Here is a 56,066-nt window from a genome sequence, read left to right on the forward strand (position 1 = left end):
ACACATGACAGGGCCCGAAGTAGACCATCATCAATACTATAAAGATCAAGTGGAGACTGAAGGGACTTTAACAGTTGAGGCTTTCCCCTTAGTGGAAGATGCGTATGAGGAAGACCAATGTGCCCCAGTCTTTCAGTGTTCCTGCAGAAGGTTAGAGCACCACCTCTAGGGGCACTGATTACAAAAGTTAATCGCTGATAGTCCGAGGATGCAGCAATGGAATGAGATGCATCTTTCACCACGTTGACGATGGGTGACATTGACTCTAAGGAAGAAGGGACCAAAGGTCTACATTGACAAATCGGGTTACTGGGGCCAAGATGTTAAAAAGAATGCAAGTAAAGCCTACGTCAATCTTGGCATACCCTTTTGAACCAATGAAGTTGGTAGGTAGGCTTTCCTCAAGCTGAATTTGAAGTTCGACATATTGAAGACCATCAATTTCAACTGTAGTAGGACTGATCGATGACACACTCCCCTTGAACTCTTCATTGGACACGGAATATAATCTTAGTATGCATGGAAGTTTAGTTCGTACTCGTGCACGGTCATACTCAGGAATCAATACTATAGTCTGAGTCAATGGCTGGGCCTTTACTGTCACGATCGTTTCACCAGTAGTTACAGTTCTACCAAGTAGTGCCCTGGTGTTAGAACTAATTACGCCATCAAACGGCATTGTGACCACTAGCTTTGCCAATCGGGTGTCAATAGCTTCCAAGGCAATTTTACCGACTTTCAGGCTACTCTCGGCAGCACTCAATTCGTCCATTGCCTTCGAGAGCTGTTCCTCAGAATTTATGTCTTGATCAATCTTCTGCTTGCGTCGAGCAACGATAACATCTGCATTCGCTGACTTTAGCTCACTCCTTGCACCCTCAAGTTCCCCTGTTAAAGCGGCTTGGGTAGATAGAAGGTTTTGAAGCTGAAACTCACTTATCGCACCAGACTTCGTCAATGATCGAAGCTTTCCTATTTGATCATCCTGGATTCTGAACTGATTCTCAAGAGCACGAATCCTAGATTGGGACTTTTGGACCATAGCTCTTGCACTTAAGAGCTCTTCGTTACGATTATCACCTTCAAGCTTGATACTTCCTGTTTTAATGGAGCGTATAAGAGATTTCTTAGTACGTATATCGGATTCAAGCTTTGAGATAAGCTGAAGCTGTTGGCTGCGCTGTGTGCTGAGGGTTGGAGAAAAGAGTTCTAGAATCTTAGATCCCTTGTCCAAAATGGCAGAAGATGGGCCAACTTGGAAGATAGACCTGACTGTCGCTGCCTCAGTTGCACGAATATCAAGAGCTTCACCTTCAGTTACGTTAGCAGATCCGGTAACTGATGCACTGAATGGGAACAGGAATATAACAACCAAAATGAACGGAAGGAAATACCTACTTTTAAAAGTATTGGTAATTCTATTGTGAACTGAAACGGAAGAAAGAGTTGAACTGGAAACAACAATAGATTCTGTAGCTTTGTGCCCACTGGAACTTGGCAGCAATGCTGGAGCATTGTCTGCACGACTAGTGGATCTCTCCGGCCTTACCTCCACCCTCTTGTTGATTAACTTGGTAATAACTGTAAGATAAAGAAAGCGAATTAGAAGAATTGTTAGAGCAACCCTAACGATCAGGGATGTCCAGTGGCCTGCAAAAGATGGGATTTCGGCAGCGATGTTTGGAATTAAAATAAAGTATAGGATGCAAAGCTTCAGCACGAAAGCCAATAAAAGCGTAAAAAGAAAAAGAATACTCTTCAAGTCTGAACGACTGATGGAAATACTCTTAAATCGTCCGTGTACAAGATGAGCAAGTATCGTTATCGATCGTTTCACTGAGATCTTTAGGTAATTCTTTGGCATGAGTCCAAAGAATTCCAAGAGTCTTCTACCAGGAGTATTACGTACTGGAATCAATAAGATTATCATGCTAGCAAGCGAACCTTGAATGATTGCAACGAGAATATTTAGACGAGAAAAAGGCGAGGAGTCAGGTATTGGCGTATAGACATACAGAAAAAGGATAGAAAGAATAACAAGATATGACCTAACTAGAAGTGGTAGGGCTAATAAAATGAGTTCTTCAAGCTTTGTTGCTTTCTGCTTGATAGCTTTAGTGCTTTGCTCCTTGGCGAGCCTGGGCAAGAATCCCCACTTAAGCCTGAGATACAACTTTTGATCATCAATATTCATTGAATATGTCGAAAGAATCGACGCCATAACACTTATCATGTTAATCACAACTAACATGATAAACAGACGTGATAGCCCCGTCAAGGGATCTGATTTCTCTGCGATCAATACCCCCAAAGGCTTGACCCCAAAATAAAAACTATGGATTGTTCCTATAAAGAGAAGAGCCACTAAGGGAAAGATCCATGCTTGAAGCCGGATCAAAACCCGCGGAGGCCTTAACAGCCCACGAGACGTAATCCAGCCAAAGCTAAAGAGCAAGATCTTTCGATCCTCGATTTGGGATGCTTTATGATGGACATCATTAGCTGACCCATTTAGCTGATTGGAATGGCCGTTAAGGTCGTTGGACTGCAGAACACTCGTAGGGACTTGAGCTGAAGTGGTTGGAGACTCAACGGAAAGCAAAATTCCGTGTGTGCACAACCAGTTGAGATAGTCATTTCTACTAATTCCAGCACGACTTGATCCAAAGAACTCTGAACATATTTTGAATAGATCATCAAACAAACCATCTCTTGAATTAAGATCAGAAATAGCTTCCCACTCAGAGGCAGATAACTTTAGCGAAGTTGTTCGGTCCCCGAAATACAAGCGATACTGTCCCTCAACCAATGGAGAAGTTCGTATCGAGGGATTAACACGATAACAGTTATTATCAACAACGATCATAGGAGTGGGAAGAGCGGGAGGTATGAATGGAGGATCTAGAAGTCCTCATCGATTGAATCGAGTGCAGTAGCTTGATTAAAGCTGTTATCATCTGCTTGGATACCTGAAACCCTAAGTTTTTCAAGCTTAGTTGACAGATCTTGAATCAGTTGCTGACAACGAGTCTTCTGATCTTCTACTGTCAGACCTGATGGATCAATAGGCGGTACTGAAGGAGCATCCTCATGAGCAACTGACTTTGATGCTGCCATCAAACTAGTAAGGGCGAATTCATAATCTCCCTCTTGGTACTGAACCTTGCCCCAACAGTAATTGAATCGGGGACTGTTGCTATTCTGTACCCTTGTAAGCTCATCCTTAGCCGCACTATACTCGGCAAGATCAATGTAGCATTCTGCCGCATCAATAGAGAGGCGCTCCTTCAGCTTCGATGGGCATTCATCATTATCTGCCGTACGAAGAACCGCGAGACCACGTACTTTATTGCCTTGAGCAATGAGGATTTCTCCCAACAAAATCTGTGAGTAATGGTTCTTTGGATCAAGCCTCAAGCAGTTGTTAAGATTACGCTCACAGTCATCGAGTTGTCCTAGTTGGAGCTGAGCCAAGGCAAGCATTCTACGAAGCTTGGTATCGTTTGGATTCTCAAGAACTGCATGACGCAAGATACTGGCAGCATTAGTGTAATCGCCAAGCTGCTGGAGAAAAGATGCTAATGCAGTCACGTCCGACTTTTTGGAAGACTTCTGCTGAAGAGCTCTGTTCGCATAATCTTGAGCAAGAGTTGTATTGCCTTCTTGAAGTCTAAGCTTGCCAATACGAGAAATCAACCGAATATCATCAGGTGCAAGTGAAAGAGCCTTCTCAAGGTGAGCCATTGCTACGGCTGTATCACTTTCTGACCGTGCAATTGCGGCCATGGCAACGTGGTAAGGCGAATAGAGCTCACCATCAGGTACGCCGGCCAGGATTCGCCTGGCTTCAGGGAAGTTCTTTTCTTTGAGGATCAAAGTGCGAACTTGCTTGAAGGTGGACTTCAAGTGACCGGGAAGCACAAGAGCCATAATAAGAACCATGAGCAATTGCACAGTAGCATGATTTTCATGCTGAGGTCAACTGCACATGAGCGCGCCCTCACCTATCAGGCTACAGCAGTGACGTGATTCGCAGTTCCATACACCTGGCTCAAATGGTTAGCAGCAACGATGTGCATGCATAGGCTGACGAATCGCGTGCATTGTTGCGAACGTAATGCCATATTCATCCACCTGCGATAGAGCCTTGGCCATAGAATCTAGCCAATCCAAATGCAAGGCACATATGCACACACCGGAGTTTCCGATGCATCTGTACGACGACAATCACTGCATGATATGATTTTGAGTGTACAAAGGACTAAAGAGGCTTTCCTCGAGATCCCGACACGATATAGCATAATTTAACATCACAAGTTTTCAGCATCATGTTACAGCTTGGGAATAGTATTGACCTGACTAGAGACAAGCCAAACGTAGGCGACCTATTCTTGATGCTGATGGATCACTTCTAAACTTCTGTGTCGTGGGCAAAACGTTACGCATTAACAGCTGCATCTGATCAAGCAAGGCGCCACCATCAGGGACGTTGATTAAGCAACTATCTAAAACTTTGCAACATCGTTAACCGATGGAAAACACCAAGAGGTCTATCTCAAACATCCTGGACTCTTTGGTATGACTTACAAGGTCCACGGGTTTAGGTCAAATGCTATCGAAAAGAGTATCCGGCAGCACATGGGGAACTGATGGGGGTCAGTAATGTACTGAGACTGCTATGAGTTGATGATCCGCTTTCGCGCGGTCCTCTTCTCCTTCAAACACAGATGTTCGGTACACAAGCTTTCCTGATTGGTTGCCAACTCGACTGGGGAATGGGTGCAGGGTTTCTGAAAACAATCAGCTCAGAGTTGGAACTCAATCAATGAATGCTTGGCACTGTATACACTCTTGAACTACATCAATGTGCTCTTGGGAAGTCCAAGCAATTTTAGAATGATTGGATGTGTATCCCTTGAAGCTAGAACGCTTGTCTGATGTTCAAGATCTTGATCATAACCTGCCAGTATCCCATACTAGGATCCAGAAGGCCCTGAAAAGTCCTAAGCCATTCAACATCAGCTTCATGTTCCTCCTTTTCCTGCCAGGTAGCTTTCGCCGCAGCTCAGACTACCTCTGGTTGAGTACGTGCTTAGCTGATAGTGGCGACTACTACTTTGTTGACTATCCATTATCTTCCACCGTAGCCAAGCTGAATTCCGAGTTTTTTGATTCTGACTCGCTTCTTCAGGTACGCCGTGAGTTCATCTATGGCAGCGCTTCCCAGCCGAACTCAAAGCTTGGCATCGCCTATGAAGAGTCGATCATGGGAACGTTTCTTACTCAAGTAAGGCAGCACCACGGCTTCCATCTAACCGAACGGGACATCCTTCTTCAAACACTGGTCGTTGGTCATAGCCAGGGAGCCGGTCATGCAGCAGTGATGGCTATTGACTTCGAACTCTGCGGTGTTCTGCTAATCGCCGGGCCCGCTGATTCCTATCAGCAGTTTCCATCTGAATGGACGGGGATGAAGGTAACCACTCCTAGCAGTCGACTCCGAATGTTTCTTCATGCTGAAGACAGGCATGCAAGGATGTGCTTGCATCATGCGACGATGTTGGGTTTGAAGAGAATTGATGTGCTTACTTCTTCGACCTCACTAGAGGACATCCTGCTTAGCCAGGTTGTAATTGACACAAGGCCCCTCCCCCCGTTAAAGTCCCATGATTGTCTTACATTAGATACGGAAATGAGAGATGACCTCAACAGCCTCTACCTCACAGGCGTTATTAGGCATTATCAGGCGCATCTGAGTTCAGTAAGTTCCAGGCTTGAGCTCTCTCGTGTTGACTCCTTACCGGCTTCTTCGTTATGATTGATCTGATTCCAACCAGTTCAGCCTCCTCTATGTCGTCTATCCAACGCGATTCCAACGTTAATCAAGAACTAACCCTTTTGCACGACTTGGATGGCGACGAGGTCACTTCCCAACTGGAGACCCTCATGGAGCTTGTAAATCTTGATAGCACGGTTGCAGGCCGTGAAAACAGTCTCGAATACAATACATTTACTCAGATTGTTTCACTCACGCACAAGGACGCGGTAGAACCTATCATTGATGTATCGGAAGGCGATGACGGTGAACACGACGTCGCGCCGCAGCCAGCAAGCTCTGAACTCGTAACAGAACCGTTTACCGAAATGGAATCTGAAAATGCTCACAAGGCATTGTTCAGCTTTCTATTTGAACCCAGTGAATCCTCACAGGACTGTGCATCAACAGAATTGGTCCTTTCTGATGACCTAGTAGAGGATCTCCAGAACCTAAAAGATAGGATGCAGCATCGCTACAATGTGATTCGACGCAATCTTTTTAGCAGTGTAAATGGTCATGGTTGAACCTATTTTCTTGCTGAGTCCTCCTCGGTCTTTCTCTTCAGTCGTTTCATCTATTCTCGGGCAGCATCCAGAACTCTATTGCTTCCCCGAGCTACACCTGCTTTATCGAGATGACATCGGGCATCTACTATCCAATAAATCAAATATTAAGTATGCAAGATTTGCACCGAGTGGACTTTTGAGAGCAATCGCTCAAGTTCATGAAGGCAAGCAAGATAGTGCTGCCTGCAGCCGCGCTTGGATGTGGCTGGTTAACAATCAGTCAATGACTAGCAAGGAACTATTTGAGTATCTCTGCCAACCATTTTATCCTAAGGCTTGCATCGAAAAGTCTCCGCCGAATACCAAGACAATTGATCGCATGGTGAGGTTATTCAAGTTTTATCCAAATGCCAGATTCATTCACTTAACACGAAGTGTTGTTGGAGCTTCAAAGTCCTTGAAGGAGTTCTTCGAATTTCGACGCACAATTCATAGTCCTGCCGCAGGACATCCAATGGTCAAGGAGAACTATGCATTAATGTGGTATGCAATGCATCGAAACATCCTGAAGTTTCGCTCCATTGTTCCCCCGTCAAACTTCCTTACAGTTAGTGGTGAAGCAATTCTGTCTGATCCAAGAGTAGTTCTTCCTCAGATCTGTCGCTGGCTTGGTGTTTCAAGCGATAGCTCATGTATTGATGCAATGCTCAAGCCTGAAGAATCACCCTATGCCTTTTATGGCCCACGCATGGCACCTTGTGGCAATGATCCTAAGTTCATTACTAATCCGGAATTTAGGCAAATGAAACGTAAGAAATATTCTCGTGAGGTTGTTCGAGAGTTTCTCGCGTCAGATGGTAAGCCTGCCTTTACGAGCTACTATTTGAACAAGCTTGAGGATGAAGATACAATTGCGCGCTTAAAGTCATGGGACTTCTCCATGCTTGAACTGGTTATGGACATGGAGGCACAGCTTGGATACGCTTAAACAGTTAAAACTACTTTCCGTTTCGCTTCCTATTGGAAGTCATGAGACGTACCAAATTCTGGCTGGCCATCATTCCCCCAATGGGGTCGGACTTTGGATTATCCTTTCGTCAGACTCTTCGCGCAAGCTCGTCTACTGTACACCTTCAAATTCAGATTCCTACTTTGTTCTCCCCTATAACTTCTTATACTTAGGTTCATCCTCAAATGGTCAGCTCTTTTTTCTTGCTGATGGTACTGAATCTGCCGCTCAAATCCTGTATGTTATCAGTTGCCAACCTAAGTCTGGGATCGTCGTAACCAAGACGGATCTGCATCTTGATCATGACCAATGGGCCAGACTATTTGAGATCTGCCAATCGCACAAACCACGATCTACCGATTCGACGCTTCATGACTCTCCGTTGCTGCATGACAACGTCCTAAATGAGTCAACCTATCCAAGCCTATTTGTACCCTACCATAGTCTACGTGATGTTCTCCTTATCAAAGCCGTCCTTCAGCAGGGAGTATTTGAACTTACGTCCAAACCGGCACTATTGACTGCCATTAAAACAGTTAAGGCCATGTATCCAAATCTCACAGTTACGGATGCTGTCGAGATTGAAAGTGACGTTGTTGCAGTTGTTGCAAACGACTCTTCTATCAGAACACTCAGTTGTGGCGTTGAGTCCCGGCTATTCATATTCAATGGCTCACCCACTCCCTGTCTTGTACTTGGACGCCCTATCTTCTCAATCGACAACAGACTATCTATATCTCCTGAATCGTCAAATCTGATTTACCCTTCATTGGGCCTGGTGCTGGCCTCACCCTCCCGCATCTCAACCACGCCACCAAAGGAAGCTGCGCCATCTTTCAATGTCTACTCAGTCAATTACACTACTTCATCACTATACTTCTCTGAAGACTTAGGATCTACATTCATCCATAGTGGCAGCATAGCCCATCACAATAGTGATCTTGTTCCAACACTAATCCATCACTTGGATGATTCTCAAACTCTCATCTTTTCTTCCCGTCTTGACAGATCAGAAGTCTATTTTATAGACTTCTGAGAAGCTGCGGCTCATTTACCTTGGATATCAAAGAGCTAGTCGCGTTAGGATACTCCCGCATCTATTACTGAAGCCCCCACTTCAGGAATGATGGCACCCCCCACAATCTCACACCCGGGAGTGAGGGGCAAGATCAATGTGTCATTACAGCGAGGCCGTCTAGCTGCAGGCTTCCGCGCAGCAATGTGCTGATGTCAGGAGGAGATGGTTCCCGCCTCCGAGAAGGGGGCAGAAGGCTAGGGCGCTTTCGACAGTTCACGTTGTGCTCGAAACCGCTGGTCTCAACGACATCGACCTCGGCGCCTACTGCCGGGAGATCGTATTACCCTGCGCACTGTCAAGCTCTGGCGGCGTGCCGTCCTGGGTGGTGGGGACGGTCAGGACCACCGCAAAGGCAGCCCCGGCGATAACGCTCACCGCCTGAGCAAGGAGGAACACCGGCAGATCCTGCTCACTTCCAATCAGCCCGAATACGCCTCCCTGCCACTAGGACAAATCATGCCCACACTGGCGCTGATCAGGACCTGCTCAACTCCTCCGCAGAAGACTTCGTCTTCGGCTCTGAGTCCAGCAGTTACTGGGTTCTGCACGCGCATGCGCATGGTCAGGCCCATGGTTGGGGCCGTACACAACAGCCATAGGAGCCACGGCCCGTGCCGCGCCTGCGAGCGTATCGACCCATTGCTGTGTGGTCGTGAGACATCACCTGTCTGCCCACCACGGTGCGGGGTGTGGCTGTTTCTCTACCTGGTGATCGACGTCTGGAGCCGCAGGTTCTGCACGCTGACCACAGCAATGCCTGGCCGCAGGCTTCTCGCGAAGATGGGCGGCGCCACAGCACGGTCAAGTTCGTACCACCCCATCAGTGGCATAGCGACCAGGCACTGATTGCTGCTACGACGTCCGCGGCAGAAACGTGTTCCATCCTGAGAACCACCTAATCTGCCAATCTAGCCATTGATGCGAAGAGCTGGGCGTCAATGATGCACTCACTGGATGGGATGCGACTCAATGCATGAGAGATTCGGATGGCATGGATCTTTTGGGTTTAGGGGAAATGGATAGTTCATGGGGTGAACTGTCGCGCAGCTAACATCAGCATGCGTGTTTCCATCAAACAATGAATCATCAGTGGAACGCAAAGGCTCCATAGCCACAGCGATCACCCAATCGCTAGAGACAAGTCCCTCTCCGGCGAAGGTCAGCGTTGAAAAGGAGGCAGTAAAAGAATATGGAAAACCGCTAATCACGGTGCAGTCCGCAGGAGTGTCGATGGAAAGCAAGCGGAAATCGGCCTGTACAACTGCTCCACCAAAAAGCTTGAATCCAGCTTCGTATATTGCCCAGACACAACAACAATATTGATCCATCTGCCAATGATCTGGCGGGATGGGCAGCGGCCATCGCATAAAGGCGAAGATGGCTGTCCAATCATGTCCAGAGATGTGTTCAATATCGATACCAAATGGTTGACTATCAGCAATGCCAACGAGAACCAGGCCTTTGGAATGGGAAACAGAAACATGAAACTCGTTGAGAATCCCCTGATGCAGATAGAGCTTTGGTGGACGAGCTGGGAGACCATAGAGCGCAAGCTCTTTAGCGGCAACAGGGGACAGCTGAAGCCATCTCCATAATAACAACTTAGCAGCAAGGCGGCTAGTAACATAATCAGATATTCTTGAAGGATGATTACATCCTGAAAGATATCCTTGCTCGCAAGAAGATAGATACTTGCTTGAGAGTTGTTTGCTCAAGAATGGGTCAACTGCCCGTACAAGCATTAGTTGCACTGATCAATCAACCTGACTGAAGATTTGCTTTGAGGTGGCATCAGCGCTAGCCAGAATCGCCATGATGGTTCTGCTGTGCTCCAGCAGCAGCTGCTGCCTCAAAGCTGGATCCTCCTGTGAGCCAACCAATTCGGAAGAGTGGGAGTGAAGGGAAGAAGCCCGGATGCCAGGTGAATTAGATTCAACAGGAGAAGGAATGGATTTCTCCTCCTGGATAGGGATCAATTGGGCTGTTGACTCCTGCCGATCTGTGTTGGCAGCAGTCGGGGAATCCGTAGACAGGGAAACAAGAAACTCCTTGAGACCGGTGGAGTTGTATTGAGGGATCTCGGAGAGAACTGAAACAGCAGCTGCAGGCCTCGTCACCATCGTCAAGCCAGTCCTATAGCGCTCAATAAAGAGGCCATCGAGAGCATCAAGGTCTAGGTCTAGACCAGACGTCCATAAGGTTGCTATCGATTGCAGGAAGGCAGTGGTACTGTCTTTACGAGAGGTGCCGAGCGAGACGGCGACGATATCAGAGTATTCAGAAAGAGCTTCTTTAGTGTAACTAGTCAACGTTGTATTGGGACCCAACTCAACAAAGTACCTGGCTCCATCGGCATACATATTCCGAACTGTTTCCTCGTATCTAACAGGATTAACCCACTGGTCAATGAAGATGCGTGTGCCCTCTTCATAGTCATTGGGATAAGGCTGAGTGGTCAGGCAACTGTACACAGTTGCATGCTGAGGCTCAATCCTTATAGAATGAGGAAATTGGCGGTAGAGCCTTCTGTGTGTTTCAGCCCCTTGCTGAAAATAGCGAGTATGATAAGGCCGTGTTAGGGGAGTTGGCAACAGAGATCCACCTGCGGCGAGCACATTCTCCTCAAGCTCCTTGCTGAAGGCAGCTTCAGAAAAGACAATACGTTGCGAGCGACAATTATCTGAAATGAGTGACCATTCACTACGACGTTCAAGGATCTCCTTTAGCTGGTTAGATTCAAGACCGGAAATGGCGAACGTCGATCCTTCTGGGAACTCATCGATTGAATCTGCCTGAGAAAAGAAATCATGAATCTGCCTTACTCTCGTGCGAAGGTCGTCTTCGTTCTTCATTGTTGTAAGACTGCCTGAAAGCATCACTGCATTCGATTCTCCTTGGCTATGACCAATAAGCTGGTCAGGCTTGAGTCCAATCCGAGAGGCAATCTCGTAGAAAGACATCAGGCAAGCAGCTATGATTTGCGTAGCCGAGTCTTGGGCAAAAAGAAGTTCCATTCGCTTTGCATTGGCCGATTTAGCACAATCAAGATCTGCGTTCGGCATACTGGTAACCAAGCCTAGTGAAATATCCCGATCCAAGGCTCCGTCCATGAAGCTGTACCAATAGGAAAAGAGATCAATACTCTTTGTGAGATCACTAAGCATTTCCGGAGACTGAACACCTTCTCCAGGAACCAGAAATGCAAGCTTACCCTTTGAGCTTGTCGACTCCGAATAGATAAAGTTACGTCCACGATGTCCCTGAGAAGATGGGTTGCCACCTAGCCAAGCAGATGCATCCTGCAACCCTTCACTGAGTTTCATGAGTGACGGCGCAAAGACAACGAGCCTGAGCGAAGCCTCTGCGGTCTGCTGCTTGGCAGGCGATCTGCGTATTAGAACCGCCTGCTGGATCTCATCAACATCAATGTCAGCGATCAATGACTGCAACTCGGAACGGGAGCTTGCCTCCAGAAAGGCTGCTCGACCAATCGTGGTATAACCATACTGCTTGTACTGAAGCAACCCACGGTACGTTCTTCCGGACAGATCAGTTGCAAGGGAGGCCCCTGAATTCTCAGCGTCATCGGGAGTGTGTGATACTTGGTATGGGAACAGAACCACTGGGGACGAATTTCGTTGATCAGGGTCGGTAAACTCCTGAAGAAGTAAGTGGCCGTTAATCCCACCAAAGCCAAACGAATTGATGGCAGCTACACGTGGCTTTGATGGTGAATGCACCCAACGTCGCAATGTGCGATTGATATAGAATGGAGTTGAATGGTCAGCAACAGCCTCTAACGGATCCGGGCAGATCGAAGGAGGAATTAGCCTGTTCTGCAAAGCAAGAGAGATTTTGATAATGCTAGCCACCCCCGATGCGGGTATCGTATGGCCGATCAACGACTTGATTGATCCAATGGCAATGGTTGAAAGACCACGATGACAATCACCAAAGACCTCAAGCATTGAGGAGAGTTCTGTGTTGTCGCCATGGGGGATTCCTGTTGCATGAACCTCCACCAAGGAAACATCCGACGGCTCAAGGTTACATTTTTCGTAGGCCCGTTTCATCGCGACGACTTGTCCTTGGCGGTTTGGAGCCAACAGCCCTTCGCCCTTTCCATCACTGGCCAGTGCAACTGATCGAATGATGGAATAAATCGTATCTCCAGACTGCACCGCATCCTCAAGGCGTTTTACTGCAACAAAGCCCACACCTTCGGAAAGAAGCGTTCCCGATGCGGACTTTGACATCGGGAAAATTCCCTCTTCAGACAACGCATTAATCGTGCAGAATAATTGATAGATAGGGAAGTTCATTGTAGCCTGGACACCACCTACCAACATCAAGTCGGCATCGCCGGCATCCAGTTGCTTGATTGCATGATCAATTGCAATCATGCCAGACGTACAGGCACCATCCACAAGGTAATTAGGGCCAAGGAGGCCAAGCCTGTTGGCGATTGTTCCAGAGACTACGTTAGATATCAGGTTTGGTGTTATAGCGGGATCACAAACCAACTCATAGGTCGATGAAAGGAATGAGCGTAGCTGCTTTCTGCGCTCTCCTTTCAGAACAGCCCCGACAGAATCAGCAAGGACATCAATAAAATGCTCCATGATCATGCCGTTCATCAACGCCCCTACGATGCCTCGATGAGGATGGTCTCCCATCCCAACCACCACACCTGTACGCTCATGAGGAATCCAATCCGGAGCACGTCCGCGCAAGCCATCAGCCATGGCCTCGGCGGCCACTTGCAGACAGAGATACTGGGATGGGTCTCCTTCAACTAGGTTAGGAGGAAAGGCAAACCGAATGGAATCAATCCAGCTGTTATCAGCGATAGATCCATACTTCTTTGTATAGATCGTAGAGTATGATTCGCGCGGATTAGATCTATCTTGGAATTGATTATAGTAAGCCCTAGACCAAGAATCGCTCATTTCTGTCAGAAGTGATTCACCCCTGACGAGTGCATCCCAGTATGATGAAGTGTCTTTGATTCCCGGATATCTGCAAGCCATGCCTACAATTGCGTAGCCCTGCATAGAACCCTTGTGACTCATATCAGGCTAGCATGAGTATGTCCAGACGGGACTGTGGGAACACCGCCAAAACACGGAGACAACATGGCGGGGGGCAGATAGCGTAGGTCTTAACGCAAGACGTACTGAATGGTCCGAATGAGAGCAGGAACCCTGACGCAACCATGACTTCTCCGCCTCCATTCGTGGCAGGAGGGGATAGCCAGGCCCAGCGATGCGTTTACACGAGGAGTGACCTAGTCAACGCTCTCGGCAGTCAATTCATCGCGATACAGCAAGCCAGCCTCTATTCATAGCAGAATCACCACAATGTGAAAGTCATCTTGGTTACCAATCATTGAAATCATGCTGTTGACTGCCATCGATTCAACCGTGCCAGGCCAAGCAAAACGACAGGGCCCATGCCGGTAAACCTCAACAATCACTGGAGCATGCTGATGCCTACGCTGGCCAACTTGATCTGACAAGTGGTCAGAGCCATCGCCTCAAGCCAGGCCATCTCTATGATCTCTGGGTCAGTTCAGCCTGGGTTGGTTGAGCCCATGGACGAGATTATCTGTGACCTTGCCACAGATACTGCGGTGCAGGATGTACCTAGGAGAAGATAAAGGGTGGTGTAGATAACCAGTGACTCCACCAGACCGTTCGATTGACCTTTAGTCATTGTAGTCTCAAGCCCGTGAAGGACTCATCAAGTCGAGTAGGGAGACAGCACCTAGAATGATTTTACTTCGATGTAGACTGATAGGAAAGACCCTTTCCAACGGCTGGTCTTTACCTATCAGTTATCGGCACTATCTCATCGCTTGAGAAATGCAAGGATGGCCGCTCCCGTCGTACTGCCAGGCTTTCCGATGCTGGTATGCATTGCCTTATGATCATACCCATGAGCCGAAAGGGATGCATTGAAAGCGGAACATCCATTCAGCGTATTTGCGAATGACCTGATTTCAGCTTGCTGACTCTTGGGACGTTGCGTTGAATACATGATCATCACATCGGTGGGTGATGACTCTTTCGGGCATGATGATTTAACCAGCTGAGCGGGAACCCATTTGGCGATAGTAGAGTTCTTACCTGACCCGCTTACGGCATTCTTACCAAAGATAATCGCCAGACTGTCCTTGTATCTTCCAACTTTACCCGTGTACCAGTTCGAGTCATTCAGAATAAACTTCTGATAAGCATCTGCTGGCGCTCTATACTGTGGACTGGTGGCAAGAAGCGATGCCAGGTATGCACCTGCTGAATGTCCCATGATGGCAGCATCATTCATCGAGCATGATGGGTTGACCCTTCCAAGATTGCCCTTGAGCCATGCAGTGGCAGAAGACAGTGCAGACATTTGCTGCTCGATCAGACCTGGGATGGGACGCCCGTAGACTGGATAATTGAGTGAGACAAGGCAAAAGCCATTGCGATTAAAGAGTTCCGGCATAGAGCCGACGCTCCTCTTATCACCTCTCATCAGAGAACCTCCGTGAACATAGACTAGGGTCGGGCATGGACGTCCGGAAGCCTGCTTGCATGGATAGATATCAAGCTTGTTACTGCCAATTGGAGCGCCCGAGATCAATGGAGAGTAAGCAATTCCACTCGTCGACACATTGACTGGTTTGGATGCTGCTGATTGCCTTGGTCCCTCAACGCGACGCTTGAATGGCCGTGCCATGGCACAACTTGAGAGCATCGTATCCATCAGAAGAAACGCTGTCAGCATCAAAAAATAGAACCTCAGCTTTCTTGGTGACTTACCAGAAGAAACTGCGGGCAATACAGAAGGTTGATTGGCAGCAGCGCCATTGAAAGAGCTCGACTGTGGGGCCATGTATGGGTGTGCCTCAATACGTGAATGGTCAGAACTTGTCATGAATAAATCTTCCATGTGATCACCCTTGATGTGCGCCATAACGGTGTTCAATGCGAACTCGGACATCATGAGCATCCTACAGGTCTTGGCGATATGCACCATAGAAGTGGCTTCGATGAGTCATCCGATCGATGTGTGTGGACATCTGCCTCAACCCTTGATCTTCAACCCTGACACCTTCTCTCGCAGTCACTTTCAGGCAACGACAGCTGCAGAAGGATCCACAATGGCTGACACGGTTCTGGTTTTCGGTTGGTCTTAGTCACAGCTCCGCCACGACAGACACATTGCGGTCACTTTCACCACGAACAACTCCTCCTCAATCCACGTTCACTACCAGTATTGACTTTCTTTGTGGAGCGTGGTTAGAAACTGAGCACTGTGCTGCCAGCCTTGACGATAACGTCATGACAACTGTCACTCCTGGGCTGCTCTCCAAGCTTCCCAGGGCAAGGGGGCTGCCAGATTCCGTATCGGCTCTTCTGGCGGCTTCTTGATCCACACCACTTCTGGCTCGCGCCAGCAGAGGCTGGATCGGCGCCATTGCAGCGGGTGTTAGTGCCGTGCCTTCTCGTAGACATGGGTGTGATGTCAGCCGATGTCGACAGCAGGGGGTCTCTGGCGCTGGTGGGGGGCACAAACCTGACGTCGCTGTGGCAGTGCTGCCCGCAGCGCGGCTCGCTGGGTCTGATTCCAGGTGAGCAGAATCTGCTGGTGATGCCGGGAAGGCGCCGCATGGTGAGCAGTTCAATCAAGGCAGCGGCTCCTCCATCGCAGGATCGCTTAGTGATTTCTGCTGCTGCAACAGGTGGATCAGCAGCACGGTACCCAGCGCATTGGAACGTCGTCCTGCATTGGAGCTGCTTTAGGAGTTGAAAGACTCGCTAAGTCGACCAGTGCATCTCAGAGCCCCGGCTTGTTCATCTCAGCGAGACACTTCTCACGGGTTGCGTGACTTGGCCATGGATTCCTCGTCATTGCCGCCTCTCGGCAGCTTGTCGGCCAAAAACCACAGCCAAGTGATGAGATCACAAAAGCACAAAAGAATGATCAGGTGATCGTGCTGTGTTTTACTGGTTTCCTATTGTATTCTGGGACTTAAATGGGTCAAGCCTGCCCGTCGGTAAACCTAGGGTTCGCCAAACCATCGGATCTGTGGCAGTAGCGGGGATGGTTCATGCGGGAATGTTCATGCATAGTAGCCATGCATGGACCTGACTCGACAGTGACCGCCCCCGACGCCTTGGTTCTGATCCGTTCAGGGTGTCGTTGAGCGCATGGCGTTTCCCTTCCTCACCGGCCATGGGGCCGCTGCCTTCGGCTCCAGCTTCACGGCCATCACCCTGGCCGAGCTGGGCGATAAGACCTTCTTCATGGCCCTGATCTTGGCGGCCCGCCATCGGGCCCGCTGGGTGTTCATCGGTTCCTTTGCGGCCCTTACGGCCGTCACGCTCATCTCGCTGGGCATGGGCTATGGCCTGCGGGAACTGCTGCCACCCAGCGTGGTGCCGTGGCTGGCAGCTGCGTTGTTTCTCGGCTTCGGCATCAAGCTGCTGATCGACGCCCAGGCCATGGCACCGGGGGCTGCCGCGGCTGAGGCCGGAGATGCAGAAGAGGCCGTTGAGGCGGCAGAGCGCCGCTACCGGATCACCACGCCGCTGGCAGTGATCTGGGAATCCTTCGCGCTGGTGTTCATCGCCGAGCTGGGAGATCGCACCCAGTTCGCCACCATCTTTCTCGCCACGGCGCCCGCTTTCCCTTTTGGCGCGCTGCTGGCGGGCACCCTGGGCGGCCATGCCCTGGTCACCGGGCTGGCGGTGGGAGCCGGCAAGTGGATCGGCCAGAAGATCAGCGAGCAGATGCTCTACCGGCTCAGTGGCGGTCTGTTCCTGGCCTTCGGCCTGTTCGCCCTGCAGCAGGCCATGCGCTGAATCCCGCCGGCTTGCGCTACGGATCACCGCGCCAGGCGGGTCAAGGGGCTGTGGTTCGAGGGGCCCGACGCATTGCCCCGGTGGTGTCTGTTGCGCAAGGTTTCGGCGCCCCCTGGCAGAGGCGGCCCGCGCCGGCTCGCCAGGCGGCAAACTCTCCAGACGACCTCTTGACTCTCCAGCTGAGAGGAGACCATAGGGTGAGGGTCACTGCCTGATAAGCCATGACACCCGCCCGCCTGCCACCACCTGTGCGGCTGCATCGCATCGCCATCTCCGGCCACGTCTGCCCCTATGGCGAGCTGGCGGTAGGCCTGCTGCAGGAGCTGGGCATTCCCTACGACGACCATCTGCTGCTCAGCCAGGAGTAGGTGGAGCGCTTCAAGGCGGCCCATGGGGTGAGCACCACCCCGCAGGTGTTCGCCGCGGGCGAACGCATCGGCGGCTACTCAGAGCTGGCCCGGCGGCTCGGGGTCAAACCACGCCAGCCGGGGGGTCGCAGCTACAGGCCAGTGATCACCGTGTTTGCCATCGCGGCGCTGATCGCGCTGGCGCTCGGCAACGGCGCGGGGGGCTTCATGGGGATGGCGCTGGCGCTGCTGGCCTGCCTGAAACTGATGGATCCACCGGCGTTCAGCCGTTCCTTCCGCAAGTACAACGTGCTGACCCGGTGGCTGGGGGGTTACGCCAGCGTGTTCCCCTACCTCGAACTGCTGCTGGGTCTGGCGCTGCTGGCTCGCCTCGAGGCCGCGCCGATCGCCCTGCTGGCGCTTGCCATGGGCCTGGAAGGTGGGGTGTCGGTGATCAAGGCGGTCTATGTCGACAAGCTCGACCTTGATTGCGCCTGCGTGGGCGGCAACAGCCGCACCCCACTGGGCCTGGTGAGCGTGCTGGAAAACGGGGCGATGGTGGCCATGGGGCTGTGGATGCTGCTGAGGGGTTGAAGGGCAACGCCACAGCGTGCCCGGCAGGTTCCGCAAACCTGGGAGCCACACGGCAGGCCGCAGCCCGCTTGACTCTCCAGTAGGGGGGAGACCATACGGTGAGGTCAATCCAGCCCGACCCCATGCGCACCTTCCCTGCTCCCGCCGCATTGATGGGCCTGGCCACCGCCCTCGTGCTGGCAGTCCCCGGCCTGGCTCAAACTCCCCCGGACCTGCAGCGCCACGGAGATCACCACGGCCAGCACGACCACAGCAGCCACGCCCATGACGTGGGCCCTGCAGGCGCCACCTACGACCTGCGCTTCATCGACGGCATGGTTCAGCACCACACCGGGGCGCTGCGGATGAGTGAAATCGTCTTCGGCACCGGCCAGCCGGGTGTGGGGGCGCTGGGCAAGGCGATCTGGCGCGATCAGGCCAATGAGATCCGGGCGATGGGCCTCTGGCGCCGGGCCTGGTACCCCCAGGCGCCCGTCTATCCCGTGGCGCTGGCCAGCGGTGGGGATCCCAACAGCCTCAGCGGCCTCACCCGTATGAGCCAGGCCCAGATCGACGGCATGCGCATGATGGGCGCGCTCCCTACACCGCAGAACCGGGTGGTGTGGTTCCTCGAAGGCATGCTCGACCACCACGGCGGCGCACTGGTGATGGCGCACGATGCTCTGGCCAAGAGCACCAACCCCACGATCCGTCGGTTTGCCCGCGGGGTGATCGTGGCGCAGCGCGCCGAAATCATGGAGCTGCGCCGGATGCTGGCTGTGGAGGGCCTGCGCAAGCCTGAGTACTACCGCTACGACCCCCTGTTCCGGCTCTGATCAAGGCCCGTTGCACCCCAGGCTGAAGCCCCCAGCAGGAAAGGAGAGAGATCGGATCAGCCTGGGGCCCCGCCGTGATCAGTTGCAGCCCTGCACGGAGATGCGATAGCTGAAGCCCAGGGCGCCCGGGTCGTTGCTGGCTCCCACCTTGAAATTCATCTGGCTGGCCTGTTTGCCGGGAATGGCAGGGAACGGACCGAACATGCGGCCTCGGCCGATCGGCGGGTTCATCGATTCATTCACCACCTGAAGGTTGGAGCCATCGGTGAACTTCATGAACGCCTCCACCGGATAGGTGGCATTGGCGTCGGAAGAATTGGCGGTAAAGAAGAACTTGAAGCTGCTGTAGGGCTGATCAACGATGAAATCGGTGTTCCAGTTGGTGTTGCCGAAGATCTTGCCCGCACCCACCGACTTGGCCACGACCGGGCTGCCCGTGCCGCCGATCGGCTGCAGAAACCTGCACGTCTGCGCGGCGGAGGCGACGCCAGTGGAACCAATCAACAGCGGCGCTGCCAGCACAGGAAGCAGGCGGGAGAGCATCGGTGACATGCAGGTGGAGGTGATCGTAAGGCGCTGCTGAAACGTTGAGAACGCTTTACCTCCATGGCCTGAGAACACGCTCACAATTCCCCAACGGCCGTCGGCCCCATCCACGGCAGTGGCCCAGCAGAGCAAAGCGGCTGACGGGCTCAGGGCCTAGGTGATCCCCAGCGGCTCAGATCACAGCGTCGCCTCCTTCCCCGTCCTCGTCCGCGTCACCTTCCTGCTGCAGCTCCAGATTCACCACCACCGGCGCATGGTCGCTGGGCTGGTCGTGGCCCCGCTCCCCCTTGTCGATCACGCAGCCGGTGGAGCAGGCGAGCAGCTCCTCACTTAAATAGATGTGATCGATCCGCCAGCCCCGGTCGCGGTCCCAGGCACCGGTGCGGTAATCCCACCAGCTCCAGTGGCCGCTGTCGGGCTCGAACACGCGGAACACATCCACCAGCCGCTCCCCCAGCGCCGCCGTGAGCGCCTCGCGCTCCGCCGCGCTGGCCATGATGCCGCCACTGAGGCGCGCGGGATCGTGGATGTCGCGGTCGTCAAGGGCGATGTTGAAGTCGCCCACCATGCAGAGCGGATCGCCTTCCTGCTCCTGGGCCGCCAGATAACGGCGCAGGCAGCTGAGCCAGGCCAGCTTGTACGCATACTTCTCCGACGTCAGCGCCGAGCCGTTCGGCACGTACAGGTTGAGGATCCGCACGCCGTCCACCAGGGCGCTGATCACCCGCTTCTGTTCCCCCAGCGCCACGGCTTCGGGGTCGCCGGGCAGCAGGGCCTCAAAACCGCTGCACACCTGCTCGAGCGGCAACAGGCTGAGAATCGCCACCCCGTTGTAGGCCTTCTGGCCGCTGATCACCACTGCGTAGCCCAGGGCGGTGAAGGCTTCGGCGGGGAACTTGCCATCCTCCACCTTGGTTTCCTGCAGGCACAGCACATCGGGCCGCTCCCGCTGCAGCCAGGCGGTCACCTGCTCCAGTCGCATCCTGATGGAGTTCACATTCCAGGTGGCGATGCGCATGGGCGGAGGCGTCAGCCGAACACCCCTAGCATTCCCTTACGTTCCGTCACCTCCGGTCACCCGTCATGGTCCGTCCCGTGGCTCTCGCGGCCGTCGTCGCGCTCGCCGTGCCGCTGGCGATGCCCGAGGCTCGCGCCGACAACCCCTACGCTCCGCCTACCAAGCAGCAGAACGTGTTCGATGGCCCCGGCGAGCGGCCCAAGGGCGTGCTGGATGCCACCAACCCGCTGGAGCTGATGAATCAGCTGCGGCGCAGCAGTGCCATGGACAACGCCACCCCGCCGGGTGACGCCATCGACCGGGCGCTCAGAGAGATGGAGGCGCAGCCGACGCCGGGTTCGGCGGGAGTGAAGGGGCCGTAGGAGCCCCAGCGCCTGTGGCCCCATCCGGGCTGCTGATGGACGGCGTCGGCGGATCGCTGGTGGGGGCAGGGTTCTTGGTGGCTGTTCCCTTCACTGGCCGCTGCAGGGGTTTCAGGCCCCAGCTGGCGGCCACCTGATCCACCCGTGCATCCCATTGCTCAGGTTTCATCGCCCTGGCCTTGGCGATCAATTCCAGCGCCAGCTTGCTGTTTCCCTGCTGTTGCTTGAGCAGGGCGCGGGCCAGCACGGGCCGCACATCACCGGGGAAGCTGGCGGCAAGGCTGCGGTAGAGGCCATCGGCCTGCTCAAGCTGGCCGCGCTGCAGCATCAGGTCGGCGAGGATCAGGCCGATCGGCAGGGCCTGGGGCTGGAGCTGCGGCTTGGTGGCCGCCACATAGGCGCTGGTGAGGTGCGTCTGGGCCTGGGCGCCGCGCCCCTGTTCCAGCTGCAGCAGCGCCATCAGCTGCAGAGCCTCGATGCGGTCGGACTTGAGGTTGAGCAGCTGACGCACTTCCCGTTCGGCGCCGGCCCGATCGTTCTGGTCGCGGCGCAGCTCCGCCAGCAGCAACCGCAACGACCAGCGATCGGGCTGTTGATCCGCCATCGCCTCCAGCAGCTGGGTGGCCTCCGCCGGTTGCTCCAGCGCCAGCAACAACTGCAGCAGGCGCCGCTGCTCCACATCACTGGCCTGGCCATCGGCCTGCTGCTGCCGCAACCGCAGCATCTCCTGCTGCAACACCTGGCGGGAACGGTGTTCGGCACTGGTGCTGGGGCCTTGCCGGCCAAGCCACCAGCCGCCGATGAGCGAGGCCAGCACCAGCAGAGCCACGCCGAAGCCCGCCAGCACCCCGGAGCGCCTGGAGAGGGCTGAGCCGACGGACGAACGGGGCGACATGTGCAGGGGTGGCTGCGGCAAGTCTGACGCCTGAAGGCACAGCTAGATTCCGCTCCGGGCCGCGGAACGGCGGATCACCCCTGATCACGCCCCCAACACCCTAGATCCCGTCAGGAGTTCGCTCCCGCAGGATCCCCCGCCAGCCCCCTCTGCCAGCGCCCGCTCCAATGCGCCTCCATCCGATTTCCCCGGTCACCGAGCCGATGCAGTACCGGGCCATCGGCGTGGTGCAGGGTCAGTACGTGGCCACCGATCCGGAGCACGACACCCGCGGGCTGATCCGCACGGAAGACGGCACCGAGCTGGAAGCGGTGCTGCTGGGCCGGGTGCTGAGCCTGGTGCGACGTCGCCTCGATCCGGACAGGCCCCACCTGTGGGTGGTGTACCCCCGCTGCCGCGATACCGGCACCCTGCACCTGCAGATCGTGGGCGTGTGGGAACCGAGCACCCTGCTGGCCGCCGAAGCAGATGCTCCCGATGCAGATGCTGCTGCCGATCCCACGGTGGACCAGCTGCCGGAAGGCGATGGCTACTTTTCCGTGCGGGGTGAGCTGGTGTTCACCCGGCCGGAGAGCGGTGAGCTGGTGGTGAAGGTGCGCCAGCAGGCCCGGGGCGAGGAAACCCGCCCGCAGCCGTTCAAGCTGCAGCTGCGCGGCGAGATCCCGCTGGAGCATCTGCGTCACTTCGTGGCCCTGCACCTGCGCCGCGATGGCCAGGCGCTGCGGGTTGAGTCTTATGAGGTGATCGGTCCGGTGGCCCAACGGGGCAATCGCGGTGGCAAAGGCCGTGGCAACGGGCGGGATGGTGCCGGCCGTGGCGCCCCCCGCGGCGGTGACCGCCGCGCCGGTGCTCCGGTGGGATCGGGCGCCAGCGGGGCGCCGGCCAGCGGAGCAGCAGCGGGCAGCCCTGTCCGCGACCCTCAACGCACCGCCATCCGGCGCCCGGGGAGCTGAGGCCATGGCCACGCCGGGTCCCGCAAAGCCGGTGGGGGATGGCTCCACCGCCGCGCTCAACGCTGGCATCGCCGTGGCGGCGATCACGCTGCTGGCGGTGCTCGGCCCGGTTCTGGGTCTCTCTCCATGGATCATCGCCCTGGCCTCCGGCGGCGCCCTCACCGCGCTCAGCCTCGATGCGTTGCGTTTCGGGGGACGCGGCGGCCACCTGCTGGCTGAAGCACTGCCGGGTGGTGCGGGGCGGCTGCACCGGATCGCGGTGCACGAGGCCGGCCATGCCCTCGTCGCCGACCACGACCAGCTGCCGGTGCGGCGGGTGCTGGTGGGCAGCCTGGCCTGCCTACGCGAAGGACTGAGCGCCAACGGCAGCACCGAATTCGAGCTGCCGGCCCACGCCAAGTTGCCGGCCGAGGAGCTGCGCCGCTGGAGCCGGGTGCTGCAGGCGGGCATGGTGGCCGAACAGCTTCTCTACGGCAACTCGCGCGGCGGCTCCGACGACAAGGCCCTGCTCGGGCGTCTCTGGGGTCTCTCCGGCTTTGATGTGGCAACCGCCCAGCTGGAGCAACGCCGCGCCCGCCGCGAGGTGGAGCAGCTGCTGCGGGCACGGCAGAACGAGCTGGAAGGGCGCGCCGAGGCCATGGTGGCCGCCGCCCCGCGGCTGCTGCGCAGCACGGAGCCCCAGGCGGCACCCACCCCCGGCTGACCGCCATGGTGCTGGCCTATCTGGATTGTCCGACCGGGGTGGCGGGCGACATGCTGCTGGCCGCCCTCTTCGATCTGGGCCTGCCGCGCTCCGTGGTGGAAGTCCCCCTGGCGCAGCTCGGTCTGGCTGGCGCCTACCGCCTCACCGTCACCGAGGCCCGCAGCGGTGGCCAGCGCGGCGCCCGCGTCTCGGTGGAGGGCCTGGAGCCGCATCCGCCGCACCGCCACTGGCTGGAGCTGCGTGAGCAGATCAGCGCAGCGCCGCTGGAGCCGGCCCTGAAGCAGCGGGTGCTGGCGGTGTTCACCCGCCTGGCCGAAGCCGAGGGCCGGGTGCACGGCCATGCCCCTGAGCAGGTGCACTTCCATGAGGTGGGGGCCGTCGATGCCCTCGTCGACATGGTGGGCGTGTGCGCCGGGCTGCTGCACTTCCAGGTGGAGCCGCTGATCTGTGCGCCGCCGCCGGCCGGTCACGGTACGGTGCGCTCCGCCCATGGCCTGCTGCCGCTGCCGGCCCCGGCGGTGCTGGAACTCGCGCGCGCGCGGCAGGTGCCCCTTGCCGGCACAGCTGAGCTGCCGGCCGGGGAGCTCACCACCCCCACCGGCATGGCGCTGCTGAGTGAATGGGCCACGGCCTTCGGCGCCCAGCCCTCGATGGTGCCCAGCGCCGTGGGCATCGGCCTGGGTCACCGCGTGCTCGATCGCCCCAACCTGCTGCGGCTCTGGCTGGGGGAGGCCAGCGCGCCCCCGATGGCCGGGCACACGCTGCTGGAGACGGTGCTGCTCCAGCAGGCGCAGATCGATGACGCCAGCGCCGAAGATCTGGCCTTCCTGGCCGACGAACTGCGCCGGGCCGGTGCCCTGGAGGTGTTCAGCCAGCCGGCGTTGATGAAGAAGGGACGCAGCGGCGTGCTGCTCAGCGTGGTGGCACACCCCCAGGCGGCACCAGCGCTGCGGGCGATCTGGTGGCGGCATGGCACCAGCCTCGGGGTGCGGGAGCAACTGCAGCAGCGCTGGTGCCTGCCGCGCCACCAGGCCCAGCTGGCCACCCCCTGGGGGCCGGTGCGGGTGAAGGTGTCGCACCTGCCCGATGGCCAGCGCCAGCTCAAGGCCGAGCACGACGACCTGATCGCCTTGGCCAGGCGCGAGCAGCTCAGCCTGCGGCAGGTGCGCGCGGCGGTGCAGCAGGCGCTCGCCGACCCGGCCGCCCTGGCCGAGCACAATGCGGCGGCGATGCCGGACCAGGACTGATGCCCAACCTGCGCCACCTGGTGACCTCCCTGCCCGGCGGCGTGCGGCTCTGGGCGAGCCTGCTCAGCTTCGGCTTTCTGTTCGCCGCCCTGCTGGCCAATGCGCCGCAACTGCTGGCACTGCGACTGGATCCACAGGGCTGGCTGTGGCTGGTGGTCGGCACGGGGGTAAGCCTGCTGAGCCTGGTGGTCAACGGGCTGGCCTGGAGCGTGGGGCTGCAGTGGCTGGGGGCACGACCCCGCTGGGACACCTGCGTGCGGCTCTACCTGCGCAGCAACCTGCTCAAGTACCTGCCCGGCGGGTTCTGGCACCTGGCCTCACGCGTGCAGTCGCTGCGGACGGGGCCGGAAGCGCCAGCCGCGGATCGGCCCACGCCTCAGGCGCCCCATCCGCTTGCCAGCCGCGAGCCCATGGGCACGGCACTGGCTCTGGTGGCCGTGCTGCTCGATCCCCTGCTGGCGGCAAGTGCCGCCCTGGCAATGGTGCCGATCGGCGGCTGGCAAGACGGGCTGGCACTGGTGGCGCCGCTGCCGTTGATCGGCCTGATGCCGGGTTGGTCGAACCGTGTTCTGAACCGGCTGCAGCGGCAGCGGGCGCGCCAGCTCTCGCTCGATGACGCCACTGACAAACTGCTGCCGGTGTCTCTGCCCGGCTACCCGCTGCTGCCCCTGCTGGCCCAGGTCCCGTTCGTGCTGTTGCGCTTCGCCGGCTTTGCCTGCGCCGTGATCGCCTTCGATCAGCAGCTGTCACTCAGCTGGCCGGTCTGGCTGGCGGGCTTCGCCCTGGCCTGGACGGCCGGGCTGGTGGTGCCGGGTGCTCCCGGGGGCCTCGGGGTGTTCGAAGCGGTGCTGGTGCTCCGGCTCGGCGGCCAGGTGCCGGAGGCGCCGTTGCTGGCGGTGGCCCTCAGCTACCGCGTGGTTGTCACCGTGGCCGACCTGTTCGGGGCACTCACGGCCCGCCTGGACGAACAGCTGGCCAGTGAACGCGCCTGATCGGTGCACAGGCGGTCGAGAACGGAACAATCACGACAACGCCATGGTCTGTCCAGGATTCGCAACAGCATCTATTGTTGAGAAGCACAGCCGCCCACCTGGTGCCCACCCGTTCAGCCACTGGTAGGGGCCAGGTTCCCGCGATTCCTGAAGGACTGCGCAACAGCCTCCACGGCCGCGGGCAGCGGCTGACGCCCCAGCGCCAGCGGGTGCTCGATCTGTTCCGCCGCATCGGTGAAGGCAGCCACCTGAGTGCCGAAGAAGTGCACCAACGGCTGCTGGGGGAGCAGACGCGCGTGTCACTGGCCACTGTGTACCGCACGTTGCGCCTGCTCAGTGCCCTTGAGCTGCTGCGGGAACTGGAGCTGCCGGAAGGCGGGCGGCGCTTTGAGCTGGCCAGCGACAGCCACCGCGATCACCATCACCTCGTGTGCGTGAGCTGCGGCCGCACCGAGGAGTTCGACAGCGCGCAGGTGATGGCAGCAGGAGAAACGGCAGCCCAGACCCACGGCTTCCGCCTGCTGGAGTGTGTGCTCACCGTGCGGGCGCTGTGTCCCCGCTGTGCCGCTGCGGCCCCACGCTGAGCGGCGCCACTGCAGCCGCCCCCCTCTGGCCCTGGTCCACAGCCGTGACCAGGGCGGCTCCAGGGAAGCCCAGCTCCGGAGCCGTGAGGCCGAGCTGTTGATGGGCCCAGTTGGTGGCCAGCGCGGCCAGCAGGGAAGCACGATCACCGCGGATGCGAAGCATGGGGAACGAAGTGGGAATGGGATCAGGTTGCGTCGACGCCGCACAAAGGCCAGCACCGTCACCACATGCGAGGCGCCCAAATAGCACCAGACGTCGTTACCAAAGCCCAGGCCACCAGAGCCCCAGTCCTTACCTGCAAGTACCAGGTAGCCGATCGTCCACAGGCGATCCGCCGCCAGGAACCCCCCGTCGGCGTCCAGGGCTTGCAACTACCAGTTGCTATTGAGAACCACTTGCAAAAAGGCGGGGCAGCTGTTTAGAGTGCGATTCATTCTCAATAAGCCCCATCCGTGAGTTTCCGCTTTCTGCCCGATCAGCCCGCGTCTGCTGTACGCATGCCCACCGGCCAGACGGTGCTCCTCGATCCCCTGCACCGTCCCAGTGGCAGTTGCATCGAGGTGCTGGAAGGTATCGCCCGGGTGTACTGCCCCTGCGAGGAAACCGAGGGAATGACCCTCGCCTTTCTCCAACCCGGCGATCAACTGCGCACCGACCGCCTCTGCAGTGAAGGGGTCTGCGTGGAGGCGCTCACGCCCCTGTGTTTCCGCAGTGACGGCGAAGCGGGCACGGGTGATGGCTTTGACCCCGTCAATGAATGGACGCTGCAACTGCTGCGCATCCGGCACCTCGGCAGTGCCGAGCAACGGCTCCATGCCCTGTTCGGTCTGCTGGTGCGCCGCCTGGGGCGCCGCTGCGGTCCCTGGTGCGACCTTCCCTTCCGCCTCACCCACGAACGCATCGGTGAACTGATCGGCACCACCCGCGTCACCACCACCCGGCTGATCTCGCGGATCCGGCAGGCGGAACTGATGGAAGCGCCCAGCGGCCAGACGGGCATGCGCGTGGCCCCTTCCCTGGTCGAGTCCGCCCCGCTGGCGGCGGCTTGAGCGGAGCGCAGATCGTGGTGTGCTCTTCCCCACTCCTGCCCCCCTGCAGAGAGGCCCCATCGCCCTTGTCCCCGTTGAACGACGGCCCCGCCGACAGCCTGCTGGGCAGCCTGTGCCGTGAAATGGGCAAGCTGCTCAGCCGGCGGCGCCAGATCGCCACACAGTTGACGCGCTGCCGTGATGCCGGCCTGATCCGCAGACTGCAGGGTGAATTGCAGCGCATGGCGGTGCGGCAGGCCGAAGTGCACGCTGTCGGTCTGGCACTACGCCGTGCCCCAGGACTGGATCCCTTCAGTGTGGCCTTTCTGGTGGAACTCAGCCGCCGCCACAGCCTGGCCTGATGAACCGTGGACTAAGCCGTTCAAAGAACAAGCGGGCCTGAAGCGAACAACCAGAGCCATGGCCTGGACATAGCGGATAGGCCTCAGGCTGAACAAGCGGTGGAAGGGATGGTCAAGACCAAACAGACACCGCCTATCTCCAGGCAACTTCAGGCCGGAATCATGCCGCCAGCTTGGACGGTGTTGCTTTGCCACCGTCGAGCTCGGCATCAAGGATCAGCAGCGCCGCAGATTCGCCACCAGCCAGGCGCCAACGACCGAGCCTGTGGGCCGCCTCATCTTCAGAGGCCGTCTGCTGATCAATCAAGGGATCCAGAAACACAGTGGTGCGCACATCGCCGGATTGCTCTGCCAATGCATACAACTGATGCAAAGAGGTGGTGACATCCACTTCCATCTGAAAAACAGACAGAAGCACGTCCTCGATGTCGTTCCACACCTGCTTGGGCGCATTGATACCGCCCAGAACCACAGGCTGGCCACGGGCGATCAGGTAATCGGCGAACAGGCCGGCGTGATTGCGTTCCTGATCCGATTCCGCCTTGAACGTGCGGGAGAAGCCACGCAGATCGCGCTCGGCGAACCAGACGGCCAGGGCCCAATAGGCGGAGCTGGCGTTCAATTCCATCGCCAGATGCTGCTGAAGCGCCTCAAGCAGCACCTCCTGCATGGGCTGGGCCACCGGCCGCCCGCCGCTCAGGAGGGTGCCAGTGGCGTGCTGAGTGCCAAGAACCATGGGTGCAATCCGCTTGATGCCGACTCAGCTTAGAGAGGCGGAAGGGCGAACAGTTCAGCGGCTCGATCCAGCACAGCGGCATGTTCGATTTGTCACACCCTGAGGTGATCACAATAGGAAAATCGCCAGCTCAATCACCTAGAGTTAATGGAGTCTGCTTTAAAGCCATGGCCGGAGCGGCCTCTCACTCTGAACAACTCACTGCCACCCAACCCACGGCCACACGGCAACGTCGCGATCGCATCCGAATCGCCAAGAAAAAAGGGTGCAAGCGTTCAAAGTGTTCGAACTGGAAAGGCGGCTGCTGCCGCTGCGGCCGTTGATCACGCAGCAGCATCAATTGCAATCCGATTTGCGGTTCGTCGTCGCCACTCTGGGCCACCCGCTGCCGGCACCTTGGAGGCCTCGTTTCCGGTGCCGCCAGCATCTGATGGGGATCACCCTTGAGGCTGTCGTCAGCACAGGGGAGGCCTGATTCATGCTGCAGTCGCATCAATCTGACCACCCATCTCCCGATCCCGCTGTTCTCCACGCGCCCAATCCTGCTTCTCTCCACGCGATCGAACTGCAAGGTCTGTGGCACCGGTTTCCCGGTGGCTGCGGCGGTTCGGAATGGACCCTGCAAGGCATTGATCTGCGTCTTGAGCGGGGCGAACTGGTGGGCTTGCTGGGCCCATCCGGCTGTGGCAAAACCACCTTGCTGCGCCTGATCGCCGGCTTCGAGTGGCCGCAGCGGGGCGTGATCCGCCTGGCGGGCCGCGAGGTGTCTGGTCCGAACTGCTGCCTTGCTCCCGAACGCCGCGGCGTGGGCATGGTCTTTCAGGATTACGCCCTGTTCCCCCACCTCACGGCCTGGGGCAATGTCTGTTTCGGTCTCAGACAACGGCAGAACAAGGGCCGTGCCGCCTGGCTGCTCAACCTGCTGGGTCTAAGCGAACTGGCGGAGCGCTACCCGCACGAGCTCTCCGGTGGCCAGCGCCAGCGGCTCGCCCTGGCGCGCGCTCTGGCGCCGGAACCGGCGGTGGTGCTTCTCGATGAGCCCTTTTCCAACCTTGATGTGGAGGTGCGGCTGCGGCTGCGCAGCGAATTGCCCACCGTGCTGGCGCAGTGCGGCACGAGCGGACTGATCGTCACCCACGACCCCGAAGAGGCACTTGCGATCTGTGATCGGGTGGCGGTGCTCCATGACGGTCGTCTGCACCAATGCGCCAGCCCTCAGCATCTGGTCCACCAACCCGCCACCTCCTTCGTGGGGCGTTTCGTGCTGCAAGGCAATGTGCTGCCGGCCTGGTGGCAGGGCTCGGATCTGCACACACTGCTGGGGCCGGTGCAGCCACTCAGAGGTCCCTCCCTCCCGCGCCTGAGTGTTCAGGAAGCATCCGTGGAGGTGCTGGTGAGCCCCGACGACATTGAGCTGGAGGCGGACGATTCCGGCGCCGGCAAAGTGATGGGCCGCGAGTTTCTGGGCCGCAGCTGGCTGTATCAGGTGGAGCAGGGGGATGTGCGCCTGCGTGTACGCCGGCCCATGGACATGCCGCTGCAGATCGGCCAGCACTGCGCCTTGCGTCTGCGTCCTTCTGCCGTGGTGAAAACCTTTCCAGCCACGTCCAGCCCGCAACCCACGCTGGTTCCGAGCTGAGAAAAAACTCCCTCAGCCCACCTGGTGAGGGCGTCCGTCTCCGTCATCAGTGTGGGTGCATTCAGCCAGAGGTGCTGTCATCTTCAGCGCCTCATCCTGTGGCCAATGGCACCTCCAGCAAACAGGAATGCCACTCAGCGCCGGATCAGCCCTCAGGGTCATACTCAATGCGCATCCACAACGTGCGATGGCTGTCGGGTTGCCTCAGCAATTCGAGATGCTCACACTTAAGGCAGCGTGCAGCAGCACTGTTGCCTTGCCTCTCCAGCTGGGCCGTACGCTCCAGGCACCATTGCTGAATGGCACAGAGCTCATCGGTGCGCTTCCTGGTGCGCTGCTCCACGGGCAGGCTGGGAAGTTCACCGGGAAAATCATTGGGCATGGGTGGATCCGTTTGGTGGTCAGGGAGAACTCAGTGGAGTCGGGTAGGGATTACAACCAGCAGATCATGGGTTTCAGAACGTCTCCGGGTCGGTCATGAATCAAAGGGCCTGGTTGTGTCACACATGGACGGAAAGGCTTGGTGATCGTGATGCAAATCGTGGACTGAAAGTCGGAACCACAGCTCATGGCGCAAGTCGCAACCACAGCTGATGGCATCAGGAGGTTCAGGGATTGCAGATTGTTGTCGGCAGATTCTCTCTGAAGCAGCAGCCGATCAACGCGATGAAAGTCACGAGCGGTGGTGATCGATGGTTCGAAGGGCAGTCGTGTGCAATCGCTCATACCCTCTCCGGGCAGACACGACAACCTGTGAACTCTGGCTCACGGGGAGCACTCAGGTTGCTAGATCAAGAGAGACATCACTGAACGAACCACATGAAAGAGTTGACGCAAGCGATCAACACCCACCTGGAGGCTGAGTTTCACGCCAGCCATAGCTACCTGTCGATGTCGATCTGGCTGCGGGAGAAGGATCTTGCCGGCTTCTCCGAATACATGCTCAACAAAAGCAATGAGGAGCGAGGTCATGCCTCCCGCATGATCGATTATCTGCTCGACTGTGACGAACAGGTGATTCTGCCCACCATTCAGTCGCCGCAACGCTCCTGGGACTCCACCCAGGCGTTGTTCGATCAGGTGCTGGTGATGGAGAAAGCCGTCACAGCCTCCATCAACCGCCTGTACACCTTGGCGGAAGCGGATGGGGAGCGAAGCGCTTCCGCCATGTTGGATTGGTTTGTCGAAGAACAGATCCAGGAAGAGGCGGAAGCCCGCTTTGTGCTGCAGCGTCTGCGCTTGGCAGGGGACAACTCCGCCGCCTTGTTGCTCCTGGATCAGCAGTTCCTTGATGGCACCGCTCTCGCCAGCGTGAAGCGTGCGGCCAGCCGCTATCGGGGTGGCGGTGGTGGTGGCGCCGCCTGAGGGTCGCCAATGCCCTGGGAAGGGGCTTCTGGGGCGTTGTGACGAGTGGCCTGTTCCTGAAGGAAGCCGTTCTGGTGAGGTTTCAGCCACTGCCCCGCCAACTCCAACCAAGCGCATGGCCTCGGTCATTGTCTGCAAAGGCACGACACGAACGCTTCATTGATACACAGTTCCGTACGCAATCAGCTGCCAGATAGTCATTTCATACGCACCAATCGCTGGAGCTTCAACTTACATTGACGCTGCCTCGCGCAAGCTTGATGCAATCGTACGGAAACCCAAAGGTCAATTATGACTGGTGGGCAGGCAATTCACTGGTGACCAATGAAGCCGGCACATTCATTTCAGCGCATGCTGCTCATGCCGGCTTGATCATGTTCTGGGCGGGCTCGTTCACCATCTACGAGCTCAGCCGTTACAACCCTGCCCAGCCGATGGGTGAGCAGGGCCTGATTCTTCTGCCAAACCTGGCGCGCCTTGGTCTTGGCGTTGGGGAAGGTGGTGTGATCGCCCATGCGGAGCCGATCATCGCCATCGCCGCCTTCCACCTGGTGAGCGCCGCCGTACTGGCCGCCGGAGGGATGTGGCACCTCTTCCGTGCCCCCACCGACCTTGGCACCACGCAGGGCGGCGCCAAGCGCTTCAACTTCGACTGGGAAGACCCTGCCAAGCTGGGGGTGATCCTGGGCCATCACCTGATCTTCCTGGGCCTGGGAGCCATTGCGTTTGTTGAACTGGCCAAACGGGTGGGCATCTACGACCCTGCCCTTCAAGCGGTTCGAACCGTGCAACCGCGCGTGGATCTGGCCACAATCTGGGGCTATCAGACCAGCTTCCTCTCGATCTCCAGCCTGGAAGATGTGATCGGTGGCCATGTGGTGATCGCCTTCATGCTCACCCTGGGCGGGGTATGGCACATCCTGGTGCCACCGTTGCCCTTCGCACGCAAGCTGGTTCTTCAATCGGCCGAATCGATTCTGTCGTACTCCATTGGATCGGTGGCCTTGATGGGATTTGTGGCCAGCCTCTGGTGTGCCTCGAACACCACCGTGTATCCAGTGGAATTCTTTGGGCCTGCGCTCACGCTGAAATTCTCCTTCTCTCCCTACTTCGCCGACAGCGTGGATCTGCCGTTGGGGGTTCACACCGCTCGTGCCTGGCTGGCGAATGCCCACTTCTTTCTGGCCTTCTTCTTCCTGCAGGGCCATCTCTGGCACGCTCTGCGGGCTCTCGGCTTTGATTTCCGCCGGGTAGGCAAGGCGCTTGAAATGATGGAGACTGCCTGAAACTCCAACGTTGAGTGAACCCCGCTGTTGAACCTCCACTGGTGAAACACTGTGGAAACTCTTCCGCGTTTACCGCAACCAGGGGAAGCCCAGCTGTCAGAACCACGACTGTGAGATTCACAACTTGCCCTGGCCTTCCGGCCAGGGCTTTTTGCTGCGGGCGGCTGCACGCTGAAAGTCAGAGTAGCGACACAGGACTGAGAGAATCAATCAGCTCCCGTTCAAGCCCAGCCTTGATCACCTCAACCGCCTGCAACTCCTGATAAAGCTGAGCCAATGTCTGTTCCTGCACCTGGATGCCCTGCACCAGGGCAAGCTGCTCCTGGGTGAGACCCGGATAATCCAGGCTGAGCTTCTGGATGGGCTGATGCTGGCGGATCTTGCCCAGCAAAGCCGGCCCATGGAGAGCTGGCGTGTTGCTGTGGTGGGGTGTAAAGGCACAGGAGGGCCAGGAGGAGATGGCTGTGAAACTGAGCGTGTTGGGCATGGAATACAAGGCAACAGGATCAACGTAACGTTGATGACTTGATCGCCTGAATCCATTGATGCTGAGCTTATGTCGGCAATGTCACCTGTCGATGTCGTTCCACACAGCTCCACAAGGACTACTGGTGATTAGAACATCAACGTTCTGATTCAGCACAATGCCCGTTCGCATCTTGTTTGCCACCACCACCGGAAAAACGGAGGACGTTGCCACCCGCCTCGCTGAGCTGATCGGACCCTCTGCCAGCGTGCAGGATGTGGGTGATCTCGACGCCACCGAGGAGTTGGAAGCTTCGGGCGACCTGATCTGTTGCGTGCCCACCTGGAACACTGGAGCAGATTCGATGCGCTCCGGAACCGCCTGGGACAGCCACGTGGAAGGCATCCCTGATCTGCAAATGACCGGTCGAACGGTGGCGATTGTGGGACTGGGAGACTCTTCCTCCTACTCCGATTACTTCTGCGATGCCATGGAAGAGCTCTACACGGCATTCATCCAGTCTGGGGCCAGAATGGTTGGCAAGGTATCACCCGCTAGCTACGACTTTTCAGAATCTAAGAGTGTGGTGAATGGGCTGTTCTGCGGCCTGCCTCTCGATGAAGACAGTGTACCCGATGTCACTGATGAACGACTTGCGCAGTGGGTGAAGCAGCTGCAATCAGAAGCTCCCGGGATGTTCTGACACTCTGGAGACAATCCTCTGGGTAGTGATTGCGTCAGCCTTCGTCATTACGTGGTCTCCAACAGGAGGGAAGCCAGAGGATGTTCCAGGCATTGGTTTCCACCAGCATCTCAAGATGCTCACTGGTCAGGCAGCGGGCATCTTCCAGATCGGATCGCAACGACAGCAGTGAAAGGCGTTCCATGCACCAATCCCTGAGGCTGGTGAGCTGCAGGACGCGATTGAGGATCTCGTTATCTTCGCTTGAGTGCATCTGTGACTCGTCCATCACGATCACGCCATGGCAGTGCGATGAGATCATCTTCATGGGGTGTGCTGTGCCTTGCCTTGGAAATGCGACGCACGGGCGTAGCAAATTAAACAACTACGTCCTGGCTCATCATTCTCCATGTCCTCCCGAGAAGGTTGATCTTGACGAAGGGGATCATGACTCGTCGATCTTGAGCAGACTGATCCGGACTTGACTGATCCGGACTTGACTGATCCGGGCTTAGTTGATCCAGGTTTGGCTGATCATGCTCAGGCTGATCCTGGGTCAGCACACAGCCTGGATCAACTGTGCAATCAGTCCTTGATCCACGGCCTGTGGCTTGACTGCCTCTGCAGGATGTTCATCAAGCGCGATACGTTCAGGATTCAAGGTCCCCCCATCCTGTGCGCTCCGGCGGCATGCCGCGCATCAAGGGCGATCAACAGTCGATGTCACAGGATCCTTGCCTGATCCATCGTCGACGCATCTAGGGCACGTCTTCATTGGGCCACAATTCCTGATCTGCACTGTCATTCCTCTTCCGCAGATTGGCCACAGAGCCAGTTGCGGACGACCAGGCCTTCGTGAGGCACCACTGCAGCTGGAGCAGCGCCATCGTGGGCCTTGGAGCCGTCTCTGATCGCTGTGATTCCCGTAGCACCCGTGACCGTGCCGCTGCAGCCTCCCGCAGAGCCAGCCTGGGTGCTGCCCTGTCCGGGAGAGGTGAGCTGGGAGCTGCTGGCCGAGGTGGAGCTGCCGCGGGAGGGCACCGACGGCCAACCGCTCGGTGGTTTCTCAGCCGCTGCCATGGACCCGGAGGGCCGCAGCCTGTGGCTGCTCAGCGACGGCCCCGCTCCCTTCCTGGTGCCGCTGCACGGCGTCGCGCCCCTCGGGGAGAACGGGGGCAGACCGCCAGTGGTCGGCCGGCGGCTGAGGCTCACCGATGCCAACGGCCAACCGTTTGCCCACCCCCTCGACGGTGAAGGGCTGGTGATCAAGGGCGAATCGTTCTGGATCGTGAGCGAGGGGCGCCGCACGCTGGAGCAGCCGCCGCGGTTGCTGCGCTTTCAGCGGGCCACGGGGCGCCTGCAGGAGGCGTTTGACCTGCCGCCGGACTGGCAGGCGGCGCCGCAGCGCGGCCTGGGCTCGAACCAAGGGCCAGAAGCGCTGACCTTGCTGCCGGTATCGCCAACGGCGTCGGGCGGTTCAGGCCTGCCCCCTTCTCTACTGCTGGCGGCCGAGCGGCCCCTGCTGCAGGACCCGGAGGGATCGCTGCGCCTGCTGCATTTCGGACCGCTGGCCAGGAGCCTGGCCGGCAACGCCTCCCCAACCACCCCTCAGACCGCAGCCCCGCAGCCTGCCTTTCTGCCGGCTGGGCGTCTGGCGGTGGCGCTGGAGGGTTCCCAGTGGGGCCTCACCGAGCTGCTGGCGCCGCCGAACTCCGGGCTGCTGCTGGGGCTGGTGCGGGGCTATGCCGCGCCGAACCGCTGGTGGGCGCGGCTGGTGGCCTTCCCCCTGCCGGCAAGCCGGCCCGCAGGTGAGAACGCCCCACCACTCGCACCGGTGCGGCAGTGGGATCTGCTGGCGGCCGGGCTCAGCCCCGACAACTGGGAGGCCCTCGCCGTGGGCCCGGCCCTGGCCGATGGACGCCCCACGCTGCTGCTGGCCAGCGATGACAACTTCAACGTGCTGCAGGCGAACCGGATCGCCCGGATCGCCGCCCGCTGCCCGGAGCGTCCCTGAACCAGGGCCCGCAGCGCGAGCCCAGCTCTGGCGTGGCGATTCAGCTCCGGTCCTGACCGGAACCGAGCTGTTCGAGGCTGGGCATGAGCGCCACCGCCGCCACAAGGCCCAGAGCCACGATCAGCAGCGCCGGCACCAGCGCGGACGACACCCGTTCATCACCGGCGTACTGATAAACGCGCACTGCCAGGGTGTCGAAATCGAAGGGGCGCAGGGAGAAGGTGAGCGGCAGCTCCTTGACCGTATCGACGAAAACCAGCAGCGCACCGACCAGCAGCGGCCCCTTGAGCAGGGGCAGATGCACACGCCGCAGCACCTGGGTCCAGCTGCAGCCGAGGCCGGTGGCCGCCTCATCCACGCTGGGCGGAATCCGCTCCAGAGCGGCGTCAAGGCCCCCCTTGGAGACGGCCAGAAAACGATCGCTGTAGCCCCAGAGCAACAGAAGCAGCGGGCTGAGGCCGAGCGGGCCGCCAATCAGCATCAGGGCCAGGGCCAGCACCGTGCCGGGGATCGCGTAGCCCATGCCCGCCGTGAAGGTGAGCTGACGCAGGAAGGGCTGGGGGATCCAGCGGCGGGCGATCGCCAGCACCACCGCCGCCACCACCGTCACCAGGGCAGCGGCAAGGGCCAGACCAAGGCTGCGCAATGTGAGCGCCACCAGCTCCTCGGGCGAATCGCTCTGCAAGTGGTCGCGGCTCATCACCAGCCAGGTGAGCGGAATCGCCAGGCTGATCAGCGGCGGGACCAGGGTGAGCAGCTGGGCCGCACAGGACCGCCAGCCGCTCAGGTGCCACTGCAGTGAGCTGGTGCCGTCATGGCCCATGTTCCAGCGGCGGCTGCGCTGGCGTAACCAGCGTTCGGCTCCCACCAGCAGACTCACCATCACCAAGGCGATCAGGGCCAGCCCCACGGCTCCCTGCAGATCCCCTTCACCCTGCCAGCGCTGCAGGATCCCGCGCGACAGGGTGGGCACGCCGAGCAGTTCGACCGCGCCCAGTTCATTCACCACCTCCATGCCGCTGAGGGCAACGCCGGCACCGATCGAAGGCAGGGCCAGTGGCAGCGCCACCCGCCGAAAGCTGCCCCACGGACCAACGCCCAGGCTGCGGCAGGCCTCCAGCTGGCGGTGGCCGCTCATCGAGAAGCTCTCGGTGGAGAGCAGGAACACATAGGTGTAAGTGGTGAGGCTGAGCAGCAGCACCGCCCAGCCGATGCCGTGAAAGCGGAAGCCCCAGCGGCTGCCGAGATCGACGAGCACGGCAGCCAGCACAAACGCAGGGGCCGCCAGAGGAAGCACCTGCGCCAGGCGCAGCCAGCGTCGGCCAGGGAAGAGGCAACAGGCCGTGAGCCAGCCGTTGGCCGTGCCCACGAGGGCGCCGATCATGCCGACACCGATCACAAGCCCCACAGTGTTGACCACCTGCTCAACGCCCTCGGCACCCAGCTGGAGGGTGCTGGAGCCGGGGGCCAGCAGGGCATAGCCCACCAGCACCAGCACCGGCAACAGGGCCAGGGCTGAGACCAGCACAACCGCTGCCGTGAGGGAGGCGCGCCGCATCGGCGGTGCGCCCTTGACAGCTGGTGCTCGTTCGGCTGTTGCCAGTGCCGCCATTCGGTGTCCTACTTCCAGCCGTTGGTTTCCATCATCCGGGTAGCGGCCCTGCTCCGTGCTCCGATCTGCTCGACCGAGACGCCATCCGCCTTGAAGGTACCGAAGCGCTTGAGAATGGGATTGTCACCCACGCCCTTGAGCGGGTACTCGTTGTTGGCTTCGGCGTAGCCGCGGCCACCGGTGGGGGAGGCCAGAAACTCGATCAGCCTGAGCGCAGCCTGGGGATTCTTGGCATGGCGCGTGACGCCGGCACCACTGATGTTGACGTGGGAGGGATTCACGTAGACCACCCGGAGCTGCTCAGCCAGGCGCTTGTCCTCGGCGCCGCCTTCGCCCGAAAGCATGCGGGCCACGTAGTACGAGTTGACGACGCCCACCGCGCACTCACCCCGGGCGACGGCACGGGCCAGGGGGGTGTCCGAAGTGAAAAACGGCTGCTTCACGTTGGCCACCATGCCGCGCACCCAGTTGCCTGCGGTCGCGTCACCGCGCAGGATCATCTGGCTGGCCACCAGCGACTGGTTATAGGGGCTCTTGCGGTCGCGCAGGCAGAGCTTGCCCTTGAGGGCCGGCTTGGCCAGATCGGCGTAAGTGCGAATCGTGTTGGGATTCACCAGCTTCGGGTTGACCACCACCGCGCGCACCCGGCGGGTGAGGCCATACCAGCGCCCCTGGGAGTCGCGCAGGTTGGCGGGCACATCGCGCTGCAGGGCTGCGGAGCGGCTGGGCTGGAACAGGCCCTGGTCGGTGGCGGTGTCGAGGCGGGCGGCATCCACCAGCACGAGCACATCGGCCGGGCTGTTGCGACCTTCACTCTTGAGGCGCTCGATGATGGCGTCGTCCTTGGCTTCCAGCACGTTCACCTTGATGCCTGTGCGGGCGGTGAACTGGCGGTAGAGCTCTTTGTCCGTGTTGTAGTGGCGGCCCGAGTAGACCCCGATTTCAACGGGTTTGCGGTTGGGCGCCTGTTGCGCCAGGCCGGCACCAACGGCGGTGGCGATCGAAACAACCGTGAGACCGGCAGCAGCCAGCCTCACGGTGGCGGAAGAGATCCGTTTCATCCAGGAGATGGAGCGCCCGATGGCGCGAATGCAACATCTGGAGCGTAGGAATCAGGATTTAGCTACCCACGTCGAAAGGGTGCGACCGGGAGTAACAAATGTGACCCGATAACGGGAGGTCCGATCAATGGATGGGTGAAACAACCAAGAACGAGAACCGCTCAGGCCGCTTGTCTGTCGTGGCTGGGGCATGAGAAGCGGGCTCTGCCCTGTGGAATGGCACGCCAGACAGATTCCCCGCAGGCAAGGCAACCCAAAGAAAAAACGACCATCAGCAGGGCTGACGATCGCTAGGGGTGAGAGAGAGGGAAGGGTTCAGCGGCTGGGGCGGACCCGGACTGGCACGAGAGCCGGCTGCATCAGGCCGCCGCCGGAATTGTCGTCGTCAGAGTCGGTGGTAAGCCAGAAGGCCAGGCCGAACAGGGCGATGACGCCGGTGAAAAGCAAAAGTTCGACCATGGCACCCAACCGGTATCCAGCAACGTTAGCCAGAACTTGAGGGCTGACTGTGTCGATGACTGCGATTGGTGCTCAGCTCAGGCGGCTCCGGCGGCGGCGAGCAGACCGATCGGCCCCAGGGCCAGCAGCGCACCCACCACGGTGAGCAGAACGGCAAGACGCACGGTCCAGGCGGTGCCGAGCCGGCGCAGCAACAGGAACGTGACCCCCACGGTGAGGCCAGAGGCCAGCAGGGCTCCCGCCCACCAGCTGCTGGCACCGCTGGCTTCATGGCCGTGCAGCATCGCGTGGATCGCCACCGCCACCGTCACCACGGTGCCGGCCGCAGGAATGGAAGGAGGGTGGCCAGAGCGGCGGCTCATCAGGATCAGCACACCCAGACCCGAAACCGCCAGTGCCGCCAGCAGCTCAGCCACGGGCAGGCCGCCGCCGCTGACACCGAAGAACGCCCCGATCACGGCACCGGCCAGGGCGAACAGCAGGAGCTGGGCACTCACGAACGACGAGGCCGCACCCACGCCCACCAGCAGGAAGAGGTGGTCGAGGCCGGTGAGGGGATGGCTGAAGCCACCCGCCAGGCCGGCTCCGGCCAGGCCGTGGGCGGAGGCGGGCAGGGTGCCCAGCAGGCTGAGGCCAAGACCGGCGCAGCCGGCCAGCACCAGATCTCGGCCTGACGAGGACTTGAGGGAAGCGAAGGGCATGGTGAACTCCGGTCCGCGCCGGGGATTGAAGGGGGAGGAGCAGGGGCGAGCGTTCTGGCTGAGGGCCCACCTGTTGATGGGGCCCATCACAGCTGCGGGACAGCGCCGGAGTGACCACCACGCCTTCGGACAAGGGTGATGCTGGCACCGGACTTTCCTCGTTGCCTCACCGGGGTGCGCACCGGCAAACCACTGCGGGGTCAGTATGAAGCCAGCCCCGCCGCCCGGGAGTTCAACGGCAACCTTTGGATGCGGGGCCTGGATGCAGCGCCGGGAGCGGGCGGGATGCCAGGCCGCGAGCAGAGGATGCAGCCGGGCAAGCGGGCCAGGTTCAGGAAAAACCCTTGCCGGCCGCGCCGCTGGCGACGCAGGCCCGCAGCTGACGGCGCAGCTTGTCGTGATCGAGCTCCTTGCCGATCAGCACCAGCTGGTTCTTGCGCGGTCCTTTCCAGTCGGTGTCGTCGATCGAGAAGCGTTTGCCCGCCAGGTGGAACACATGGCGCCGCTCGCTTTCGCTGAACCAGAGGATTCCCTTGGCCCGGAACACCCCGGCCGGCATCTGGTTGTCGAGGAAGTTCTGGAACTTGCGCAACGAGAAGGGCCCATCGGCAGCGAAGGAGAGCGAGGTGAAGCCTTCGATCGCCAGATGGTCGGCGGCATGGACGCCGTCGCCATGGGCGTGATCGTGATCGTGGCTATGGTCATGGCCGTGGCTGCTGTGGTCGTGGACGCACTGGCCATGGTCGTGATCGCAGGCGCTGTGGTCAGCGGCAGTGGCGTGGGTTGCGTCGGCACCCTCGGCCGCGCCGGCGCTGTGGGCATGGCTGTGGCCGTGATCGTGAGCGTGGTCATGGCCGTGGTAATGGCTGTGCGCCTGGGCCTCGCCGGCCTGCTCCGCCACCACCCGATCGGACTCGAACAGCCCCACGCTCAGCAGCAACGGCAGCGGCACCTGCCCGCTGACCGAGCGCAGGATGCGCGCGTCTTTCTTCAGCTCGCGCAGGCGTGATTCCACCTCCACCAGCCGCTCCTCCGCCACCAGATCGGTCTTGTTGAGCAGCAGGATGTCGCCATAAATGACCTGGGCGCGCCCCACCTCGCTCGCCATGGTGGAGTCGTCAAAGTTCTCCGCATCGATCAAGGTGATGATCGAATCGAGCCGGGTGGTGTCGCGCAGCTCGCTGCCGAGGAAGGTCATCGCCACCGGCAGCGGATCGGCGAGGCCGGTGGTTTCCACCACCAGGTAGTCGACCGGATCGGGGCGATCGAGGATGCGCTCCACCGCCTCCAGCAGTTCGCCGTTGATCGAGCAGCAGATGCAACCGTTGCTCAGCTCCACCATGTCGTCGCCGGTGGCGATGATCAGGTCGTTGTCGATGCCGATCTCACCGAACTCATTCACCAGGACGGCGGTCTTGATGCCGTCCTGGTTGCTGAGGATGTGATTCAGCAGGGTGGTTTTGCCGGCGCCGAGAAAGCCGGTGAGGATCGTCACCGGCAGGCTGGTGATGCCGGCCTCCGCCATGGCGGGGATGGGCACCGTCGCAGGGCCGTCGGCGCGGACATCTGTGGCGTGGAGATCACTGGCGGTGCTGGTCATGGCGATGGCGGCCAGGGCGGAGCTGATCCCACCAGTCTGGCGCCTGGCCTCTGAGAGCTGGCTCGCTGATGCGGCCGTTTGCAGGCTGGCAAGCGGCCAGGGCGCGGCCAGGAAGCTGCCGCTCCTACGCCTGACGCGGCGCGATCACGGCTGGGCGTGGCAGGGTTGGGAGGAGCCCCGTGCGGGCCGCCCCTACAGGCGGCCACCCTCCAGGCGCAGCTCTGTTCGGAGGCCCGGCGACGATGAAGTTCAAGGACTACTACGCCGCCCTGGAGCTGGAGCGCGACGCCGATGGCGACGCGATCAAGAAGGCCTACCGGCGGCTGGCCCGCCGGACCCATCCGGACGTGGCCAAGGAGCCCGGTGCCGAGGAGCGCTTCAAGGAGATCAGCGAGGCTTACCAGACCCTTTCCGATCCCGAGAAGCGCCAGGCCTACGACAACCTGGGCCGCCATGGCAGCGGGGAGGACTTCAGCCCACCGCCCGACTGGGAGAGCCGCTTCCGGCGGGAGGGCGGCCAGCCGGCTGGTCAGGACGTGGATCTGGCCGATCTGTTCGAGCAGATGGGCTTTGGCGTTTCTGGCGGCGCCGGTGGGTTTGGTGGCGGTTTCGGTGGCTCCGGCGGTTTCGGCCAACAGGCTGGCGGCTTCCAGGTTCGCGGCCAGGACCTGGAGGTGACCACGGAACTGACGCTGGAGCAGGCGGCCCAGGGCACCGAGGTGGCGTTCACGCTCAGCGTCCCCAGCCGCCGCGCCGACGGCGGCATGGCGCGGGAGCCCCGCTCCGGCACGATCCGGGTGCCACGCGGTGTGGCCGATGGCGAGCGCCTGCGGGTGCCAGGCCGTGGGGGCCCCGGCCACGGCGGCGGCCCGGCCGGTGATCTGTTTCTGCAGATCCGGCTCAAGCCACACCCCCGGTTTCGCCCCGTGGGCCACGACCTCTACCTGGAGCTGCCGATCGCCCCCTGGGAGGCGGCCCTCGGCGCCGAGATCGATCTGCCCACGCTCGCCGGCACGGCGCGGGTGACCGTGCGGCCGGGCATGCGCAACGGCCAGAAGCTGCGGCTGGCGGGCAAGGGCCTGCCGCGGCGCAAGGAAGGCGCCGGTGATCTTTACGGTGTGATCCAGATCGTGATGCCGGAGCAGATCGGTGATCGCGAACGGGAGCTCTACAGCGAGCTGGCCGAAGCCTCCGCGTTCAACCCCCGTCCATCGTTCCCAGGAGCCGCCACCCATGGCTGACGATCCGCTGATTCCCGCCGACGACGACAGCCCGGTGGCGCTCGAGGAGTTGCTGGCGGCCTCTGGCCTGGCCCATGAAGAGGTGAGCGAACTGGTCCAGTTCGGCGTGTTCCAGCTCACCGGCACGGGCACGTCCTGGTGCTTCCACGCCCGCACCCTCACGCTGGCCCGCCGCGCCGCCCGCCTGCGCGACGACTTCGGCCTCAACGTGCCCGGCATGGCCCTGGCCCTCACCTACCTCGAACGCATCGAGGCACTGGAAGCGCGGCTGCGGGAACTGGAGTGCCAGCTGCCGCGCTGAGCTGGGGCCGCTGCAGCCACTCCATGGCGCGCGTTGCTAGCCAGTGCATCAGACCAGGACGGCCATCCTGAACACAGAGTCAGCTCACAGCCTCCAAACCCCCGGCTCAGAACCGGAAGGTGGTTTTCACCAGGCCGCCCAGCTGGTTGAAGGTCTCGCCGGAGGGGGTGGCCTGGCCCAGGGGCCGGCTCAGATAGAAGAGGGCGGGCGTCACGGAGATGTTGTCGCTCACCTGGAACTTGTACCACCACTCCCACACATAGTTGCCGTCGTTGGGGGAGTCGCTGCCTTCGAGGGCTGTGGCGAAAACCGGCTGGCCCACGGCCATACCGAGGGCGTTCCCTTTCACGAACACATCACTCCACTCCAGCCCCACCATCCACGACTGACTGGTGCGCACATCGCCATCCACCTCCTGGCCGTCGTACGACGTGGAGTTGAGGCCCCAGCCGGCGCTGATCGAGGGCAACCAGCCGGAGCTGGAGGGTTGCCAGTAGCCGCTGAGGCCGACGGCGTTGGTGGTGCTGCTGGGGTTCTCGAAGGCGAGGGCGGTGATGGGCGTGGTGCCGGGCACCCCCACCCCTGACTGGATGTAGCTGTAGATCGCAGCCACGGCCCATTGCTCCTGCGCGTAACCGATCTGCACGGTGCCGGTACCGGCGCTGGCGCTGGTGCCGATGCCGCCCTCGCTCGGGTTGCCGGCGTTGCCGTTGGCGGCCACGCAGTTGGCGCTCACACTGAAGCCGCCGTTCTGCCACCAGAGGCCGGCGCCCGGGCCGAGGTTCTTGTTGTACGCCGCCGGCGCACCGTTGAGGGTGAGCACGTTCAGGATCGTGTCGCTGGGGTACACGCTCGGCCACAGAGCGAGCATGTCTTCCTGACCGACGCGGCCACCGAGGGTGGCGGTGAAGCCGCTGCCGAGCGGGAATTGATAGAAGAGCTTGTCGATCGCCACCACATCGCCGCAGTCGGCGTTGTCGCCGCAATCCTCCTGGAACGCCACTTCCAGGGTGGAGAGGCCGCCGGTGGGGCCGGCGCCGCCGAAGGCGCTGTCGGCGAAGTTGCCGGCCCGCAGGATCGTGCGCAGCAGATCCTTGCCAGTGAAGCTGGTGTCGAAGCTGAGTTGAATGTCGTAGCTGAAGGTGGTGGCGCCCACCTCTTCGCGGGTGGCGCGTGCGGGAGCGCTGCCGCCGAAGGCATTGGCCCCGAGCACGAAGGTGGCCTGGCCGCTCAGCTTGGTGGTGGTGGAGAACTGATTGGCCTCCAGCTCGCCCACCTTGGCGTCGAGGCCATCCACCCGGCCCTTGAGCACGGCCAGTTCGGCTTCGAATTCCTTGAGCAGGCGACGCAGCTCGTCGGTCACCTCGGTGATGCGATCGAGGCAGGCATTGAGCAGAGCGGCGGCTTCCCAGCGGCTGAGGGCCTGCTTGCCGCGGAAGGTGACGTCGGGATAGCCAGCGACGCAGCCGTAGCGCTCGATCAGGTTCGAGAGCGCCTGGTAGGCCCATTCAGTGGGCTGAACGTCGGAGAACTGGTTGATGCTGGTGACCTGGTCGGCGCTGAGACCGCCGCCCTGGCTGCCCAAGGTGAGACCGCTGGCATAGCGCTGGATGCCCTCCAGGTTGAGCTCAGCGGCGGCGGCAGCGAAGGGGGCCAGCGGAGCCAGCAGGCCCAAGGCAAGGTGCGCAAGCAGCTTGGAGAGGGAAACGGTCATTGATTGGCAGGGTGCGCTTGTCAACAGGCCCAGGGAACCAGAGCACCCCAGCAATAGCATGATAATGATAACGGTTCTTACCAGCTGCTTTAGCTGGCGGGCCCGGTGGTGGGGCCTGTAGTGGGGGATGGACTGCGCCCGGTTCAGCTGCCGGTTTCATGTGCCGGCCTGCACATCAGCCCTCACCCCCTTCCCCGCCCTCGCCGCCTTCCTCTCCTTTGTTCTCTTTGTGGTACTCGACCGCATCCCCGCCACCATCAGGTGCCTGCTGTCCAGCCGCAGGGGTCTTCGGCTCGCTGGACTCGGGAGCCTTGCCACAGCCCGCCATCCCGGCAATCAGCCCGGTGGTGGCAAGGAACAGGGCGATGCTGGAGCGCGCCATGGTGGATCCGAATGGAACACCGCCGATTCTGAGCGGCTTGGCTCTGCACCGGCCTGCACCGGTCACAGGCGACCGTGCCATTGGCGACAGATTGGGGTGCTGGCTGTTCCGCTGCCGCCGATTGGCAGCAATGGCGCAGGCACGCTCCCCTGGAGAAAGAGGCAGGGTGCCGCCATCGTTCGGGGGAACCGCGCCATTGCCGGGTCGATGCGTTTTCAGATCGAATCACTGCTGCCGGCCGAGCAGATCGCCAGCTGGAGAAGCCGGCTGCTGGCGCCGGAGCTGGAATGGCGGCCCGGCCAGGAAACGGCCGGCTGGCATGCCAGGGCCGTCAAGCACAACCGCCAGCTGGAGCGCGCTTCGGCCCTGCACCAGGAGCTGGCGCCGCTGGTGCACCAAGCCTTGCTGGCCCATCCCCTGCTGGCTGCAGCGGCACTACCGGCCCGGATCCACGGCCTGCTGTTCAGCCGAACGGGCGTGGGCGAGGGCTACGGCCGCCACGTGGACAACGCCTTCATGGCCGAAGGACGCTCCGATCTCTCCTTCACGCTGTTTCTCTCGGAGCCAGCCAGCTACGCGGGCGGTGCCCTGGTGCTGGAGTTTCCCCATGGTGAGGAAGCGATTCGCCTCAGGGCCGGCGACGCGATCCTTTACCCCAGCACCCTGCTGCACCGGGTGGAACCGGTGACGGAGGGGGAGCGTCTCGTCTGTGTGGGCTGGATCCAGAGTCGCCTCCGCAACGCAGAGCAGCGCGAACTGCTGTTCGAACTCGACACAGCCCGGCGGCAGCTGTTCAGCCAGCAGGGCAAGAGCGAGATCTTCGATCTGCTCAGCCGCAGCTACACCAACCTGTTGCGGATGTGGAGCGACTGAGTGGTGATGCAGCCCTGGGTGCCATTGGTCACGGGCTGGTGTGCCGTCCGGGCGGTGATGGTGCGGACCGGCGGTGGACATTGGCCGCAGACGCCCTGCATCGATCGTGACCCGCACCTGCCGCTGGAGTCGCACCTTGGCCCTGGGCCTGGCCCTGGGACTGCCGCTAGGCCTGGGCCTGGTCCTCAACGGTTGCGGCACGCCCGGCCGCACGGCAGCCCCCACCGACGAGGCGGTGGTGAAGACCTTCGTGGCGCAGGTGGTGCAGCCCAACAACACCAAGTTGGTGGCGGAAACCGGCGCCCTGCAGGCCGCCATCCAACGCCTCACCGACAAACCCTCCGACGAGCGCCTGGAGGCGGCCCGCCAGGCCTGGTTGGCGGCGCGCCACACCTGGGAAACCAGTGAAAGCTGGGCCTTCGGTCCCGCTCAAACCGAAGGGTTCGACGGCGCCCTGGATTCCTGGCCCGTGAACCGCAAAGACCTCGCTGCGGCCCTGGGCGGCGCCGCGTTCACGGCCGACACCTTCGTCGCCCTCAGCGACACCGCCAAGGGATTCCACGGCATCGAATGGGTGATCTTCGGCGGGAACAGGGGCCAACGACCCAGCGCGGCCCAGCTCACGCCCAACGATCTGGCCTATCTGCGCCTGGCGACCGACGACCTGCACCGCCAGGCCGAAGGGCTCCTGGCCAGCTGGTCGGGGCCGCAGGGCTTCGGCGCCCGGATCAGCTCACCAGCCGAGGCCGGCACAGCCGTGCAGGAGATGCTTCAGGGGGTGATCGGCCTGCTGCAGGAGGAGGGCGACGAAAAACTGGGCCAACCGCTGAACAGCCGTGATCCCCGCAGCCTGGAGAGCGCCGACAGCGGCAACACCCAGGCGGATCTGCTCGCCAATGTGAAGGGCGCCCGGCAGGTGCTGCTGACCACCGGTCTGCTGGAGCGGATCCGCCGCAAGGATGTCGAGCTGGGCCAGCAGATCGACGCCCAGACCGCCCAGGCAGTGGATCTGGCCAAGGCCCTGCCGCACCCGATCAACGATCACCTCCACAACCCCGCCTCCCGCAAGGCGATGGAGCAGCTGATCAGCCAGCTGCACAGCGCGGCGAAGCTCGTGGAGCGGTCAGTGCCGCTGTTGTCCTGATGCAGCGCCCCCGTCAACGCCTGCTGCTGGCCGTGCTGGCCCTGGCGGTGGTGCTGGGTGTGGGATTGCAGCGCGGCTGGAGCGCCGCCGATCCCCAACGGGCGGCCGGGGCGATGACCGTGGCCAACCGCACGTCGGCCTCCTTCGAGCAACCGGCCGCCGGCCTCAGCCCGGCTGAGCTGGAGCGCCACCAGATCGCCGATGGGCTGTTCGATCGCACCCACGTGCCCCTGGAGGGGGCGCCCGGGGCGGGCCTGGGTCCCCGTTTCAATGCCGCCTCCTGCATCGCCTGCCATGTGCGCAACGGCCGCGGCCGGCCGCTGATGGGGGAATCCCTGGTGCGGGTGGCCCTGCGGGATGGGCGGCCCGTGCCGAGCATCGGCCACCAGGTCCGCGATCGCGCCGTGCTGGGTGCCAGCCCCGATGCCTCCGTGGCGGTGGAGTGGCAGAACCAGGCGGGGCTGCGCCGGCCATGGGTCCAGCTGGAGACGGACACTCCCCTCGATCTTTCGGTTCGGCAGGTGGCCCGTTCCCTTCGGGTGGCGCCGCCCCTGATCGGCCTGGGGCTGCTGGAGGCGGTACCGGAGGGGGCGATCCTGGCCCGCGCCGACCCCGATGACCGCGATGGCGATGGCATTTCCGGCCGACCCCACTGGCTGGTGGACGCCAACGGCCAGCGGCAACTGGGGCGGTTCGGCTGGAAGGCGCTCTCCGCTTCGGTACGGGACCAGACCAGCGCCGCCTTTCTCAATGACATGGGCCTCACCACGGCGGTGGGGCCGGGCTCAGCGCTGGCGGCCGATGGCCAACCCGCCGAGATCAGCCAGCAGGAGCTGACCCTGGTGACCTTCTACAGCCAGACCCTGGGGGCGCCGCGCACCGGCCAGCCGGCCTCCAGCCCGGTGGTGCGCCGGGGGCAGGCACTGTTCGACACACTTCAGTGCGCCCGGTGCCATGTGCCGCAACTGTCCACGGGATCCTCCACACAGGCGGTGGTTCAGGCGCTCCGCGCTCAGAGGATCTGGCCCTACACCGATCTGCTCCTCCATGACATGGGTCCCGGCCTTGATGACGGGGTAGCGGAGCAGGGGGCGGCGGGCAGCGAATGGCGCACAGCTCCCCTCTGGGGCGTGGGCCTCACGCAGCGGGTGAATGCCTCGACGGGCTTCCTGCACGATGGCCGCGCCCGCACGCTCGAGCAGGCGATCCTCTGGCATGGCGGGGAGGCAGAGGGGGCGAAGTCGCGCTTTCTGGAGCTGCCGCGGCAACGCCGCCAGGAGTTGCTGGCCTGGCTGCTGCAGCTATGAGGGGGGCACGCTCCTCTCAGGACGACTGCTGGCGGGCCTGGCAGCTGGGGCAGATGCCGAAGAACTCCAGGGTATGGAACAGCAGCCGGAAGCCGTCCAGCTGCTGGGGTTGCAGGTGGACGTCGTGCATGGGGCAGGCCCGCAGGGGCAGGGTGCGGCCGCAATCGACGCAGGTGAGATGGTGCTCGTCCCGTTCGGTGGGGGCGTAGAGGGCTTCGCCACTGGGCAGATGGCGGCAACGAACCAGCCCGCGCTGCTGCAGCTGGCGCAGGTGCCGGTACACCGTGGCCAGGCCCATGCCATGGGGCGTGCCGCGCAGCCGGGCATGCAGGTCCTGGCCGGAAAGCTCGTGGCCGGCGGCCTGCAGCTGATCGAGCAGATGGCTCTGTTTGGCGTTGAGCGGGCTCTGCTTCAGCGGGCTCTCGTTCTGCGAAACAGGAACGGCTGCCTCGGAAGCCATGGCCAGGACGACAGCGGGTCAACGCCGATCCTATGGAGCGCCGTGAGAGGGCGGCGCCTGCGCGGGATGGAGCCGCCACGAGGGCCACAGATCGGGCGCTCGCGGCGGCGATGCAGAGGCCGAGGCACAGGCGCAAACCAAGGGCCAGGCGGAGGGCCAGGCGCCTGGTAGGCCATACCAAAATGAGTATGATTCTCGATTCGACTTCTCGCCGCTTCGGTGCCGGGATCCCCGCTCTCCTCTGCCGGCCATGCGTCTCCTTCTGCGCCGTGCGGCGGTGCTGGCTTCTGCGGCACTGCTGGTCGCGTGCGGCCAGACCGCCCGGAATCCGGCGGCCAGCAACGGCACCGACCTGCAAGTGGTCACCACCTTCCTGCCGATCACCGGATTCACCAAGGCGGTGGCGGGCGACTGCGCCACGGTGCAGGCACTGGTTCCCACCAATGTTGGACCCCACGACTTCCAGGCCACCCCATCGGATCTGGTGAAGCTGCAGAAGGCCGACGTGCTGGTGAAGAACGGCCTGGGTCTGGAGTCGTTCCTCGACAAGCTGATCGCCAGCGCCGACAACCCCACGCTGCGCGTGATCGACACCAGCAGCGGCGTGGCGACCCTGACCAATGCGGACGGGAAGGCCGGCGATAAGGCCAAGGCGAAGGGCGGTGATGACCACGACCAGGGGCATGATCACGGCCACGAGCACGGCCCGATCAACCCCCACATCTGGCTCGATCCGCTGCGGGCCGTCCAGCAGGTGGAAACGATCCGGGATGGCCTGATCGCCGCCAAGCCCGCCTGCAAGGAGCAGTTCAGCGCCAACGCCGCCAGCTTCACCGCAGAGCTGCAGGCCCTGAATGCCGAGCTCGCCGCCCAGCTCAAGCCCTTCGCCGGCAAGACCTTCGTGGCCTTCCACGACTTCGCCCCCTACTTCGCCGAGCGCTACAAGCTCAAGACCGCCTTCGTGGTGGAGGCGCCCGAGCAGAACCCCACCCCGGCCGATCTGCAACGGGTGGCCGAGCAGGTGAAGCAGTCCGATCTCAAGGCCCTGCTCTCCGAGCCGCAGGAAGGCAGCCGCTCGTTCAACGCCCTCGCCGGCGACCTCGGTGTGCGGGTGAGCGTGTTCGATCCAATGGAAACCGGTCCGGCCGAGGGCGAAAACCCCGGCTACTACGCCACCCAGATGCGCCGCAACGTGTCGGATCTGGTGAAGGCCTTCGGCAAGTGAGGCGGCGCGAACCAGCGGCACTGGTGGCAAGCCCACCGCCTGGCGGCGCTTCCACCAGCAGCGATCTCCTGGGCGGTGGACTCCCCGGGCCTTGGCAACCCAGGGCAGTGGATCCCCCCGCACGGCCGGTAGGCTGAAGCCATGGCGGAAATGGTTCTCGAAGTCAGCGACCTCACGGTGCGGCGCGAGGGCACGACAGCCGTGGAGGGGGTGAGCTTCACCCTGGCGGCGGAGACCGACACGGCGCTGGTGGGCCCCAACGGGGCCGGCAAGAGCACCCTGGTGCAGGCGCTGCTGGGCATCCTGCCGCACCAGCGCGGCCAGGTGCGGCTGCTGGGTCGGCCGATGGGCCCCCAGGGCCAGCTGCCCGCCTCGGTGCGGGCCCAGGTGGCCTATGTGCCCCAGTCCTTCACCGTGCGCAACCGCTGCCCCCTCAGCGTGGCCGACTTCGTGGGCCTCGGCTGGGATCCACCCGGGCTGCAGCTGCCCTGGCGCGGCAGTGAGCGGCGGCGGCAGGCGGTGCGCCAGGCGCTGGCCAAAACCAGCTGCAGCGACCTGGCCGACCGGCTGATCAGCGAGCTCTCCGGCGGTCAGACCAAGCGCGTGCTGCTGGCCTTCTGCGTGGTGCGGCCCCGGCGCCTGCTGGTGCTCGATGAGGCCCAGGCCGGCCTCGACAGCCAGGCGGCGGAGCAGTTCTACGGCCTGCTGTTCGACCTGCGCCGCAGCGAGGGCTGGACGATCCTGCAGGTCTCGCACGACCTTGAGATGGTGCGGCGCACCTGCGATGGCGTGCTGTGCCTGAACCGCAGCCTGCGCTGCTCCGGCCCCCCCGATCACGCCCTCAGTCCCGCCCAGCTGGAGCGGGTCTACGGCCGGGGCTACGTGCCCTACCACCATCACCACCGATGAACGACGGCGTAGCCCTCGCCGAGCTCCTGGCCCTGCCCTTCATGCAGCGGGCCCTGATCGGCGGCCTGCTCACCGGTGCCCTGGGCGGTCTGCTGGGCAGCTTCGCGATCCTGCGTCAGCTCTCCTTCTTCAGCGATGCGCTCGGCCATTCGGCCCTGCTCGGCATCACCCTCGGCATCCTGCTGGGCCTCAACCCCACCCTGGTGCTGATTCCCTTCGCGGTGCTGTTCGCCCTGGTGGTGAGCCGCCTGGTGGAACGCAGCCAGCTGCCCACCGATGCCCTGCTCAACATCGTCTATTCGTCGTCACTGGCGATCGCCGTGGTGGCGCTCAGCTTCGTGCGCAGTTACAAGGGCGGCATCCATCAGCTGCTCTTCGGCGACATCCTCGGCATCTCCTGGCTCGACCTGGGGCTGATCGTGGCCCTGCTGCTGACTGCCGTGGGCTACCTGGGCCTCACCCGCCGCGACCAGATCCTGCTCACGCTCGATGAGCCGCTGGCGCTCTCGCGTGGGGTGGCAGTACCGCTGCACCGGCTCCTTTTCATCGTGCTGCTGGCGGTGGTGGTGGCGATCTCGATCAAAGCGGTGGGGGTGCTGCTGATCAGCGCCTTCGTGGTGATCCCCGCCTGTGCCTCCCGGCTGGTGAGTGTTCAGTTCAACGGCTACGTGGCACTGGCCGCTGGCCTTGGCGCCATCTGCGCCGTGCTCGGCCTGCTGCTCTCCGGCAGCCTGAACCTGCCGTCAGGTCCCTGCGTGGTGCTGATGCAGCTGGTGGGCTTCCTTTTGGCCCTGGCGCTGGCCCCACGGCAACGGCTGGCCTGAGCGGGAGCGGGCGCCCCTCAGCCGGCTGGCAGCCACTGGGCCTGGCGCACCGGCTTGTCGATCAAGGTGAGCTCGAGGCTGAACGGATCGATCAGGGCCGGCTGGGCCTCACGACGCTGGGGCGGGCCGCCGGCAGGGGTGTCGAGCTCCAGGCGGCGCAGGGTGAGCAGCAACCGTTCGCCAGTGGGGTCGTAGTGGAGGCCGGTGCCCGGCTCCAGCTCCCAGCCGCTCAGCTCGCGGCGTTGCAGCACCGTCCCGTTGCGATCGAGCGCCAGCAGGATCAGCCGTGGCTCGGCGATGCTTTCGATCAGCAGCGCCCACACCCTCTCGCCGCCGCGGGAGCAGGCGCTGGCCACCAGCCCGGCGGTGCCGATCCAGAGCGGACGCGGGGCCTGCCCCGGCTCCACCAGCTCCAGCGAACGCCGGAAATCAGGCCAGTGCCGCACCAGCAGCGCCCGCCCCGCCACCGGGCAGAAGCTGCTGAGGTCGCGGCTGCCGGGCAGGATCTGGCGGCGTGGTTCCCGCGGCGGCAGGGTGCGCAGCGACAACCCCTCCCGCTCCGGCACGATCAGCTCACCGCCGCCGGGCAGCAGCGCCACCGGGCCACTGGCCTCGATCTCGAGGCGTCGCCGGCCGCCGCCGCGGAACCACTGCACCAGCCCTTCCGGCCCCTGCGTCAGCGCCGTGGATTGGACCAGCAGATCACCCTGCCGGTTGCTGCTCAGCTGCGCGTACTGGAGCGGTTCGCGCGTGAAGCGATCGATGCCCGTCTGCCGCACCCGGCCCAGATCGGACCGCAGCGGTGCGTCCATGGCGACCACCCGCGCCAGGTTGCGCTCTTGCAGGTTGAGGCGCCACACCTGGTGACGCCCCTGGTCATCCCGGCTCACCACCCCCACGCCAGAGCCATCGCCCAGCGGCTCGATCTCGGTAATCGAGCTCCACACCGGTGACAGTGCCGTCCAGCCACCATCGTGCTGGCGCACCTGCACCTGCTCACCGCTGCCCACCGGCACCACGGCCAGCAGATGGGCGCGCGGATCCCATTGCCAGAGGGCTGGGCGCATCGGCAGACCGCGTCGGTCGTCGCCCTGCAATTGCAGCCGCAGCGGGGTGACCAGCCGCTGCCCCTGGCCCGGCAGCAGCAGCAACGGGTTGCCGCCGCCCTGCAGATCGAAGCGCAGCGGCGGATCCAGGCGGGTGCGGGCCGCCACGCTGCCGGGATTCATCGGCCGGCTGAAGCGCAGGTTCAAGGCCGCTGGGCCGGAGCTGGCCGCCGCCTGCTCCAGCGCCAGCAGCCGCGGCGGCCGATGGAGTAGCACCTGCTGCTGGGCGACGGCCAGCAGCACACCGGCCAGCAGGGCCAGGCGCAGGGCCCTCATGGTTCGAGCGGCCGCGCCGGCCTGGGAATCTCTCGCACCGACTCAGCGCGGATCACACTCCGGGTCTGGCCGTCAAAGCGTTCGGTGTCCATCACGCCGCGCAGCTCCAGCCACTGATCGGCCTTGGGCAGCGGCCGGCCCGGGGGCCACAGCACCGGCAGCCCCACCGGCGTGGCATCCACCAGGCAGCAGCGCACCCGCAGGCGAGCCAGCTGGGGACGGTCCCCGGGCACGGGCAGCACGAAGCCGCTGATGCGCACCGGATCGCCCGCATGCAGCTTCGGGTCGGGCTGGCTGCGCAGCAGGCGCACCCACTCGGTGAGGCTGCGCTGGCCGGGCGGCACCACGAAATTCAGGCCCGGCTCATCGAGCAGTTCGCGGTCGCGGTTGGCGGCGAGATCGGCGAACGAGGGCCGCGGTGGCACCAGCAGCACGGCGATCGCCACCACCACGCCCACCAGCAGCACAGTGCGCTGCCGCGGCGTAGGGGCGGCGCCACCCCCTCCCACCAACTCCAGCAGCGCCACCACCACCAGCACCACGCCGCTGATCCACACCAACGGATGGAACACAGCCCGCAGCAGCAGATCCAGCCGGCCGCTGATGCCGCTCTGGAGCAGCACAGCCCCCCACAGCCCCAGTCCGAGGGGCCGCAACCAGCGGCCGCCGCGCAGACGTCGGGGGAGTGTCACAGCAGCCACAGGTTCACCCACTGACCGATCAGCAGCACCACCAGCACGGCGCTGACGGCCGTGAGCAGGATGGCGCGCGGACGCAGCAACACGCCGAACAGCCCCACCAGCTTGATGTCGATCACGGGCCCGAGCAACAGGAAGGCCAGCAGGGCACCCGGGGTGACCTGGGCGGCGAAGCCCAGGGCCAGAAAGGCATCCACGCTGGAGCACACCGACACCACCAGGCTCAGCAGCATCAGGGCCAAGATCGAGAGGGTGGGGGCCCCACCCACCGCCAGCAGCCAGGGCCGCGGCACCAGGGTCTGCACGAGGGCGGCGATCACGCAGCCGAACACCAGCAGGGCCGCCAGCTCGATGAACTCCCGGCTGCCATGGCCAAGGATTTCCGCCAGCGGAGCGCGGGGTGTGCGGCGTGGACCAGCCGCCAGGGCCTGGGCCGCCAGCGGGTCAGCACCGATCACCCCGCTGCGGCGCTCCAGCAGGCTGACCCGGCTGAGCGGCAGGACCAGCCGCCGTTCCTCCAGCAGCGCTGGCTGCAGCAGCGCCGCCTCCGGCAGGCGGGCCAGCAGGGTGGCGAGCACGAGCGCGATCAGCACCGCCCCCACGGGCCGGGCCACCAGCAGCCAGGGCTGGTTCGGGAAGGCGGCCCAGGTGCTGGCCACCACGATCGGGTTGAGCACCGGTGCCGCGAACAGGAAGCCGAGCGCCGTGGCCAGCGGCGCCCCGGTGGCCAGCAGCTGGCGCGCCACCGGCACATTGCCGCATTCACAGGCAGGCAGGGCAAAGCCGAGCGCGGCACCGGTGAGCGGCCCCAGCAGCGGATGGGCGGGCAGGCGCCGCACCCACTGCCCGCCCGGGCTGAGCCAGCGGGCCAGGGTGGAGATGGTGACCCCGATCAACAGAAACGGCATCGCCTCGATCAGCAGGGCCTGAAACAGGGCCCAGGCCGTGGCCAGACGTTCGGGGCTCACAGGACCGGCTGGAACCAGGTGGGAACGGCCTCATAACAGGCAGCGTTCTTTTCGTTCTCGCGGGCCTCCACCTTCCAGCAGCAGGCGCGGCCGCCATCGCGCGCCAGCAGCAGCTCGTTCGCCCACCCCCACACCAGCGCGGCGCTGCTTTCCATGCCCACGTTGTCCATCACGCGCAGGTCAAGGGCGCCCTGGCTGTGCAGCGCCTGCCACTGGGGCAGCAGCGGGTCGTCGGCGTTCACCAGGAAGGTGTGATCGAACTGATCGGCCAGCCTCGCCTCAAGCGGCTGCAGGGAGGAGAAATCCACCACGAAACCGTTGGCATCCAGCTGGGTGGCGCGGAACCACACGGTGAAGCTGCGGCTGTAGCCGTGCACGAAACGGCAGTGGCCGGGATGGCGCCACTGGCGATGGCAGCAGGGGTAGCCGCTGAACCGTTTGGAGCAGGTGTGGGCCGCGGTCATGGCAGGGGAGCGTGGATCGCCGCCTCTCGGGGGGTGTCAGTCTTGGGGGATCCTTTCGCCCCGCCGCGAGGTCTAGCGCGGACACCACCATGGAGGAATGCCATGCTGCCGCTGCGACACCCACAGCGGCCGGTGGGCCAGCCACCCAGATCGAAGCGTCCCTGGTGGAGCCGGCCTGGATCGATCAGCTGCGTTTCGATGCCGCCGGCCTGATTCCGGCCGTGGCCCAGGACTGGCTGGATGGGGCGGTGCTGATGGTGGCCTGGATGAACCGGGAAGCGATCACGCGCAGCCTGGCCAGCGGCGAGGTGCACTACTGGAGCCGTTCCCGCCAGGAGCTGTGGCACAAGGGAGCCACCAGCGGCCACTTCCAGACACTGCGCGGCCTCCGCTACGACTGCGACGCCGACGTGCTGCTGCTGACGATCGAGCAGAAGGGCGGGGTGGCGTGCCACACCGGGGCGCGCAGCTGCTTCTTTGCCGACGGCGAGCCGCAGGCGCAGGCGGCGGAGCCGGCTGTGGCGCTGCCGCCGCCGGCCGATGCCTGCACCGAGCTGGCACGGGTGATCGTGGCGCGGCGCGAGCAGCCGGAAGCGGGCAGCTACACCAACAAGCTGCTGGAGGGGGGTGATAACCGCATCCTCAAGAAGATCGGCGAGGAAAGTGCTGAATTCGTGATGGCCTGCAAGGACGACGATGCGGCCGGCATCGCCGGCGAGGCCGCCGACCTGATCTTTCACCTGCAGGTGGCGCTGGCCCATCACGGGGTCGAATGGCGCCGGGTGCTGGAGGTGCTGGCCGAACGCCGGGGGGCGCCCCGGCGTCACGGCTGAACGGGGACCG

56 protein-coding genes and 1 riboswitch (1 of these 57 only partly in view) are annotated in these 56,066 nt (G+C 61.7%); of the genes, 30 read left to right on the forward strand and 26 right to left on the reverse strand.

The window, feature by feature from the left end; genetic code table 11:
* Positions 1–265: 265 nt before the first annotated feature.
* Together KQ303_RS05855 and KQ303_RS05860 are read right to left on the reverse strand one after the other, a co-directional pair.
* Positions 266–2,866: an HlyD family secretion protein gene (locus KQ303_RS05855; RefSeq protein WP_259729534.1), complete on the reverse strand. Its 2,601-nt coding sequence runs from the start codon at positions 2,864–2,866 to the stop codon at positions 266–268.
* Positions 2,867–2,901: 35 nt separating this feature from the next.
* Complete coding sequence (locus tag KQ303_RS05860; RefSeq protein ID WP_259729535.1) at positions 2,902–3,906, reverse strand: lipopolysaccharide assembly protein LapB; 1,005 nt, start codon at positions 3,904–3,906, stop codon at positions 2,902–2,904.
* Between the two features lie 1,024 nt (positions 3,907–4,930).
* On the opposite strand from KQ303_RS05860, the gene KQ303_RS05865 reads away from it, so the two are divergent.
* From KQ303_RS05865 to KQ303_RS05875, 3 genes are read left to right on the forward strand one after another with little or no spacing between them, the layout of a single operon-like run.
* A complete protein-coding gene (locus KQ303_RS05865) occupies positions 4,931–5,818 on the forward strand; it encodes a hypothetical protein (protein ID WP_259729536.1) in 888 nt (295 codons plus the stop codon).
* Positions 5,815–6,342 carry a hypothetical protein gene (locus KQ303_RS05870; RefSeq protein WP_259729537.1) on the forward strand — a complete coding sequence of 176 codons (528 nt, stop codon included), beginning with the start codon at positions 5,815–5,817 and terminating at the stop codon, positions 6,340–6,342. The genes KQ303_RS05865 and KQ303_RS05870 overlap by 4 nt, the downstream gene beginning before the upstream one ends.
* 10 nt (positions 6,343–6,352) lie before the next feature.
* Complete coding sequence (locus tag KQ303_RS05875; protein ID WP_259729538.1) at positions 6,353–7,312, forward strand: sulfotransferase; 960 nt, start codon at positions 6,353–6,355, stop codon at positions 7,310–7,312.
* A 2,046-nt stretch (positions 7,313–9,358) separates the two neighbouring features.
* Here KQ303_RS05875 and KQ303_RS05880 read toward each other — a convergent pair.
* The 3 genes from KQ303_RS05880 to KQ303_RS05890 all read right to left on the reverse strand — a co-directional run bounded on the left by KQ303_RS05880 (position 9,359) and on the right by KQ303_RS05890 (position 15,401).
* On the reverse strand, positions 9,359–10,126 hold the full coding sequence (locus KQ303_RS05880; RefSeq protein ID WP_259729539.1) for a 4'-phosphopantetheinyl transferase superfamily protein: 768 nt from the start codon (positions 10,124–10,126) through the stop codon (positions 9,359–9,361).
* A 39-nt stretch (positions 10,127–10,165) separates the two neighbouring features.
* A complete protein-coding gene (locus KQ303_RS05885) occupies positions 10,166–13,483 on the reverse strand; it encodes a beta-ketoacyl synthase N-terminal-like domain-containing protein (RefSeq protein WP_311134126.1) in 3,318 nt (1,105 codons plus the stop codon).
* Positions 13,484–14,261: 778 nt separating this feature from the next.
* Complete coding sequence (locus KQ303_RS05890) at positions 14,262–15,401, reverse strand: alpha/beta hydrolase (protein WP_259729540.1); 1,140 nt, start codon at positions 15,399–15,401, stop codon at positions 14,262–14,264.
* Between the two features lie 1,208 nt (positions 15,402–16,609).
* Between KQ303_RS05890 and KQ303_RS05895 the strand changes: the two genes are divergently transcribed.
* From KQ303_RS05895 to KQ303_RS05910, 4 genes are all read left to right on the forward strand, one after another.
* Complete coding sequence (locus KQ303_RS05895) at positions 16,610–17,263, forward strand: TMEM165/GDT1 family protein (protein WP_259729541.1); 654 nt, start codon at positions 16,610–16,612, stop codon at positions 17,261–17,263.
* Between the two features lie 221 nt (positions 17,264–17,484).
* On the forward strand, positions 17,485–17,631 hold the full coding sequence (locus KQ303_RS05900) for a hypothetical protein (protein ID WP_259729542.1): 147 nt from the start codon (positions 17,485–17,487) through the stop codon (positions 17,629–17,631).
* On the forward strand, positions 17,632–18,204 hold the full coding sequence (locus KQ303_RS05905; RefSeq protein WP_259729543.1) for a MauE/DoxX family redox-associated membrane protein: 573 nt from the start codon (positions 17,632–17,634) through the stop codon (positions 18,202–18,204).
* A gap of 122 nt (positions 18,205–18,326) precedes the next feature.
* Complete coding sequence (locus KQ303_RS05910) at positions 18,327–19,019, forward strand: DUF305 domain-containing protein (protein ID WP_259729544.1); 693 nt, start codon at positions 18,327–18,329, stop codon at positions 19,017–19,019.
* Between the two features lie 78 nt (positions 19,020–19,097).
* Here KQ303_RS05910 and KQ303_RS05915 read toward each other — a convergent pair whose 3' ends face one another.
* On the reverse strand, positions 19,098–19,562 hold the full coding sequence (locus KQ303_RS05915) for a hypothetical protein (protein WP_259729545.1): 465 nt from the start codon (positions 19,560–19,562) through the stop codon (positions 19,098–19,100).
* Positions 19,563–19,737: 175 nt separating this feature from the next.
* The gene (gene xth / locus KQ303_RS05920; RefSeq protein WP_259729546.1) at positions 19,738–20,583 is read right to left on the reverse strand and encodes an exodeoxyribonuclease III; all 846 of its coding nucleotides are present in this window, start codon (positions 20,581–20,583) and stop codon (positions 19,738–19,740) included.
* A 65-nt stretch (positions 20,584–20,648) separates the two neighbouring features.
* On the opposite strand from xth, the gene KQ303_RS05925 reads away from it, so the two are divergent.
* Positions 20,649–20,945: a hypothetical protein gene (locus tag KQ303_RS05925; RefSeq protein WP_259729547.1), complete on the forward strand. Its 297-nt coding sequence runs from the start codon at positions 20,649–20,651 to the stop codon at positions 20,943–20,945.
* On the opposite strand, the gene KQ303_RS05930 is transcribed toward KQ303_RS05925, so the two are convergent.
* Positions 20,890–21,840, reverse strand: a complete 951-nt coding sequence (locus KQ303_RS05930; RefSeq protein ID WP_259729548.1) for a M48 family metallopeptidase — start codon at positions 21,838–21,840, stop codon at positions 20,890–20,892. The genes KQ303_RS05925 and KQ303_RS05930 overlap by 56 nt on opposite strands.
* A gap of 167 nt (positions 21,841–22,007) precedes the next feature.
* Here KQ303_RS05930 and KQ303_RS05935 point away from each other — a divergent pair, with 167 nt between their 5' ends.
* From KQ303_RS05935 to KQ303_RS05955, 5 genes are all read left to right on the forward strand, one after another.
* On the forward strand, positions 22,008–22,793 hold the full coding sequence (locus tag KQ303_RS05935; RefSeq protein WP_259729549.1) for a hypothetical protein: 786 nt from the start codon (positions 22,008–22,010) through the stop codon (positions 22,791–22,793).
* Between the two features lie 4 nt (positions 22,794–22,797).
* A complete protein-coding gene (locus KQ303_RS05940) occupies positions 22,798–23,496 on the forward strand; it encodes a hypothetical protein (protein WP_259729550.1) in 699 nt (232 codons plus the stop codon).
* Between the two features lie 5 nt (positions 23,497–23,501).
* The gene (gene larC, locus KQ303_RS05945) at positions 23,502–24,743 is read left to right on the forward strand and encodes a nickel pincer cofactor biosynthesis protein LarC (RefSeq protein ID WP_259729551.1); all 1,242 of its coding nucleotides are present in this window, start codon (positions 23,502–23,504) and stop codon (positions 24,741–24,743) included.
* Positions 24,743–25,735, forward strand: coding sequence for a flippase-like domain-containing protein (locus KQ303_RS05950; protein ID WP_259729552.1), 993 nt, complete (start codon positions 24,743–24,745; stop codon positions 25,733–25,735). The genes larC and KQ303_RS05950 overlap by 1 nt, the downstream gene beginning before the upstream one ends.
* A gap of 101 nt (positions 25,736–25,836) precedes the next feature.
* Positions 25,837–26,319, forward strand: coding sequence for a Fur family transcriptional regulator (locus KQ303_RS05955; protein WP_233132806.1), 483 nt, complete (start codon positions 25,837–25,839; stop codon positions 26,317–26,319).
* Here the strand turns inward: KQ303_RS05955 and KQ303_RS05960 are convergent.
* A complete protein-coding gene (locus KQ303_RS05960; RefSeq protein WP_255099544.1) occupies positions 26,270–26,482 on the reverse strand; it encodes a hypothetical protein in 213 nt (70 codons plus the stop codon). The two genes, KQ303_RS05955 and KQ303_RS05960, sit on opposite strands and share 50 nt — an antisense overlap.
* 290 nt (positions 26,483–26,772) lie before the next feature.
* Between KQ303_RS05960 and KQ303_RS05965 the strand changes: the two genes are divergently transcribed.
* Together KQ303_RS05965 and KQ303_RS05970 are read left to right on the forward strand one after the other, a co-directional pair.
* Positions 26,773–27,369 carry a Crp/Fnr family transcriptional regulator gene (locus KQ303_RS05965; protein WP_259729553.1) on the forward strand — a complete coding sequence of 199 codons (597 nt, stop codon included), beginning with the start codon at positions 26,773–26,775 and terminating at the stop codon, positions 27,367–27,369.
* A gap of 74 nt (positions 27,370–27,443) precedes the next feature.
* Positions 27,444–27,710 carry a hypothetical protein gene (locus tag KQ303_RS05970; RefSeq protein WP_094510893.1) on the forward strand — a complete coding sequence of 89 codons (267 nt, stop codon included), beginning with the start codon at positions 27,444–27,446 and terminating at the stop codon, positions 27,708–27,710.
* Positions 27,711–27,870: 160 nt separating this feature from the next.
* Here KQ303_RS05970 and KQ303_RS05975 read toward each other — a convergent pair whose 3' ends face one another.
* Positions 27,871–28,446 (reverse strand): ferritin, encoded by a 576-nt coding sequence (locus KQ303_RS05975; protein ID WP_259729554.1) that lies wholly within the window; start codon positions 28,444–28,446, stop codon positions 27,871–27,873.
* 265 nt (positions 28,447–28,711) lie between these two features.
* On the opposite strand from KQ303_RS05975, the gene KQ303_RS05980 reads away from it, so the two are divergent.
* Positions 28,712–28,921 carry a hypothetical protein gene (locus tag KQ303_RS05980; RefSeq protein ID WP_259729555.1) on the forward strand — a complete coding sequence of 70 codons (210 nt, stop codon included), beginning with the start codon at positions 28,712–28,714 and terminating at the stop codon, positions 28,919–28,921.
* A 3-nt stretch (positions 28,922–28,924) separates the two neighbouring features.
* On the forward strand, positions 28,925–30,085 hold the full coding sequence (locus KQ303_RS05985; protein ID WP_259729556.1) for an ABC transporter ATP-binding protein: 1,161 nt from the start codon (positions 28,925–28,927) through the stop codon (positions 30,083–30,085).
* Positions 30,086–30,230: 145 nt separating this feature from the next.
* Here the strand turns inward: KQ303_RS05985 and KQ303_RS05990 are convergent, their stop codons facing one another.
* Complete coding sequence (locus tag KQ303_RS05990; RefSeq protein ID WP_259729557.1) at positions 30,231–30,467, reverse strand: hypothetical protein; 237 nt, start codon at positions 30,465–30,467, stop codon at positions 30,231–30,233.
* 437 nt (positions 30,468–30,904) lie between these two features.
* Here KQ303_RS05990 and KQ303_RS05995 point away from each other — a divergent pair, with 437 nt between their 5' ends.
* Together KQ303_RS05995 and KQ303_RS06000 are read left to right on the forward strand one after the other, a co-directional pair.
* Positions 30,905–31,450, forward strand: coding sequence for a ferritin (locus tag KQ303_RS05995; RefSeq protein WP_259729558.1), 546 nt, complete (start codon positions 30,905–30,907; stop codon positions 31,448–31,450).
* A 260-nt stretch (positions 31,451–31,710) separates the two neighbouring features.
* A complete protein-coding gene (locus tag KQ303_RS06000; protein WP_259729559.1) occupies positions 31,711–32,736 on the forward strand; it encodes a chlorophyll a/b binding light-harvesting protein in 1,026 nt (341 codons plus the stop codon).
* Between the two features lie 178 nt (positions 32,737–32,914).
* Here KQ303_RS06000 and KQ303_RS06005 read toward each other — a convergent pair whose 3' ends face one another.
* Positions 32,915–33,223: a hypothetical protein gene (locus tag KQ303_RS06005; RefSeq protein ID WP_259729560.1), complete on the reverse strand. Its 309-nt coding sequence runs from the start codon at positions 33,221–33,223 to the stop codon at positions 32,915–32,917.
* Between the two features lie 157 nt (positions 33,224–33,380).
* Here KQ303_RS06005 and fldA point away from each other — a divergent pair, with 157 nt between their 5' ends.
* Entirely contained in the window at positions 33,381–33,905 is a 525-nt protein-coding gene (gene fldA / locus KQ303_RS06010; protein WP_259729561.1) for a flavodoxin FldA, read from the forward strand.
* Between the two features lie 34 nt (positions 33,906–33,939).
* Here fldA and KQ303_RS06015 read toward each other — a convergent pair whose 3' ends face one another.
* Positions 33,940–34,212: a hypothetical protein gene (locus KQ303_RS06015; RefSeq protein ID WP_259729562.1), complete on the reverse strand. Its 273-nt coding sequence runs from the start codon at positions 34,210–34,212 to the stop codon at positions 33,940–33,942.
* A 606-nt stretch (positions 34,213–34,818) separates the two neighbouring features.
* Between KQ303_RS06015 and KQ303_RS06020 the strand changes: the two genes are divergently transcribed.
* A complete protein-coding gene (locus tag KQ303_RS06020; protein ID WP_259729563.1) occupies positions 34,819–35,898 on the forward strand; it encodes an esterase-like activity of phytase family protein in 1,080 nt (359 codons plus the stop codon).
* Positions 35,899–35,938: 40 nt separating this feature from the next.
* Here the strand turns inward: KQ303_RS06020 and KQ303_RS06025 are convergent, their stop codons facing one another.
* The 5 genes from KQ303_RS06025 to KQ303_RS06045 form a co-directional block, all read right to left on the reverse strand.
* Positions 35,939–37,456, reverse strand: a complete 1,518-nt coding sequence (locus KQ303_RS06025; protein WP_259729564.1) for an iron ABC transporter permease — start codon at positions 37,454–37,456, stop codon at positions 35,939–35,941.
* A gap of 62 nt (positions 37,457–37,518) precedes the next feature.
* Positions 37,519–38,571: an extracellular solute-binding protein gene (locus KQ303_RS06030; RefSeq protein WP_399233032.1), complete on the reverse strand. Its 1,053-nt coding sequence runs from the start codon at positions 38,569–38,571 to the stop codon at positions 37,519–37,521.
* Positions 38,572–38,886: 315 nt separating this feature from the next.
* A complete protein-coding gene (locus tag KQ303_RS06035) occupies positions 38,887–39,030 on the reverse strand; it encodes a hypothetical protein (RefSeq protein WP_198948234.1) in 144 nt (47 codons plus the stop codon).
* A 77-nt stretch (positions 39,031–39,107) separates the two neighbouring features.
* The gene (locus KQ303_RS06040) at positions 39,108–39,731 is read right to left on the reverse strand and encodes a HupE/UreJ family protein (protein WP_259729566.1); all 624 of its coding nucleotides are present in this window, start codon (positions 39,729–39,731) and stop codon (positions 39,108–39,110) included.
* A 26-nt stretch (positions 39,732–39,757) separates the two neighbouring features.
* Positions 39,758–39,940, reverse strand: a riboswitch (cobalamin riboswitch).
* Positions 39,941–40,062: 122 nt separating this feature from the next.
* Positions 40,063–41,256: a GTP-binding protein gene (locus tag KQ303_RS06045; protein WP_259729695.1), complete on the reverse strand. Its 1,194-nt coding sequence runs from the start codon at positions 41,254–41,256 to the stop codon at positions 40,063–40,065.
* A gap of 317 nt (positions 41,257–41,573) precedes the next feature.
* On the opposite strand from KQ303_RS06045, the gene KQ303_RS06050 reads away from it, so the two are divergent.
* On the forward strand, positions 41,574–42,572 hold the full coding sequence (locus tag KQ303_RS06050; protein ID WP_259729567.1) for a DnaJ C-terminal domain-containing protein: 999 nt from the start codon (positions 41,574–41,576) through the stop codon (positions 42,570–42,572).
* Positions 42,565–42,873 (forward strand): chaperone modulator CbpM, encoded by a 309-nt coding sequence (locus tag KQ303_RS06055; RefSeq protein WP_094510905.1) that lies wholly within the window; start codon positions 42,565–42,567, stop codon positions 42,871–42,873. The genes KQ303_RS06050 and KQ303_RS06055 overlap by 8 nt, the downstream gene beginning before the upstream one ends.
* 106 nt (positions 42,874–42,979) lie before the next feature.
* Here the strand turns inward: KQ303_RS06055 and KQ303_RS06060 are convergent, their stop codons facing one another.
* Together KQ303_RS06060 and KQ303_RS06065 are read right to left on the reverse strand one after the other, a co-directional pair.
* Positions 42,980–44,587, reverse strand: coding sequence for an iron uptake porin (locus tag KQ303_RS06060; protein ID WP_259729568.1), 1,608 nt, complete (start codon positions 44,585–44,587; stop codon positions 42,980–42,982).
* A 175-nt stretch (positions 44,588–44,762) separates the two neighbouring features.
* Positions 44,763–44,969 (reverse strand): hypothetical protein, encoded by a 207-nt coding sequence (locus KQ303_RS06065; RefSeq protein ID WP_259729569.1) that lies wholly within the window; start codon positions 44,967–44,969, stop codon positions 44,763–44,765.
* Between the two features lie 207 nt (positions 44,970–45,176).
* Between KQ303_RS06065 and KQ303_RS06070 the strand changes: the two genes are divergently transcribed.
* From KQ303_RS06070 to KQ303_RS06080, 3 genes are all read left to right on the forward strand, one after another.
* On the forward strand, positions 45,177–45,842 hold the full coding sequence (locus KQ303_RS06070) for a Fe2+-dependent dioxygenase (protein WP_259729570.1): 666 nt from the start codon (positions 45,177–45,179) through the stop codon (positions 45,840–45,842).
* A 106-nt stretch (positions 45,843–45,948) separates the two neighbouring features.
* Positions 45,949–46,986 (forward strand): imelysin family protein, encoded by a 1,038-nt coding sequence (locus tag KQ303_RS06075; protein WP_259729571.1) that lies wholly within the window; start codon positions 45,949–45,951, stop codon positions 46,984–46,986.
* Positions 46,986–48,293: a di-heme oxidoredictase family protein gene (locus tag KQ303_RS06080; RefSeq protein WP_259729572.1), complete on the forward strand. Its 1,308-nt coding sequence runs from the start codon at positions 46,986–46,988 to the stop codon at positions 48,291–48,293. Before KQ303_RS06075 ends, KQ303_RS06080 begins: the two co-directional genes overlap by 1 nt.
* Positions 48,294–48,309: 16 nt before the next feature.
* Here the strand turns inward: KQ303_RS06080 and KQ303_RS06085 are convergent, their stop codons facing one another.
* Entirely contained in the window at positions 48,310–48,753 is a 444-nt protein-coding gene (locus KQ303_RS06085; RefSeq protein WP_259729573.1) for a Fur family transcriptional regulator, read from the reverse strand.
* Positions 48,754–49,003: 250 nt separating this feature from the next.
* Between KQ303_RS06085 and KQ303_RS06090 the strand changes: the two genes are divergently transcribed.
* The 3 genes from KQ303_RS06090 (at position 49,004) to KQ303_RS06100 (ending at position 51,711) form a co-directional block, all read left to right on the forward strand.
* Positions 49,004–49,978 carry a metal ABC transporter solute-binding protein, Zn/Mn family gene (locus KQ303_RS06090; RefSeq protein WP_259729574.1) on the forward strand — a complete coding sequence of 325 codons (975 nt, stop codon included), beginning with the start codon at positions 49,004–49,006 and terminating at the stop codon, positions 49,976–49,978.
* A gap of 141 nt (positions 49,979–50,119) precedes the next feature.
* A complete protein-coding gene (locus tag KQ303_RS06095) occupies positions 50,120–50,887 on the forward strand; it encodes a metal ABC transporter ATP-binding protein (protein ID WP_259729575.1) in 768 nt (255 codons plus the stop codon).
* Positions 50,884–51,711 carry a metal ABC transporter permease gene (locus tag KQ303_RS06100; RefSeq protein ID WP_259729576.1) on the forward strand — a complete coding sequence of 276 codons (828 nt, stop codon included), beginning with the start codon at positions 50,884–50,886 and terminating at the stop codon, positions 51,709–51,711. The genes KQ303_RS06095 and KQ303_RS06100 overlap by 4 nt, the downstream gene beginning before the upstream one ends.
* A gap of 17 nt (positions 51,712–51,728) precedes the next feature.
* Here the strand turns inward: KQ303_RS06100 and KQ303_RS06105 are convergent, their stop codons facing one another.
* From KQ303_RS06105 to KQ303_RS06120, 4 genes are read right to left on the reverse strand one after another with little or no spacing between them, the layout of a single operon-like run.
* Complete coding sequence (locus KQ303_RS06105) at positions 51,729–53,093, reverse strand: hypothetical protein (protein ID WP_259729577.1); 1,365 nt, start codon at positions 53,091–53,093, stop codon at positions 51,729–51,731.
* Positions 53,090–53,785 (reverse strand): TIGR03943 family putative permease subunit, encoded by a 696-nt coding sequence (locus KQ303_RS06110; RefSeq protein WP_259729578.1) that lies wholly within the window; start codon positions 53,783–53,785, stop codon positions 53,090–53,092. The genes KQ303_RS06105 and KQ303_RS06110 overlap by 4 nt, the downstream gene beginning before the upstream one ends.
* Positions 53,782–54,699, reverse strand: a complete 918-nt coding sequence (locus KQ303_RS06115; RefSeq protein ID WP_399233111.1) for a permease — start codon at positions 54,697–54,699, stop codon at positions 53,782–53,784. Before KQ303_RS06115 ends, KQ303_RS06110 begins: the two co-directional genes overlap by 4 nt.
* Before the next feature lie 56 nt (positions 54,700–54,755).
* On the reverse strand, positions 54,756–55,223 hold the full coding sequence (locus tag KQ303_RS06120; protein ID WP_259729580.1) for a 6-carboxytetrahydropterin synthase: 468 nt from the start codon (positions 55,221–55,223) through the stop codon (positions 54,756–54,758).
* 89 nt (positions 55,224–55,312) lie between these two features.
* On the opposite strand from KQ303_RS06120, the gene hisIE reads away from it, so the two are divergent.
* Positions 55,313–56,056, forward strand: coding sequence for a bifunctional phosphoribosyl-AMP cyclohydrolase/phosphoribosyl-ATP diphosphatase HisIE (gene hisIE / locus KQ303_RS06125; protein ID WP_259729581.1), 744 nt, complete (start codon positions 55,313–55,315; stop codon positions 56,054–56,056).
* Here hisIE and KQ303_RS06130 read toward each other — a convergent pair.
* Positions 56,047–56,066, reverse strand: partial view of a peptidase gene (locus KQ303_RS06130; protein ID WP_259729582.1) — the 3' end only. 835 nt of this gene lie beyond the right edge of the window; only the last 20 of its 855 coding nucleotides appear in the window; the start codon falls outside the window, past its right edge; its stop codon occupies positions 56,047–56,049. The two genes, hisIE and KQ303_RS06130, sit on opposite strands and share 10 nt — an antisense overlap.

Source organism: Synechococcus sp. CS-1333 (assembly GCF_025128015.1).
Taxonomy (GTDB): domain Bacteria; phylum Cyanobacteriota; class Cyanobacteriia; order PCC-6307; family Cyanobiaceae; genus MW101C3.

Coding starts and splice junctions, on each gene's coding strand:
- KQ303_RS06030 (WP_399233032.1), bottom strand. CDS start 38,571: ATGAAACGGATCTCTTCCGCCACCGTGAGGCTGGCTGCTGCCGGTCTC.
- KQ303_RS06080 (WP_259729572.1), top strand. CDS start 46,986: ATGCAGCGCCCCCGTCAACGCCTGCTGCTGGCCGTGCTGGCCCTGGCG.
- KQ303_RS06100 (WP_259729576.1), top strand. CDS start 50,884: ATGAACGACGGCGTAGCCCTCGCCGAGCTCCTGGCCCTGCCCTTCATG.
- KQ303_RS06105 (WP_259729577.1), bottom strand. CDS start 53,093: ATGAGGGCCCTGCGCCTGGCCCTGCTGGCCGGTGTGCTGCTGGCCGTC.
- KQ303_RS05895 (WP_259729541.1), top strand. CDS start 16,610: ATGGCGTTTCCCTTCCTCACCGGCCATGGGGCCGCTGCCTTCGGCTCC.
- xth (WP_259729546.1), bottom strand. CDS start 20,583: ATGCGCATCGCCACCTGGAATGTGAACTCCATCAGGATGCGACTGGAG.
- KQ303_RS05960 (WP_255099544.1), bottom strand. CDS start 26,482: ATGCTTCGCATCCGCGGTGATCGTGCTTCCCTGCTGGCCGCGCTGGCC.
- KQ303_RS06090 (WP_259729574.1), top strand. CDS start 49,004: ATGCGTCTCCTTCTGCGCCGTGCGGCGGTGCTGGCTTCTGCGGCACTG.
- larC (WP_259729551.1), top strand. CDS start 23,502: ATGGTGCTGGCCTATCTGGATTGTCCGACCGGGGTGGCGGGCGACATG.
- KQ303_RS05995 (WP_259729558.1), top strand. CDS start 30,905: ATGAAAGAGTTGACGCAAGCGATCAACACCCACCTGGAGGCTGAGTTT.
- KQ303_RS05975 (WP_259729554.1), bottom strand. CDS start 28,446: ATGGTTCTTGGCACTCAGCACGCCACTGGCACCCTCCTGAGCGGCGGG.
- KQ303_RS06025 (WP_259729564.1), bottom strand. CDS start 37,456: ATGCGGCGCGCCTCCCTCACGGCAGCGGTTGTGCTGGTCTCAGCCCTG.
- hisIE (WP_259729581.1), top strand. CDS start 55,313: ATGGAGGAATGCCATGCTGCCGCTGCGACACCCACAGCGGCCGGTGGG.
- KQ303_RS06015 (WP_259729562.1), bottom strand. CDS start 34,212: ATGAAGATGATCTCATCGCACTGCCATGGCGTGATCGTGATGGACGAG.
- KQ303_RS05950 (WP_259729552.1), top strand. CDS start 24,743: ATGCCCAACCTGCGCCACCTGGTGACCTCCCTGCCCGGCGGCGTGCGG.
- KQ303_RS05870 (WP_259729537.1), top strand. CDS start 5,815: ATGATTGATCTGATTCCAACCAGTTCAGCCTCCTCTATGTCGTCTATC.
- KQ303_RS06000 (WP_259729559.1), top strand. CDS start 31,711: ATGCAATCGTACGGAAACCCAAAGGTCAATTATGACTGGTGGGCAGGC.
- KQ303_RS06035 (WP_198948234.1), bottom strand. CDS start 39,030: ATGGTCGAACTTTTGCTTTTCACCGGCGTCATCGCCCTGTTCGGCCTG.
- KQ303_RS05940 (WP_259729550.1), top strand. CDS start 22,798: ATGGCCACGCCGGGTCCCGCAAAGCCGGTGGGGGATGGCTCCACCGCC.
- KQ303_RS06115 (WP_399233111.1), bottom strand. CDS start 54,699: ATGCCGTTTCTGTTGATCGGGGTCACCATCTCCACCCTGGCCCGCTGG.
- KQ303_RS05855 (WP_259729534.1), bottom strand. CDS start 2,866: ATGATCGTTGTTGATAATAACTGTTATCGTGTTAATCCCTCGATACGA.
- KQ303_RS06040 (WP_259729566.1), bottom strand. CDS start 39,731: ATGCCCTTCGCTTCCCTCAAGTCCTCGTCAGGCCGAGATCTGGTGCTG.
- KQ303_RS06095 (WP_259729575.1), top strand. CDS start 50,120: ATGGCGGAAATGGTTCTCGAAGTCAGCGACCTCACGGTGCGGCGCGAG.
- KQ303_RS05885 (WP_311134126.1), bottom strand. CDS start 13,483: ATGAGTCACAAGGGTTCTATGCAGGGCTACGCAATTGTAGGCATGGCT.
- KQ303_RS06005 (WP_259729560.1), bottom strand. CDS start 33,223: ATGCCCAACACGCTCAGTTTCACAGCCATCTCCTCCTGGCCCTCCTGT.
- KQ303_RS06120 (WP_259729580.1), bottom strand. CDS start 55,223: ATGACCGCGGCCCACACCTGCTCCAAACGGTTCAGCGGCTACCCCTGC.
- KQ303_RS06065 (WP_259729569.1), bottom strand. CDS start 44,969: ATGGCGCGCTCCAGCATCGCCCTGTTCCTTGCCACCACCGGGCTGATT.
- KQ303_RS06045 (WP_259729695.1), bottom strand. CDS start 41,256: ATGGCGGAGGCCGGCATCACCAGCCTGCCGGTGACGATCCTCACCGGC.
- KQ303_RS05935 (WP_259729549.1), top strand. CDS start 22,008: ATGCGCCTCCATCCGATTTCCCCGGTCACCGAGCCGATGCAGTACCGG.
- KQ303_RS05930 (WP_259729548.1), bottom strand. CDS start 21,840: ATGTCGCCCCGTTCGTCCGTCGGCTCAGCCCTCTCCAGGCGCTCCGGG.
- KQ303_RS05915 (WP_259729545.1), bottom strand. CDS start 19,562: ATGCTCTCCCGCCTGCTTCCTGTGCTGGCAGCGCCGCTGTTGATTGGT.
- KQ303_RS05925 (WP_259729547.1), top strand. CDS start 20,649: ATGGTCCGTCCCGTGGCTCTCGCGGCCGTCGTCGCGCTCGCCGTGCCG.
- KQ303_RS05985 (WP_259729556.1), top strand. CDS start 28,925: ATGCTGCAGTCGCATCAATCTGACCACCCATCTCCCGATCCCGCTGTT.
- KQ303_RS06060 (WP_259729568.1), bottom strand. CDS start 44,587: ATGACCGTTTCCCTCTCCAAGCTGCTTGCGCACCTTGCCTTGGGCCTG.
- KQ303_RS06055 (WP_094510905.1), top strand. CDS start 42,565: ATGGCTGACGATCCGCTGATTCCCGCCGACGACGACAGCCCGGTGGCG.
- fldA (WP_259729561.1), top strand. CDS start 33,381: ATGCCCGTTCGCATCTTGTTTGCCACCACCACCGGAAAAACGGAGGAC.
- KQ303_RS06085 (WP_259729573.1), bottom strand. CDS start 48,753: ATGGCTTCCGAGGCAGCCGTTCCTGTTTCGCAGAACGAGAGCCCGCTG.
- KQ303_RS06070 (WP_259729570.1), top strand. CDS start 45,177: ATGCGTTTTCAGATCGAATCACTGCTGCCGGCCGAGCAGATCGCCAGC.
- KQ303_RS05910 (WP_259729544.1), top strand. CDS start 18,327: ATGCGCACCTTCCCTGCTCCCGCCGCATTGATGGGCCTGGCCACCGCC.
- KQ303_RS06050 (WP_259729567.1), top strand. CDS start 41,574: ATGAAGTTCAAGGACTACTACGCCGCCCTGGAGCTGGAGCGCGACGCC.
- KQ303_RS05900 (WP_259729542.1), top strand. CDS start 17,485: ATGACACCCGCCCGCCTGCCACCACCTGTGCGGCTGCATCGCATCGCC.
- KQ303_RS05890 (WP_259729540.1), bottom strand. CDS start 15,401: ATGATGTCCGAGTTCGCATTGAACACCGTTATGGCGCACATCAAGGGT.
- KQ303_RS05990 (WP_259729557.1), bottom strand. CDS start 30,467: ATGCCCAATGATTTTCCCGGTGAACTTCCCAGCCTGCCCGTGGAGCAG.